We start from the raw sequence: 55,786 nt of genomic DNA, 5'->3' as shown, positions 1-55,786 counted from the left end.
GTAGAGGAATTATTCCTCTAAGGGGTGACCGTGTCTCCCAGCTCGCGGAACTCCTTCATCACACGCAACAACAGCTCACGCGCCTCGCCACCAAAGACGGATGCCTCTTGGAAGCGGCGGAAGGCATCCTCGTACGCAGCCACCTCGGCGGAGTCGACCGACACCCGTTCACCGGTGAACGCCTCGATCACGACGGCCTGCTGGTCGCACAGCGTGAATCCGTGACGAGGCAGAAGCGGCACCGGGCGACGCCACGGGATGACGCCGAACCGCACGGTGCTCAGGCTCTCGACGGCGAGCAGCCGGTCGAGTTGGGCGAGCATCAGCGCCGGCGTGCCCGGCCAGGTCCGCAGCACGGCTTCCGTCAGCACGAACACCGACTCGCGCCCCGGCTCATACAACACGCTCTGCCGCTCCACACGGGCAGCGACAGCCCGACCGACCGCCTCAGGGGTCGAATCCGGCGCGCTCTCGAAGACGTGACGGGCGTACTCAGCGCTCTGCAGCAGGGCAGGCAGAACGACGCACTGGAACGACCGAACCGACCGAGCACCGCGGACCGCATCATCAACGACGAGCCCAACGGGCAGCCCCGCCGGTTCCGAGTCGGTGGCGATCACAGACTCAACGGCGACGAGCAGGTCATGGACTTCCCCCGCCGCCGACTCATCGAGGTTGAGCGCCCGGCACAGCCGGTCCAGCACATCGCCGCTGGGGACCATGCGCCCGGTTTCCACCTTGGAGACCGTCGGCTGACCAACGCCAGCCCGCTGAGCCAGAGCAGCACCCGTCAGACCAGCCTCCGCACGCAGAGCCCGAAGACGTGCCCCAAGCACCCGCATCCGCTCGCGCCGTTCACTCCCCATACCCAGGGTTCTACACCACGAGCCGACAGCGGCCAGGCGCAAGAGCAGCATCAACAGCCGCCAGCATGAATGTGATTCAAAGTCTCTCTACTGGTTCAAGGCGGCTCGCTCCGCTCACCGCACGCGGCCCGGCCCCCGGCCGGGCCTGCGCTCCTGTCTCCGCCCCGCTCCAGCCCGGCCGGCATCCGTGCCGCGCGCAGCAATCAGCCGCCTGACGTCAGAGAAGGGGTTCGTCGTGGCTGGGGCGGTCGGTTCCGCGGCTTTACGGAGCCACTTTGGCGCGAGCCTCGAAGATCATGGCCCCAACGTCGTGCTTTACCGGGCAGGCCCACTACCTGCCCGACGCGCCGGAAGCTTACGGGGCCATGATCACTCGCGCCAAAGCAGCGCCACCCCAAAGCCGCTCCACCGCCCTGGGTGGCGCACAGGAACCGCTGGCCAGAAACGGTCATGAAAGGCCTTGCTTCCGTATGGTTTCGGTCTTTTTCGATGTGTGGGGCGGTGCGGGAACTGCTCGGCCGGTGGTGGTCGTCTGCGCGGGTGCACCCTTTGGTGCGGACAGTGGTCTGTGCGGCAGCGGGAAAGGGAGGGGTCGGGGATGGCTGAAGAGATCGGGATTGCGGAGGCTGTGGAGCATCTGCGGGCGGAGTTGGTGGCCGCTGCGGCAGGCGGTGGAAGCGGTCCGCGGTTCGAGGTGGGGCCGGTGGAGCTGGAGTTTTCGGTGGAGATGCGCAAGGAGGGCAAGGCCGGGGTGAAGGCGTGGGTGGTGTCGGCCGGTGCGGGGACGTCGAAGGTGTCGGTGCACCGGGTGAAGCTGGTGCTGACGCCGAAGGACACCACGACGGGCACGGCGTATCACGTGAACACCGACCGGCCGGATGAGACGGGTGAGGTGCTGGGTTCCCGGTTCGGCGAGTAACCGGGTGGCATCCACGCTGCGGGTCGGCCCGCGCCTGGATCGGGGGCGAGGCCTGTAAGGACAGGGATCGGGGAGGCAGGGCGGGGTGGACAGGGCGCGGGTGGCGGTGGTGCGGTCCGGTGAGGCTCGGGGGTCGGGGTATGTGCTGGGCGGTCGGCTGGTGCTGACGGCCGCGCACGTGCTCAAGGACCGCGGGCGGGTGTCGGTGCAATTGCCCGGCCATGCCGGGCGGGTGCCGTGTCGGGTGGTGTGGCAACGGCTGGAGGACGGCCCTCAGGGGTGGGACGCGGCGTTGCTGCTGGCCGGGGAGGATCTGTCGGACAGGCCTTTGCCCGGGGTGCGGTGGGGGCGGTTGGTGACGGTGCAGGCCTGTCCCGCACAGTGCCTGGGTTATCCGGTGGTGGGGCAGGCCGGTGCCGATGCGGTGTCGCTGGTGCAGGCTGACGGGCGGGTGCTGCCGGAAAGCGGCCGGGACAGGGACCGGTACGTCCTGGTAGGTGAGGCGGGAGCCGAGCTGTATCAGGGCGCTGCGCCGTGGGGCGGGATGTCGGGGGCGGCGTTGTGGTGCGGCAGCGCATCGGGAATGGCGCCACTGCTGACCGGGGTGGTGGCCGGTGATCCGCCCGGCTGGAACCACACCCGGCTGGAGGCCATGCCGGCCTATGTCCTGGCGTCGGATCCGGTGGTACGGGAGCTGATCGAGGAGCACACCGGGCGGGCGATGCTACTGGAGCCCGCAGACCTGCAACACCTCGCCGACCGCACCGCCATCCCCCGGCCGCCTCGATCCCCGGCCGAGCTGCTGCGCCCGGAACAGGCGACGGTGTCCTTCATGGGCCGCGAAGATCTGCTCGAGAAGGATCTGACCCCTTGGTGCGAGCTGCCTTCCAGCCAGGCGCAGTCCGCCCCTCACGATGAGCCTGCCAGCGCATGGGATTGGGGGCAGAGCCTGGTGCAGGCTCGGTTGCTGACCGGGCCGGGTGGTGCGGGAAAGACCCGGCTGGCGGCCGAACTCGCCACCCGGCTGACGAGCCGGGGCTGGGCCGCGATCCGCCTGACCACCGATACCAGGGTGCCGCTGGATGTGTTGTCCCAGGTGCGCCGGCCGCTGCTGATCGTCGTCGACTACGCCGAGACCCGCGTCCCGCAACTGCATGCTCTGCTGGAGGCGGTCGACCACGACCAGGTCACCAGCCCCGTGCGGGTGCTGGCCCTGGCCCGTGCCGCGGGCGACTGGTGGACCCGGGCCACCGAACACCCCCACAGCCAGGCCCTGGCCACCGCCCCTGTCACACCGGTTCCGGCCCTGCACCACACCTCCCAGGACCGCACCGCCGCCTACCGGCAGGCCCTGGGCGACTTCAGCACCCGACTGCGCCGGCTCTTCCCCGCCACCGACTGGGCGGCCCTCCTGCCTGCCCTTACCACTGTGGACGCGATGCCCGCCCTGGCCGGCGCCGAGTTCGACACACCCTTGTCGGTGCAGATGGCCGCCCTCCTCGCCCTCCTCGACACCACCGGCACCCCGCAAACCCCAGGCCGGACCACCGCGTTGGAAGGCAGGCTGCTGGGACACGAACGCAAGTACTGGGACGAGACCGCCAACAGCCCCGAGCGAGGCCTGACCGGGGAGCGCAGCGGGACCGAGACCCGTGCCCTCGCCGTCGCCCTGGCCTGCCTGGCCCCCGCGACCGACCGTGATCACGCCAGGGCGCTCCTGGCCCAGCTTCCCGGTCTGGCCGACGACAGCGCGGCCGCCGTCCGCGGGGCACTGGCCACCTGGCTCGCGGATCTCTACCCGACCCCGGCAGGCTCCGTATGGGGCAGCCTCCAACCCGACCGCATCGCCGAATACCACCTCGGCACCCAGCTCAGCCGCGAACCCGCCCTGTTCACCCGCATCCTGACCACCCTCACCGGCGCACCTGCCGAACAGGCCCTGACCGTGCTGGCCCGCACCGCCCAGCACCCCCACCACCACAACGCGATCAACGGCATCCTGCGTGACGCCCTCACCACGGCCCCGACCGTGCTGGGACCGGCCGCCCTGACCACAGCGACCCGCACCGCCCATACCTCGCCCTTGATCGACGCTCTGACTCACCTGACCCGCGCTACACAGGACATCACCCTGTTGCACCACCTCAGCGACCAGCTACCGGAATCCACCCTGGCCCTCAGCGAGTGGGCAGCCGACCTCAGCACAGCCCTGGTCGAACACCACGACACACACGAACCCAGCCTGCCCGACCTCGCCATGTCGCTGAACAACCAGTCCAACCGTCTGGCGGACCTGGGGCGGCGCGAGGAAGCCCTGACCGCCATCACCCGCGCCGTCGACACCTACCAGACCCTGGCCAAGCAGCGGCCCGACGCCTTCCTCCCCGACCTCGCCGGTTCGCTGAACAACCAGTCCAGCCGTCTGGCGGCCCTGGGGCGGCGCGAGGAAGCCCTGACCGCCATCACCCGCGCCGTCGAAATCCGCGAAACCCTGGCGCAGCAGCGGCCCGACGCCTTCCTCCCCGACCTCGCCATGTCGCTGAACAACCAGTCCAACCGTCTGGCAGACCTGGGGCGGCGCGAGGAAGCCCTGACCGCCATCACCCGCGCCGTCGAAATCCGCGAAACCCTGGCGCAGCAGCGGCCCGACGCCTTCCTCCCCGACCTCGCCATGTCGCTGAACAACCAGTCCAACCGTCTGGCAGACCTGGGGCGGCGCGAGGAAGCCCTGACCGCCATCACCCGCGCCGTCGACACCTACCAGACCCTGGCCAAGCAGCGGCCCGACGCCTTCCTCCCCGACCTCGCCATGTCGCTGAACAACCAGTCCAACCGTCTGGCAGACCTGGGGCGGCGCGAGGAAGCCCTGACCGCCATCACCCGCGCCGTCGACACCTACCAGACCCTGGCCAAGCAGCGGCCCGACGCCTTCCTCCCCAACCTCGCCATGTCGCTGAACAACCAGTCCAACCGTCTGGCAGACCTGGGGCGGCGCGAGGAAGCCCTGACCGCCATCACCCGCGCCGTCGAAATCCGCGAAACCCTGGCGCAGCAGCGGCCCGACGCCTTCCTCCCCAACCTCGCCGGTTCGCTGAACAACCAGTCCGGCTGTCTGGCGGCCCTGGGGCGGCGCGAGGAAGCCCTGACCGCCATCACCCGCGCCGTCGACACCTACCAGACCCTGGCCAAGCAGCGGCCCGACGCCTTCCTCCCCGACCTCGCCACCACGCTGAACAACCAGTCCGGCTGTCTGGCGGACCTGGGGCGGCGCGAGGAAGCCCTGACCGCCATCACCCGCGCCGTCGAAATCCGCGAAACCCTGGCGCAGCAGCGGCCCGACGCCTTCCTCCCCGACCTCGCCATGTCGCTGAACAACCAGTCCGGCTGTCTGGCGGACCTGGGGCGGCGCGAGGAAGCCCTGACCGCCATCACCCGCGCCGTCGACACCTACCAGACCCTGGCCAAGCAGCGGCCCGACGCCTTCCTCCCCGACCTCGCCACCACGCTGAACAACCAGTCCGGCTGTCTGGCGGACCTGGGGCGGCGCGAAGAAGCCCTGACCGCCATCACCCGCGCCGTCGACACCTACCAGACCCTGGCCAAGCAGCGGCCCGACGCCTTCCTCCCCGACCTCGCCACCACGCTGAACAACCAGTCCGGCTGTCTGGCGGCCCTGGGGCGGCGCGAGGAAGCCCTGACCGCCATCACCCGCGCCGTCGAAATCCGCGAAACCCTGGCGCAGCAGCGGCCCGAAGTATTCACGGAACCTCTGAAGCGGAGTATCCAGCTACGCAAGTTGCTGGAAGAAATGCCAGAAGAGTGATCCGTGACCGCTTCCGCACCACAACCGCACCAGATCGAGCAGGGAACAGCGGGGTATCACAGTGAAGCAGACATCGCCGACGAGGGTGCAGATTACCCATCGACGCAGGTCAATGCCCTGACCGACCGCAAATGATCGCAGCTTCCCAAGCTGAGGGCTCATGCCCCATCGTCACAGGCCGGTCGTCGTGGCTTGCTCTGGTCCACGACACCGGCAGCTAGCTGAGGCCGGTGGGGGTGCAGCGAGGCATACGCGTGCGTGGTTGGTTGGCGCGCTCGCCGTCGTGGCTGGCTGTCGGCGGCTGAGGTTCAGACGGGCGCGTCGAGGGCGCCGGCCGTCAGTCGGAGGCGGCATGCTGGGCCGTCTCTGGGCCGTCCGACGTCGCTCGACAGTGACCAATGACGACCAATGACAACCACCAGGCGCGCGAGCCAACCGCTCCTGAGCTGGGAAAATGCAGGTCACCAAGATCTCCGGCAAGACCCAGGGCAAGAAGAAGTAAGCGCCGTAAGGCGCCGTAGGGGCCCAGGCGTAAGCCCCCTGCCTGCGGGTTCTCCGCCGGGAGGGGGCTTTTCGCTGCGGCGGGGCCGTCTGTGGGCCCGCGGGAAGGCCCTCAGGCGGGGCGGGTCAGACGGGCCGTCAGGACGCGTGCCCGGGATCGCTGGACCTTTCGCGCCTGGGAGGCGGCGAAGCGCAGCAGGCCCAGGGGTGTCCGCAGGTGCAGGGTGTCGGTGACGATGCTGCCGGTCCCTTCGCGGGCGATGGCGAAGCGGTAGCTCATGCGGACCCCGCCGGGGCTGCGGACCTCCCCGGAGACCTCGGCGGAGTGCGGGAGGCCGTCCGGGGCGGCGGTGAGTGTGACGTCGATGAGGTTGTCGTGCCGCACGCCCAGGAAGCGGAAACGCTCCACGGCCGTGTAGTGCACGGTGTCGCCGTCGCGCCGCACGTCGCGGACGGCGACGACGAGCGGCGACAGGCCGACGTAGTGCGAGGGTTCGGCCAGGTGCGCGAAGACCTCCTCCGGCGGCGCGGCGATCTGAAACGTGTGCTTCAGCTCGGTGGACGGCACCTCGGCCCCCTCCTCGATACGGCGCGCCGGCACGGTGATCCTCCCATCCCGGGGACGGAAGATTCCCGTCCGGCCCGTCGGGCCCGTCCGGCTAGAACACGCCCAGCAAGCAGCCGAGGGCGACCACTCCGGCGGTCGTGATCGACGTCAGGCGGACGATTGTTCGGCGATGGCGCATCTCAGATGCCTCCCATGCGTATGAGCCACCAGTCCGGGGTGACGGCGGCGTCGGCCGAGGCGGGCGGTGACGCGGGGCGTTCGGCCACGGTGTCCTCAAGGCGGATGCGCTCAGGGAGTTGTGAGAAGCGCGGCGTGGGCCGCGTGTCCGCCGTGTCTTGTCCGTGGGCTGCCGGGGCGCCGTCCCGGTAGGCCTCCAGCAGGCGCAGCCAGACCTCACCGATCGTGGGGAAGGCCGGTACCGCGTGCCAGAGCCGTTCGAGCGGGATCTCGGCGGCGACCGCGAAGGTCGCCGAGTGGACGAGTTCGGCCACGCCGGGGCCGGCGAAGGTGACGCCGACGACGGTGCCGCGTTCCGGGTCCACCAGCATCCGCGCCCGGCCGCGGTAGCCCTCGCCGTACTGGTGCGCTCCGGCGATGCCCGTCATGTCGTGGTCGACGACGTCGACTCTTCGGCCCGTGCGCTCCGCCTCCACGGTGGTGAGGCCGACCGCGGCGACCTCGGGCACCCCGAAGACGACCTGGGGTACGGCCGCCGTGTCGGCCGTACCGGCGTGGGCGCCCCAGGGAGCGTCGTCGACCGGCCGTCCCGCCGCGCGGGCCGCTATGACGGCGCCGGCGATGCGGGCCTGGTACTTGCCCTGGTGGGTGAGCAGTGCCCGCCCGTTGACGTCACCGACGGCGTAGAGCCAGCCGTCCGGTACGGCGGTGACCCGGTAGGTGTCGTCCACGGCGAGCCGGTCGCCCGGGGCCAGCCCCACGGTGTCGAGCCCCACGTCCCTGGTCCGAGGGGTCCGGCCGGTGGCGAACAGGATCTCGTCGGTGGTCAGTTCCTCACCGGTGCTCAGGGTGATCCGCACCGGGGCACGGCCCCCGGCCGCGTCGTGTCGGCGCAGGGACTCCACGGCCGTCCCGTAACGGATGTCGACGCCCGCCTCGCGCAGACCGTCCTCGGCCATCTCGCCCACGAACGGTTCCATCCGTCCGAGGAGGTGGTCCTCGATCACCAGCAGGGTCACCTTCGACCCGAGGGCCTGCCAGGCGGTGGCCATCTCGACGGCGACGACACCGCCCCCGACCACGGCCAGCGATCCGGGGACCCGCCGTGCGCCCGTGGCCTCGCGGCTGGTCCAGGGGCGGACCCGGTCGAGCCCCGGCACGGGCGGCAGGGACGGGACGCTGCCGGTGCCGAGGACCACGGCGTGCCGCGCGGCGAGCCGCACGGTGTCGCCCTCCGGGGTCGTCACGGTGACGCGCCGGGGGCCGTCGAGCCGGCCGTGGCCCCGGACGAGGTCCACGGAGACCGAGTCCAGCCAGTCGGCCTGGGCGTCGTCCTTCCAGTGGAAGGCCATCGCGTCCCGGTGGGCGAGGACGGCGTCGACGTCCAGCGGACCCTCCGCCGCCCGGCGCAGACCGGGGACGCGCAGCGCGTCGGCGCGGGCGAGGACCGGGCGCAGCAGCGCCTTGCTCGGCTCGCACGCCCAGTAGGAGCACTCCCCGCCGAGCAGTTCGCGCTCGACGATCACGGCGGTCAGGCCGGCTGAGCGGACCCGTTCGGCCACGTTCTCGCCGACGGGGCCGCCGCCGACGACGACCACGTCGTACTCGTACGCGTGCTCACGGACGTCGCCGTCTGCCGTTGCTTCGTTCATCACTGTTCCTGAGGTGTGGGGCGGTGGTGGTGCGGGCCTGTGCCCGCCGCGGGCGGCGGCCGCCGGGTGACGGCCACCGGGTGACGGCCGCCGGGTGACGGCCGCCGGGTGACGGCTGCCGGGTGACGGTGCCGCCCCAGGCGGACTGCCTCAGCGGCCGGGGAAGCGCTCGGTGATCTCCTGCAGCACCCAGCCGTTGCCGTCGGGGTCGTCGAAGGTGGCGTAGGAGGCGTACGAGAGCCCCTCGGGGTGGCGGCCCGGCAGGCGTCGCTGGGCGGGCAGGTCGTGGGTGACGGTGCCGGCGGCGTGGCCGTGGAAGAGCACGCCCGCGCCGTCGTGGAAGACCTCGCTGACCGCTATGCCGCGCTCCAGCAGTTCGGCCCGGGCCGCCTCGATGTCCGTGACGACCAGGTAGAGGCCCTGGACCGATCCGGGCTCGGCGGGGGTCAGGCCCTCGCCGAAGATGATCGACGCCTGGGAGCCCGGGGGCGTCAGGTGCACGGCGCGCCATCCCTCGACAGGCGCCTTGTCCACGTCGAGGCGGAAGCCCGCGCGCTCGTAGAAGGCCTTGGCACGGTCGACGTCGGAGACGGGCAGGACGACGAGTTCCAGCTTCAGGTTCATGGGGTGCTGCATCCACTTCGGGAGAGACGACCGGGTCGCCGAGTGCGTCACCGGTCTGAATGGTGACGAGCATGCGGCATGCGGCATCACCTGTCAAACAGGTGACGCACTCGGGAGGTCAGCCGAGGTGGCCGGCGGGCTGAGGAGCGAGGTACTGGTCCCGGCGCGCGGCCACGAACTCCTCGACGCTCTGCGCCGGTACGCCCGTCACGCGTGCGACGTCGTCGGTGGCCCGGTCGTACCGGTTCTCGCGATGCAGCCGGCACATGGTGACGATGTGGTCCTCGACGTGCGGGGGCAGTCCGGCCCGGGAGAGGACCTCCTCCCGCCACTGCTCCAGGGGCACGTCCGCGTAGACCACGGGCCGGCCGAGCGCCCGCGCGTAGGCCGCGGCCATCTCCGTCATGTCCATCGTCCGCGGGCCGGTCAGCTCGTAGACGTGGTTGAGGTGGCCGCGCCGGCCGGTCAGCAGGGCGGCGACGACCCGGGCGACGTCGGCGACGGCGACGGGGGACGTGCGTCCGTCGCCGAAGGGCAAGGTGAGGGTTCCGTCGTCCCTGATGGACCGGGCGGCGAGCGTGGTGAAGAGCGGGTTGTCCAGGAACGACGTGGGCCGGACGTGCACCACGGGCAGACCGGACCAGTCGAGCACCTGCTCGGCGAGCCAGTGCAGCCGCTGCTGGTGGGACTCGTCGGTGCTGGTGGCCGTCATCTGCGACACCGTCATCTGCGACATGCCGGCCAGGACCTCCAGGCCGCCGTACTCGCGGGCCACGGTCGCCACGACGGTCGCGGCGAGGAGATGGTCGCGGGAGACCGGCATGGCAAAGTACAGGCGGCGCATGCCGTGGAGGGCGTCGGCGACGGTCTCGGGCCGGGTGAGGTCGCCGAGGACCACCTCCGCACCGAGCCGGCGGAGCGCCTCCGCCCGCTCGTCGTCGCGGCGGACCAGGACGCGTACCGGTACGTCGTCCGCGCGGAGGTGTTCGATCACGGTGCGGCCGACGCCGCCGGCGCCGGTGACGAGGACGGGCTGACGAGAAGGCATGATCGGCCTCCCTCCGGCCCGGCCGAAGCCGGTCTCGGGGATGTGACCAGCTTCGCACGGGCGGCTCGGGGCTTCACGGCGAGCGGCGGGGGAGCCGGGGTGGCCGGTGTCAACGGCCTGAAGCGAAGGGCGAGGCAGGGCCGCGGGACGTACGGGATACGGACTGGGCCGAGCGCGAGCCGGCCCGGCCCGCGGTGAGCACCCCGCTCGCCCGCTTCCGGGCGCGGTAGGCGGCGGCCTTGATCTTGTTGCCGCAGGGGTCCATGGCGCACCACTCGCGGCGCGCGCCGCGGGACCGGTCGACGAAGATCTGCGAGCACTCGGGGTTGCCGCACTCCTTGAGCAGCGGCACGTCCGGACCGCTCAGCGTGAGGACGACGTCCCGGGCGACGTACGCGAGTGCTTGCTCGACGGTGGCTTCCACCTGCCGTCCGGCGGGGGTGAGCTGGGGCACGGGGGTGGGCTTGCGGGCGTACTCGTTCACCAGCGCCAGCGCGTCCCGGTCGTACTTCTCGCCCGCCACGGCGGCGCGGACCAGCTGGTACACCGCCTCCCGGAGCGCCAGCGCCTCGCGCAGGTCGTCGGGCCCGGCCGGGACATCGTCCACGGTGATCCCCGCCTCGCGGAACCATGCCCCGAGGCTCGCCGGGGAGTCGAGATCCTCCCGGGGGTCGGCGCGGTGCCGGAAGCGCAGCGTGCCGGGGAAGTCGAGTGCCGGGGTGCCGCCGGGGAACGCATGCCTCATGTCACCAGTCTGATCGGTGACGGGCGGGAAGGCAAAGGTCGCGGGTCAGGTCGCGGTGGCGGGCGGCGGGCGGCGGGGATCGGTGTCTCACGGGGCGGTCCACGCGTGCCGACCATGGCCAGCACCTAGACCGCCCCGCCCGAGCAACCGCAACGCCCCCCTGGGCGGGCCGCGACACCTTGGTCCGGCGGTAGGCCGATGAGTTCCGGCGCGCTCCGGAGTCCTCAGGTGCGTCCACCTCCCGCACGCGCACCTGGAGGCACCCTTGAAGCTCTTGCTCACATCGGGCGGCGTCACGAACCCGAGCATCCGGTCGGCACTCGTGCAGCTCCTCGGCAAGCCGATCGACGAGTGCCGTGCCCTGTGCATCCCGACGGCACAGTGGGGTCACCCGATGTGCGGTCCGGCATCGGTACGGGGCTTCGCGGCGGCCGAGCCGCTGTGGCAGCACCTGACCGGTCTGGGCTGGGGATCGCTCGGCGTCCTCGAACTCACCGCCCTGCCGACCGTCGGCACGGACCGATGGGTCCCCTGGGTCCGGGACGCCGACGTCCTCCTGGTCGACGGCGGCGACGCGACGTACCTGTGCCACTGGATGCGGGAGTCCGGGCTGGCGGACCTGCTGCCGTCGCTGCCCGACACGGTCTGGGTGGGGGTGAGCGCCGGCAGCATGGTGATGACGCCCCGGATCGGCACGTACTTCGTCGAGTGGCCGTCCGCCCCGGACGACCGCACCCTGGGCGTCGTCGACTTCGCGATCTTCCCGCACCTGGACGCGTTTCCGCAGAACACCCTGGCGGACGCGGAGAGATGGGCCGCGGGCCTCGGCGTACCGTCCTTCGCCATCGACGAACAGACGGCCATCAAGGTCGTGGACGGGACGGTTGAGGTGATCTCGGAGGGGCGGTGGAAGGAGTTCGGGGCGTAGCGGCCTTGCCCCTCGCTCCTTCGGGCGACCCGCTCCAGCACGTCACCGATCCCAACGAGCCCCACCACTGCCGCCTTGTCCTGTTCGGGCAAGGGCGGTGAGGCCCTCCCAGGGCGTGATCCGGATTCGGCGAGGGGAATGTAGCTCCGGGGAGCCGAGGGGGGCCGGCGAGTGGCGCCGCGTAGTGGTGGTCAACGCCCGGGACCGGTGCCGCCGAAGCGTCCGTCGCGCCGACAGCAGAGGTGGCAGCCCGACGATGGCGCGCCTCCTACTTGTGCGTACCGCACAGGCAGGAGGCGTTCTCGGGTGTGTGGCCCTCAGCCCGGAGCCGGAAGCCGTCGGACTCCCTGACCGGCAGGGCCTGCCGGTCAGAGGCCCCGGTCTCGGTTCCACCGACTCACGTGCACGGCGTAGAAGATGTTGCCGATGCCTCCCGTGAGGAGCAGCAGCCAGAAATGGGCCCATAGCGACTGACGCCGGCGACGCAAGGCGCCTCCGGTGACAGCGGCTGCGGCTGACGCCGCTGCGGAGTTGTTGTTGTTGATGATGATCGTCGGTGGCTGACCCTGAACCTGGACAGGCTGCTGATCGGGCGTTGTCGTCATGCTGTGCCGACTCCCTCGGTGCCATAGGTATGCAAGCGAGCCGCACGCTAGAAGTACCCAACTGACCATGCGGGGAGAACAGAGGCACTTCACCCGGAAGGAGACGTCTTACGCAGGTCGGAGCTCAGCGGCCCCGGTACCCCTCCCGCCCGGTTTCGGCGATGCCGGTGCCGGCAGAAGGGGCAAGGTCCAGGCAAAAGGGGCAAGGTCCAGCGCTTTGCGTAAGGCACCACGGCCCACGGCGTCCGGGAGGGACGGATGCCGTGGGCCGTGGGAGAGGGGCGGGGTCAGGCCGCCAGGGGGACCTGGGTGCCCGGGGTCGCGCCCGGGTAGGCCTCGGTCACGCGGTTCAGTTCGCGCTGCATGTACCAGACGTTGATGCCGAAGGCGAAGGCCAGCCAGGTGCTCGCGGCGGGGCTGCACGTGACCTGGAGACCGGCCGCGCGCTGCGCGTTCGCGATCGCCTTGCCGGTGTTGTGGAACGAGACGAGCGGGGCGATCAGGGTCCAGCTCAGGAAGAGCAGCACCAGCACGCTGCCCGCGGGGCTCAGGTCCTGACGGCGGTCGTGCTCGTTCAGCTCCTTGTGGATCTTGTAGTACCAGACCAGCTGGTAGATGCCGAACGTGATGATCGGCAGACCCAGCCACACGGCGACGGGGCCGCGGCGCTTCATGGCCAGTCCGGACAGGGGAGCCGCGGCGTTCGGACCGGGCTCGGTGGTGGGCTGCGTGTCGGCCATGGCGGCGCTCCAGGTGCGAGTGCGGAGTGATGCGTACGGATCAGAAGTGATCTCGGGCCGCGCCAGCATGGCAAGAAGCGAAGGCTACGTGAAGATCCGTGATGGTTTCATGGATGGTTTTGTCATGCACTCGTGATCAAGTTGGGCAACCGCCGAGGTCAGGCGCCCGCGCGCCGGGCCCGGAGGTGGCGGACACCGAGGGCCGTCAGGGCGGCGAGGGTGACCAGGCCGGTGACCAGGTTCACGACGAGGGGCGCCTGGGCGACGGACGTGACGAGGTTCGCCACGCCGCTGACGGCCACGAGGGCCCACAGGGCCGTGCGGGTCACGGAGTCGTCGGACGCCTTGGGATGGGTGGTCGTCATGGTGCCTGCTCCTAGCGGGAGTTCGGACGTGGTTTCGTGGTGTCCACGCTAGGGAGCAGAGGGTCCGGGGTCGCCCCGGCGAGCACCCCTCTTCGCGGTACAGCAGGCTGTACCCGACGACACACCCGTGCCCCTCGCCCCACGGCAGACCCGTCGGCAAGGGGCACGTACGCGCAGCGGCGGCTCAGCCCCGCGCCAGCAGCTCCAGCGTGTCGATCACCCGGTTCGAGAAGCCCCACTCGTTGTCGTACCAGGCCACCACCTTGATGTGGCGGCCGTCGACGCGGGTGAGGGCCGAGTCGAAGATGGACGACGCCGGGTTGCCGGTGATGTCGGAGGAGACCAGGGGGTCCTCCGAGTACTCGAGGACGCCGGCCAGCGGGCCCTCCGCGGCCGTGCGGTACGCGGCCAGCACCTCGTCGCGCGTCACGTCACGGGAGACCGTCGTGTTGAGCTCGACGATCGACCCCACCGGCACCGGCACGCGGATCGAGTCGCCGGACAGCTTGCCGTCAAGGTTCGGCAGCACCAGGCCGATCGCCTTCGCGGCGCCCGTCGTGGTCGGCACGATGTTGACGCCGGCGGCGCGGGCGCGGCGCGGGTCGCGGTGCGGGCCGTCCTGGAGGTTCTGCTCCTGCGTGTAGGCGTGCACGGTCGTCATGAACCCGTGCTCGATGCCGGCGAGGTCGTCGAGGACGGCGGCCAGCGGCGCGAGCGCGTTGGTGGTGCAGGACGCGTTGGAGACGACGGTGTGCAGCTCGGCGTCGTACGCGTCCGTGTTCACGCCGTACGCCAGCGTCACGTCCGCGCCGTCCGAGGGCGCGCTGACCAGTACCTTCCGCGCACCCGCGTCGAGGTGGGCGCGGGCGGCCTTGGCCGAGGTGAAGCGGCCGGTGGCCTCCAGCACGAGGTCGACGTCCAGCTCGGCCCAGGGCAGCTCGGCCGGTTCGCGCTCGGCCAGCACCTTGATCCGGCGGCCGTCCACGACGAGGGTGTCGCCGTCGACGCTCACCGGGCGTCCGAGGCGCCCCGACGTGCTGTCGAAGGCGAGCAGCCGGGCGAGCGCGGCCGGCTCGGTCAGGTCGTTGACGGCGACGACCTCCAGGGCCGTGTCCCGCTCCAGCAGGGCGCGCAGCACGTTGCGTCCGATGCGGCCGAATCCGTTGATGGCGATGCGAGTCATGAGTGGTGTCCCTTCCTCTCGCCACCCAGGCTCGCGCGCCACCGGCGCCACTGACAGTGGCGGGATCGCCATGGTTCACAAGGATCCTGCCAAGCCGCCGAGAACCGCGGATCACTCGCCTCGCGTGAACGTCCGCCGGTACTCGCTCGGCGTCGTCCCGAGGATCCGCTGGAAGTGCAGCCGCAGATTCGCCCCCGTGCCCAGCCCGGTGTCGGCGGCGATCTGCTCGACGCTGCGCTGCGAGCGTTCCAGCAGCTCACGGGCCAGGTCGACGCGGGCCCGCATCACCCACTGCATCGGCGTGTACCCGGTCTCCTCCACGAACCGCCGGGAGAACGTCCGCGGCGACACCCCGGCCTGCCGTGCCAGCACCTCCAGGGTCAGCGGCTCCCCCAGCCGGTGCAGCGCCCACTCCCGCGTCGCCGCGAACCGCTCGCCCAGCGGCTCGGGGACGCTGCGCGGCACGTACTGGGCCTGGCCCCCGCTGCGGTACGGCGCCGCGACCAGCCGCCGGGCCGCGTGGTTGGACGCGGCCACGCCGAGGTCGCCGCGCAGGATGTGCAGGCACAGGTCGATCCCGGAGGCGGCGCCCGCCGAGGTGAGCACGCTGCCCTCGTCGACGAACAGCACGTTCTCGTCGACCTTGATCCGCGGATGCCGGGCCATGAGGGCGCGCGTGTAGTGCCAGTGCGTGGTGGCGCGCCGCCCGTCGAGCAGGCCGGTGGCGGCCAGCGCGAACGCGCCCGTGGAGATCGCGGCGAGCCGCGCGCCCCGCTCGTGCGCGGCGACCAGCGCGTCGACCACGGCGGGCGGCGGATCCTCACGGTCGGGGAAGCGGTACCCGGGCACGAAGACGATGTCCGCCCACTCCAGCGCGTCGAGGCCGTGCGAGACGGCGTACGCGAGTCCGTCCCCGCCGGTCACCGGACCGGGCGCCGCCCCGCACACCCGCACCTCGTACGGCATGCTCGCGCGGGTCGTGAAGACCTGCGCCGGAATCCCGACGTCGAGCGGCTTCGCGCCCTCGAGCACCAGGACGGCGACACGGTGGAGACGGGGTGCGGGCACGCAGAAAGCGTACGCGGAGCGCCCTCGCCCGGACCTCGCAGGACCACGCCGGGGAGCCGTACGACCGCGACCGGCCGCCGCGGCCGGTGGTCAGGGCAGTGGCGGGCCGCCCGGGGTCGGGCCGAGGGGCGAGGAGGTCTGGTTCCGCTGTTCGACCCACTGGCGGAGTTCCTCGTCGCCCACCCGTTCGACCGCCGCGAGGAGCTCCCCCCGGGCCCTTTCGTCGCGCTCGTCGGCGGGGAGCAGGCGGTAGCGGTTGACGGCCCGGCGGAGCGTCTCGTGCGACTGGGCCGCGAGGACGTAGCGGGGGCCGTGCCCGAACACCTGCCGGAGGCCTGTGAAGAACAGGGCCCCGCCGGCGATGAGGGCCGTCAGCCAGGCCGGCGCGCTGAGTCCCGCTGCCACCACGGTGGAGGAGGCGGTGGCGAGGGCGCCCAGTTCGGTCAGGCGGTACCACCGACGGGAAGAGTTCCGCACCCGCTCGTAGAAGGCCAGTTCCGCCTGGGCCAAGGCCAGTACGGGGTCCGGGGAGTTCAGCCAGTCGGTGTCGGGGGTCCGTCGGCGCATGGGCCCATGGTGTCCCCGGAAGGGCCCCGCGCGGAACGCGTTTGATCGAACTCCCCGGATGCCCGGTCCGGTTCCCGTCCCGGTGGGCCGCGGAGCATGCGGACGCCCGCACGGCGCCGGCACGCGGCGCGGCCCCACCCGTCACGGATGCATCCGCGCCCCCTTCAGCACCTTGTCCACCGCGTTCCTCGGGCCGTGCACCGCGAGACCCACCAGGTCCAGGTCCGAAGTACCCACGGCCCGGACCGCCGCGCGGTTGGCGTCGTCGTGGCCGGTGGCGAAGAGGTCGGAGGTGAAGACCGCGCGCGGCAGGGCGCGGGAGAGGACGCGCCCGTGGGCCGCCTTCAGGACCTCCTTGGCGCCCTGGAAAACCAGCACCGGCTGACGGAACATCGGCAGGTACGGCACGCCGTCCGCGTCCTCGTACGGCTGCCCGATCAGTTCCGGGATCTGCGTGCCCAGGCCGCTGACCAGGAACGCGGTGACGTTGAGGCGCTGCCAGGGCTCCACATCCTCACGCAGCAGGACGGCGATCTTCGTGTCGAAACGGGTGCTCGTGCTCATGCCCTGAGACTCCCGCCCGGGTCCGCCCCGCGTCTTGTACGTTGTTTGCATGCCCGCCCCGGCATCCCGGCCCCCGGCGTCCTCGCCCCCGGCGACCCAGCCCCCGGTGACCCCGCCCCCGGCCACCGTCAGCGCCTGGCGGCCCTCCGTCCCCGGTGTCGTCGAGGTGTTCCACGCCCGGTTCACCGAGTACGCCTATCCGATGCACGTCCACGACGCCTGGACGCTGCTGATCGTCGACTCCGGCGCCGTACGGTACGACCTCGACCGGCACGAGCACGGCACTCCGGACGACACCGTGACCCTGCTGCCGCCGCACGTCCCGCACAACGGCGAGCCGGCCACCGCCGAGGGCTTCCGCAAGCGGGTGCTGTACCTGGACTCCAGCAGGCTCGGCGACGACCTCATCGGGGCCGCCGTGGACCGCCCCGACCTGCGCGACCCGCTGCTGCGCCGGCGCGTCGGGCAGGTGCACTCCGCGCTGGTGCGGCCGGGGGACGAACTGGAGGCGGAGAGCCGCCTGACGCTGGTCGGCGAGCGGCTGCGGGAGCATCTGCGGTCGCGCGAGCCGGCCGCGCCCCGCCGCCCCGACCCCGTACTGGCGCGGCGGCTGCGCGAGTTGCTCGACGCGCGGGTGACCGACGGGCTCACGCTGGCGGAGGCCGGCGCCGAGCTGTCGGCCCATCCCGCCCATCTGGTACGGGCGTTCAGCACCGCGTACGGCATCCCGCCGCACCAGTACCTGATGTCCCGGCGGGTCGGCCGGGCCCGGCGGCTGCTGCTGGACGGGTGGCCGCCGGGTGACGTCGCGGCCGCATCGGGCTTCTACGACCAGGCCCACCTGACCCGGCACTTCCGCCGGCTGGTGGGGGTCACTCCGGGGCGGTACCGGAGCGCGGAACGCCCGTGAGCAAGCACGCCGTCGGGGGTCCGCACGCGCGAACCCCCGGCGGAGTGCTGGTCACTTCACGTCGACGTAGTCCGCCGCCGACGTCGCGCCGCCGGTCGTGGTCGTCTGGCCGAACATCCAGCGCCAGTAACCGTCCGCGGTCGCCTTCACCGTGGTCTTCAGCGACCCGCTGGAGTTCGCCCGCACCGTCTTGACCGCCGTCCACGCGGTGGTGCCCGCCTTGCGGAACTCGAGCCGGGCCGCCTTGCCGCCGTAGGCGGAGTAGGCACGCCTCGCCCAGTCGGCGCGCGTCAGCTTGCCCGTGACGGTGAGCGTCCTGTTCTTGACCACCGGCTCCGGTGAGGCGTTGACCGTGGCCCGGGCGGCCCGCTTGACCTGGAGGGTGGCCGAGCTGTTCAGGTACTCGTGCTTGATCTTGCCCTTCACGTCCAGGAGGGCGACGAACGCCAGCTTCCACGTCGTGGCGTCCGCGGCCGAGTCGAGGTTCTCGCGGGGGCGGATGCGCAGCGCCCCCTCGCAGTTCGCGGCGCGCGAGCCGTCCTCGTTGCACGTGATCATGTCGTGGAGGAAGACCTGGTTGCCCGGGCCCTCGTAGGCCCTGACCGCCGTCGTGCCGTGGTACATGAACGGCATGGCCGACGCGGTGCTGATGGTGTGCCCGGCGGGCCAGGTCACCCGGAAGCTGATCGTCGGGTACTTCGTCTCGGTGGTGCCCACCACGATGGGCTTGCCCTTGTTCACGACCACCTTCGACACCCCGATGCCGGTGTCGGCGGCCTGGGCGGGCTGAGCGGTCAGCGCCCCGAGGGCGATCGTTCCGCCGAGCACCGCCGCCAGGGCGGATCTGCCAGTGCGCATGCACGTCCTCTTCATGCATGGGGCCCGTGTGTCCGGGGCCCGGATCGCGGCAGGCTAACAGCCCGGTTTCGCACGCCAGTTCGGACCCCCACCACAGTGCGGGCGCACACGTCCCGGGAAGTCAGCCCTCCGAAGGCCGCTCCAGCAGATGCGTGAACGCGTCCAGGTTGCGGGTCGACTCGCCCCGCGATACGCGCCATGCGTACTCCTTGCGGATCGCGGACGCGAAGCCCAGCTCCAGCAGGGTGTTGAAGCTGCCGTCGGCGGCCTCCAGGATCTGACCCAGCAGCCGGTCCAGCTCCTCCGGGGTGATCGCGGGCAGCGGCAGGCGGCCGGTGACGTAGATGTCGCCGAGCGGGTCGACGGCGTAACTCACGCCGAACAGCTTGAGGTTGCGCTCCAGGAGCCAGCGGTGGACGCCCGCCTCGTTCTCGTCGGGGTGGCGGATGACGAAGGCGTTGAGGGACAGGGTGTGCCGGCCGACGATCAGGGAGACCGTCGTGGACAGCTTGCGGGTGCCGGGGAGTTTCACCACGTAGTTCCCGGGGGCCGGGCTCTCCCACTCCAGCTCGGCGTCCTTCAGCACGCCCTCGACGACCTGTGCCGCCCGCTGCTCCGCTTCCGTGTCAGCCATGGTGGGAGCGTACGTGACGGCGGTGGGCGTGGGTCGCGGCCGTGTACACGTCGGCCGTGGCGGCGGCCGCGGTGTCCCAGCCGAAGTTCTGGGCGTGCCGGGCGGCGGCCTCGCCCATCCGTGCGGCGAGCTCCGGCCGGTCGGCGAAGTCGCGCAGCACGCGCGCGTACGCGGCCGGGTCGTGGCCCTGGATCAGGAAGCCGGTCTCCCCGTCCCGTACGGCGACCGGGAGGCCGCCGACCGCCGCGGCGAGCACCGGGGTGCCGCTCGCCTGCGCCTCTATGGCGACCAGCCCGAACGACTCGCTGTACGACGGCATGACCAGCACGGACGCGGCGCGGAACCAGTCCGCGAGCTCGTCCTGCCCGACGGGCGGGTGGAAGTGGACGACGTCGGCGATGCCGAGCCGCGCGGCGAGCTTCTGCAGCCCCTCCGGCTTGGCGAGGCCGCTGCCGCTGGGGCCGCCGACGACGGGCACGCAGATCCGGGAGCGCAGCTCGGGGCGGTCGGCGAGCAGCACGGCGACCGCGCGCAGCAGCACGTCGGGGGCCTTGAGGGGCTGGATGCGGCCGGCGAAGAGCGGGATCAGCGCGTCCTGCGGCAGGCCCAGGCGGGCGCGGGCGGCGGCGCGGCCGTCGGCGGGACGGAAGCGGTCGAGGTTCACGCCGGGGTGGACGACGGCGACCTTGGCGGGGTCGGCGCCGTAGTGGTGGACGAGCTCGCCGGCCTCCTCGGCAGTGTTGGCGATCAGCCGGTCCGCGGCGGCGACGATCTGCGTCTCGCCGATCACGCGCGCGGCGGGCTCGGGCGTGTCGCCGTCGGCGAGGTTGGCGTTCTTGACCTTGGCCATGGTGTGCATGGCGTGCACCAGGGGGACGCCCCAGCGCTGGGCGGCCAGCCAGCCGACGTGCCCGGAGAGCCAGTAGTGGGAGTGGACCAGGTCGTAGTGACCGGGGCGGTGTCCGGCCCAGGCCTGCATCACGCCGTGGGTGAAGGCGCACAGCTGGGCGGGCAGGTCCTCCTTGGCGAGGCCCTCGTAGGGGCCCGCGTCGACGTGCCGGACGAGGACGCCGGGCGCGAGTTCGACGACGGGCGGGAGGGCGGCCGTGGTGGCCCGGGTGAAGATCTCCACCTCGATGTTGATCGCGGCGAGCCGCTGGGCCAGCTCCACGATGTAGACGTTCATGCCGCCCGCGTCGCCTGTGCCCGGCTGGTGCAGCGGCGAGGTGTGCACGGAGAGCATCGCCACGCGGCGGGGCCTGCGGTGCAGCCGCAGGCGCGGCGGTACGGCGGGGGAGCGCCGCCCGAGCCTCGCGATGTACTGGCTCACGTGGCGTTCCTCCTCGCTGCGGGCACGGCTGGGAGAGGGCGTACGACCCTCGGCGACGTCAACATCGGAACATTGCGTTCCCATTTCCGTACGGCGCGGTCGTCGGCGGTCTTTACCGAATCATTACCCTGTCTAGCTCAACCGTTCGACTGCGCGGTGCGTGCCCGTGGCGGCGCACGCGCCGCGATCCGGGAGCGGGTACCCCCGTACCCTCGTCCTCATGACATCGCGTCCCGCCTCCGCCCCCGTGGGCACGGTGACGCGCGGCACCACCAACCCCAACCGGCTGCGCCGCATGGACCGCTGGATCGCGGCCGCGCACGGCGCCGAGCTGCGCCGCGCCGCCGACCCCCTCGCCGTCGACCTCGGCTACGGCGCGGCCCCCTGGACCGCGCTGGAACTGCTGCACCGGCTGCGCACGGCGGCGCCCCGCGCCCGGGTGGCGGGCGTGGAGATCGACCCGGCCCGGGTCGCCTCGGCACGGCCGTACGAGCGGGAGGGGCTGGTGTTCCTGCGCGGCGGCTTCGAGATCCCGGTCGCGGGCAGCCCGGTCCTGGTCCGCGCGGCGAACGTGCTGCGCCAGTACGACGAGGGGGAGGTCGCCGGCGTGTGGCGGCGGCTGTGCGCACGGCTCGCCCCGGCCGACCCGGCCACCGGATCGCGCGGCGGGCTGCTGGTCGAGGGGACCTGCGACGAGATCGGACGCCGGCACGTGTGGGTCGCGCTCGGCCCCGAGGGACCGCGCACGGTGACCTTCGCGACCCGGCTCGGCTCCCTGGACCGCCCCTCCGACCTGGCCGAACGGCTCCCCAAGGCGCTCATCCACCGCAACGTCCCCGGCGAACCGGTGCACGTCTTCCTGCGCGACTTCGACCGCGCCTGGGCGGCCGCCGCACCCTACGCCTCGTACGGAGCGCGCCAGCGCTGGATCCGCGCGGTGCGGGACCTCACGGCCGACTGGCCGGTGACGGACGGCCCCGCGCGCTGGCGGCAGGGGGAAGTCACCGTGCGGTGGGGGGCGTTGGCGCCGCTCGGGTGGTGAGGGCGCCGGAGGCGGTGCCTCCGCATATAGGGGCCGGGAACGATCTCCCCCGGCCGTACGTCACACCGACCGGGATGACGGTCGTACAGGGACCAGCGGGACGCAAGGGGCGTTGTCCACACCCCCTGTCGTTTCTCGCTCATTAATGGCAGCATCCCCCCGGCAGCGAAAAGTTACTGACGATTAACCAGGCGGGGGTGCACGCATGGGGGCAGGCAAGCGCGGAGTGCTGACGGCGGCCGTGACCGTGGTCTGCGCGGTCACCGTACTGGCCGTGCCCGGTACGGCGTTCGCGGCGCCCACTCCCCCACCGGACCCGGGCGCGACGGCGAGCGTCACCGTGGTCACCAGCGACGTGGAGCTGGAGGCCGTCCGCAAGAAGCTCGACAAGCTCTACCGCGCGGCGGCCAGGGCGACCGACGAGTACAACGCGGCCGAGGAGAAGGCCCGGCAGCAGACCGCGCAGGTCGTGCGGCTGGCGAAGAAGATCACCGAGGGCCGGGAGAAGCTGGACGACCTCAAGAGCCGTGCGGGGGCCGCGGCCGCCGCGCAGTACCGGGGCGGCGGGCTGCCGCCCGAGGCGCGCCTGGTGCTCAGCGACGACCCGCAGGAGTTCCTCGACGGCGCAGGGCGGGTCCGCCAGGAGCAGCACGCGGCCAAGGGCCTGATCGGCGAAATGACCCGCACCCAGCGGGACTTGGAGCAGTACGCCGCGGACGCCCGGGAGCAGATGCGCAAGCTGGAGGCGGGCCGCAAGGTCAAGGCCGCCGCGCAGAAGCGGATCGAGAGACAGATCGAGGCCGCCGAGAAGCTGGAGGCCGAGCTCGAGCAGGAGGAGAAGGAGCGGCTGGCCCGGCTGGAGCGGCAGGCCGCCGCCCGCGCCCAGGCCACCTGGCTGAGCTCCGGCGTCCTCGAGGCGCTCTCCTCCGAGGCGACCCCGCAGGGCCGCAAGGCCGTGGCGTACGCCACGGCGCAGATCGGCAAGCCCTACCAGTGGGGCGCGGAGGGGCCGAACACGTTCGACTGCTCCGGGCTCACCTCACAGGCGTGGCTGGCCGCCGGGAAGACGATCCCGCGCACGTCGCAGATGCAGTGGCAGCACCTGGAGCGCGTCGGCGTCAGGGACATGCGGCCCGGTGACCTCATCATCTACTGGGCCGACGCCAGCCACGTCGGGATGTACGTGGGCGACGGCGTCATGGTCCACGCGCCCCGTCCCGGCCGGACGGTGACGCTCGCCGGGGCCGGTTCGATGCCGATCCTGGGCGTCGTACGGCCCGATCCGGAGGCGGAGCGACACCCTGAGTGACGTCCGGGGGCGGTGTCCGTCGGGCCCAACGGCCCCGTGACACGGGCCACGTGACCCACCGCACGTGGATCTCGTGACCAACGCCCCGTGGACGTGACGTTCGTCATCCCCACAGCATCTCCGGCCTGTCCAACTGCGGTAGCAAACGCGGCATATGACAGCGGCCGTTGGCCGGGCGGCGTGGTTCACACCATTCCGCTGCGGCGCGGTCACCCGCTATGGTCCCCGTTCGAAGGGGCATCCCCTGCCCGCCCACGCCAGAAACACGCGGGGGACAGGGCCGAGATCCGTCGCCCCCGCCATGCCCTCGGGGGGAGGGAAGGAACCCGGAACAATGCCCGCACCCGTACCGCGGCAGAGAGCGATCCCGGCCGCGGAAGGTGGTCAGGGGACGGTCGCCGCACCGAACGAGTCCGCACAGGAGCTGCCCGAGAGCCGGACGGCGGCCGCCGACGCGGCCGGCCCGACCGGCGCCGAACCGGCGAAGGCCACGACCACCACGACACCCGCACAGCTGACCCTGCTGCTCATCGAGAACGACCCGGGCGGCACGCCGATCGTGCCCGACCTGCTCGACCAGGCGGGGCGGCCGATTCGCATCCGCACCGCCCGCAACCTCACCGAGGCCGAGCGGCTGCTGACCGACGACGTCCACTGCATCCTGCTGGACCTGGCGCTGCCCGCGCCCGGCCGGGCGGACGACGGCGACGAGCTGGCCGTCCTCCGGCACGTCCTGGAGCTGGCGCCCCGGCACGCCGTCCTCGCCCTCACCGGCGCGGACGACACCGAGCGCGGCGCCGAGGCCGTACGGGTCGGCGCGCAGGACTACCTGGTCCGCGACGAGCTGGACGGTCGGCTGCTGAGCCGCGCCATCCGCTACGCGGTGGAGCGCAAGCGGTCCGACTCCGCGGAGCGGCGGCTGGCCGAGGGCCGGCTGCGCGCCCAGGAGAACCGCCGGCTCGAGCGCGGCCTGCTGCCGACGCCGCTGCTGGACGGCTCCCCGCTGCGGTTCGCCGCCCGCTACCGGCCCGGCCGCTCGCGCGCGCTGCTCGGCGGTGACTTCTACGACGTGGTCCGCACGCCGGACGGGACCGTGCACGCCATGATCGGCGACGTCTGCGGGCACGGCCCGGACGAGGCGGCGCTCGGCGTGGAGCTGCGCATCGCCTGGCGGGCGCTGACCCTGGCGGGACTGTGCGGGGACCAACTGCTGAGCACGCTGCAGCAGGTGCTGGAGCACGAGCGCCCGGACGACGAGATCTTCGCGACGCTGTGCACGGTGGACATCGCGCCGGACGGCCGCCGGGCAGGCCTGTGCCTGGCCGGCCACCCGTCACCGCTGCTGGCCCGCCCCGGCATGCCCGCGCGTCTGCTGCCGTACGAGAACAACGGCCCCGCCCTCGGGCTGCTGCCCGGCGCCCGCTGGCCGCGGATGCAGGTGGAGCTGGGCGCCGAGTGGAGCCTGATGCTCTACACCGACGGCCTGATCGAGGGCCGCGTCGGCGACACCGGGGAGCGGCTGGGGCAGGAGGGCATGGTCGACCTGATCCGGCGCAGGCTCTCCGAGGGGTTGAGCGGGGAGGAGTTGCTGCGGGCGGCGGTGAACGAGGTTCGTGACCTCAACGGGGGCGAGCTGACGGATGACGTCGCGGTTCTGTTGCTGGACCGGACGCGCTGATCGCCGTACCGGCACGGTTTCGGGGCGGCTGCGGGCCGTCGTGGGCCGTTCGCGCAGTTCCCCGCGCCCCTGAAGAGGCGCGGGGAACTGGGTACTTCCGTTCAGCGACCGCCGTTGTACGGGCCGTACGGGCCGTCGCTGCTGGAGCCCCTGCGGGCCCGGCCGCCTCCGGGGAGTGACCTGAGGGCCGGGCGGACGTCGACCATGTACACGATCGTCGCGATCAGGCCGATGATCGGCAGGAACGAAAGGATGTTGAAGATCAGGCTCACCACGAAGGCGAGACCCAGGATGATCAGCCAGAACGGCTTGGTCTTCTTGTCCGCCGCGCGGTAGGCGTCCTCACGGCGCGTGGCGGCGTCGATCAGCGCGAAACCGCTGAACACGATCAGGGCCAGGTTCAACAGCCACAAGAAGTTAGCGAAGCCCTGCATCAGCACTACGTCCACCACCCGTAATCGGCTCGTCCACCGCGCCGTCGTCCTTGTCGCGCCGCCGTCGGACGGCCACGTCGTCTTCCCGCCGTCACCGTACCCGCATCCGCCGGCCGGCTACCCGGTGAACGGGCCGGGCACCGCGTAAGTGCCCGGCCCGTGCCGTTCCGTCCCGCTTCAGCGGAGTGCGGCGCCGCTCACTTCGCGGGCGGCGTCGTCTTCTTCGCCGTGGCCTTGCGGGCCGCCGGGGCCTTCTTCGGCGCGGCCGGCTTCTTCGCGGCGGCCTCGGCGGGCTTGACCTCCGTGACCTTGGCCTCGGCCGGCTCGGCCTCCGCCGCGTTGGTCCCGGCCGGGGCGGCGGCGGGCTTCGGCTCGGCCGGCGGCTCGACGGCCACCGCGATGTCCTCGATGCCCTCGGCGGCCTCGCCGCGCCAGGTCTTCACGGCCTGCTCACCGTGCTCGGCGAGCTTCTCGTAGGTCTCGCGGGCCTTGACCGCGTACTCGGCGGCGACGCCCACACTGCGCAGCGCCAGGTCCTGGGCGGTCTCCCCGAGCTTCTTCAGGTCGGTGTCGATCGTCCCGAACAGCTCGTTGGCCTTGGCCTGCAGGTTCCCCTGCGTCTCGCGGACCCGGACGGTCACCCGCTCCTGGACGGCCTTGGGGTCCGTGTTGCGCACGGCCTCGATGCGGGCCGGGGCCTCGGTGCGCAGCTGCTCCACCAGGGCCGGCACCTTCTTGGCCTGCTGCAGCGCCAGATCGGCGGTGCCGGCGGCGAAGTAGAGCGGCTTGGGGTCGCGGAAGGTCTTGCGCAGGTCGTCGGTGATGGCCATGGTGATGGTCCTCCCGGATGTCGTGTTCGGCTGAGGGTCTGTGTGGTCCGTGGCGGGCGTCCGGCGCCCTGGCCGGCTCAGCCGGCCGTCCGCCGCGGACCGTTGTCGTCGCCGCCGGCCTCGCGGCCGGGGCGCTCGGCGGGTCTGCCGCCCTTGCTGATGGAGCCCTCCGTACCCGGCTCGGGCCCGACGGGTTCCACCTCACCGTCCTCGGTGCCCCCGAATCCGTTCTCCTTGCGGAAGGACTCGTAGATCTGGAGGAGCACCTGCTTCTGGCGCTCGTTCAGCGTGGGGTCGGCGAGGATCACGGCGCGTGTCTCGACCTCGTCCCGGTCGCGCTCGGCGTCGAGGATCCCGGCGCGGACATACAGCGTCTCGGCGGAGATGCGCAGCGCCTTGGCGACCTGCTGGAGCACCTCCGCGCTGGGCTTGCGCAGCCCGCGCTCGATCTGGCTCAGATACGGATTGGACACCCCGGCGGCGTCGGCGAGCTGCCGCAGCGACAACTGCGCGTTGCGCCGCTGCTCGCGCAGGTACTCTCCGAGTCCGCCGACGTTCAGGGATGCCATACCTCCACCATGACGCACCCCGCTAACAATTGCAAGCACCCTGCTTGCAAGAGTGCGCTAGCTCTCCCGGCAGGCCGTGTGAGACTGAGCACGGTAGATGTCGTATGTGCAGCACATCTGTCGGGAGCCACTCGGCACCTCACCCGAGGAAGCAGCCCTCGACTCGCACCCCACCGCAGCCAGCACCTCGCCAAAAGGGCCATAAACCAGGTCGCGCGACCCCGCGCACTTTGTGACAACAGCTCCTAAGAACGGACCGCATCGAGGATCTCGCCCACGATATCCATGGCGGTCGATGCCGTTTCCAGGCCCTTGAGCGTGTCCCTCAGCCGCGTTGCGAACCGTACGACGCGTGCGGGGTTCGGGGTCGTGGGCTCAAGGGTCTGGGCCAGGGCCTCGTGGTCGCTTCGGACGTCGTCATCCTGTTCCGGGGTGAGGTGCGCACCGAGGTGTTCGATCTCGTCGGTGAGACGCTCAAGCAGGTTCCGGAGTGCTTCGCCGTCGCCGGTCGCGCGTCCGCCGCGCTTCTCCTCCGGACGCAGGGCGACGCCCGACGCCTGCGCACCGCTCCCCGCCCGCAGTTCGGGGACGGCCGCGCTCAGCGCGTTGCGGAGCTCCATCGCGTTCCGGAAGCGCGTGCCGGGGCGCGGGCTCACCCCCCGGGCGATGGTGATCCCCAGGTCCCCGTGGCGCATGAGCAGCTCCGGGCCGTGCTGGAGTGACTCCTCATCCCCGTAGGGCAGCGCTCCCGACGGGTGCAGGAGGCGGTACAGGATCGCCGTCAGCGCGAAGGCGTCATCGGCCTCGGAGCGCTCGGCCGGCATGCCCTTGAGAGCCTCGGGCGGCAGATAGTCCGACGGACCAGGCGGCAGCAGGGGCTTGCCGTGCGTCACGTCCAGGCCTGCCCCCCAGCCCCGTACGTACAGTTCGCTGTCGTCCGCTCCGTGCAGTACGAGGTTCTCGGGCCGCACGTCCCCATGTGTGAGCTTCCTCGCGTCCATCATCCGGTAGAGCGTGTCGCAGGCGTCGACGATCCACCGGGTGGCTTCCACGGGGCTGATTACGAGGCCGCCCGCCAACTTGGCCTCCAGCTTCTCCTGCAGGCTGACGCCGTCCACCTTGTGGAAAACCAGCCACTGTCCACAGGGAGGAAGAAGCTCGGGAACGCCTTCGACATGCTGCACGGAATCGGAGAAGATCTCGTGGAGGCGCTCCAGCTGGGGACCGTACCCCGGGTGGAACTGGGCGACCAGCGGCTGCCGGATCTCCTCGTGGGCGAGATGGCGCGTCTTCGGACGGTCCCGTTCGTCGAAGCGCCGCTGGACGACGTAGCCCTCGTCCCTGAGCGGCTGTTCCTCCGTCTGCCAGCCGAGGTTGGGGTCCGCCTCCCAGCCGAGGCCGGGGCGTTCCGTGTGCGGAGGCCTCCTCGTCTCCAGCCACTTGCGCACGATCGGGTTGACCCACGCCCAGTCGTCCTCTCGCTGGACGAGGATCCCGAAGTCCCGGAGCCCGTCCAGGTCCCTGACCTTCGCGGTGGCGAGCGAGGCCCGGACCGCCGTCACGAACGGCTCCTCCTCGATGAGCCGCGCGATCTCGTGCAGGAGCGACAGGACATGTTCCCGGCCGCCCTCGCCGTAAGGGTCGAGAAGCCCGATGACAGCGTCGTCCTGGTCCACCACCCAGTCGAACGCCGCGTCCACCAGTTCCGCGCTCACGTGCGTCCGCTGACTCTTCTCCAGCAGCTTCAGGACCCGCGCGCCGAGCATGTGGATGTGCTGGGGATGGCCCTGGGTGAGCTCCCACACCCGCTCCGCGGCCTCGTCCATCACCTGGACGGGCTCCAGGAATCCGAGGTGGAACGCCTGCCGTGTGGCGTCGTTGTCGAGCGGGCCGATGACGTACGGGGTCGTGAAGTCCTGCTGGAACCGGGTGTCTTCGAGCAGATCGCGAATCCCGTGGGTCGTCGCGGCGCCGCAGAACAGAAGACCCACCCCCACCCGCTCGTTCTTCAGCCCGCGCAGCTGGGTCAGCACGGGATCCAGGTTGTCCGACTTCCTCAGCCGCCTCAGCAGATGCTGGAACTCGTCGATGACGAGCAGCAGTCCGACTGTCTCCTTGGGCCACAGCTGTCGTCGGACGCGGACCCACCAGTTCACGAAGTCCAGCGGGGCGTTGCCTTCGGGCATCCCGATCGCCGGCGCACGGTACTCAAAGGCGTGATCCACCGCGAGCACGAGCGCCTGGGCGATGTCGGTCATCAAGAGGCAGCCGGAGTCCTCGGTCATCTCGGCGTTGAGGTAGACCGGGAAGACCCGTGGAATCCGCCACTTGCCTGGGGGCGGCAGCTCGTGGGACCCGGGGGTCCGCACCTCACTGAGCTGGTACGCGATGGAGGTCTTCCCCGCCTGTCGCGAGCCCGTCATGAACAAGGTGCCCGCGTGGCCACGCGAAGCCTTCTCGTAATGGCGTGCCAGATCCTCGAGCTCTTTGGTGCGCCCCACGAACATCGCGGGATCAACGCGGTCGCTCGGCTTGAAATGCGCGGACAGCCGCTGGTCCAGGGGATAGTTGCTCACCGAATGGGTCACGGTCGTGGGCGGCAGCGGGCCTTGGGGAAGCGCCCCCGAGGCCGTGACCTTCACCTCCTGGTGTTCGCCGGTGAGGAGGAGGAGCCGTGTCGCCTTGGCACCGGCCTCCATTCTGTCGAGCCGAACCCATCCCTCCGGACCCGCGCCCTCGATACCCAGCGTGATCTGCGAGACGGACTGGAGCGCGGTGATCTCCGCCTTGACCTCCACAGGGCCGGAACCCAGCCGGGTGACCCTCAGCAGCCTCAGTTCGAGCAGGCGCCCCTCTCCGTCACTCTTCTTGCTCAGATGATCCCGCGCCACGTCCTCCCAGGCGGCGTTCAGTGCGTCGGAGAGCAAGGACGACGCCTCTCTCAGCCTGCGCGAGATGAGATTCCCCGACAGCAGCGCCTGCAGTCGCAGTGCGGCCTCGATACGCCTCGTCTTCTCGACCGAGTCGCGCGTCGCGCTGCCGGTCAGAACGGACAGCGCGTCCTCGTGTTCCAGCTGAGTGGCGACCCCCGCCCACACAGTGTGCAGCAGCTCCAAGGACTCCGCGTCCCGTGGGCCGGCCTCCTCCTTCAGCTTCAGCGCGGCTGAGGCCAGCCCCTCCGAAAGCACTGGTACCTGCCTGGTGGCCGCTCGGGAGACGAGCTCCTCGGTCCCGGGCGGCAACGACTGGGGCTCCTCCTCCGAGGACAGGGTGTCGGCGTAGTCCATCGCCTCCTCGCCCACCTCGACGCCGAGCTGGAGCAGGGTGACCGCGGCGTACCGGTAGCCCTCGGCGAACCTGACCTCGTCGCAGAAGGATCTCAGCTCGCCGAGAACTCTCACCCGCTCTTCCAAGCCGGGCGCCTGCTCCGCGAGCGCGCGCCATTGCGTGAACGCGTCCCGCACCAGTCCATGGCGTCCGAGCAACTCCGCGCAGTACTGGTGGGCGTCGCGCGTCACGGTGTCGTCGCGGCCGCCCGTGGTCCTGTCCTTCAGATGGTTCCGGACGAAACGCAGCAGTCGCTCCGGATCCGTCGCCAGGCTCTCCGCCACGCGCTCCAGGTGGACCCGGCCGAGAGGCGGGAGGGTTGCGTCGTTGAGGGCCTCGGGGACGTCCTGCTCGATCGCCCAGGTGACCAGATCGTCCAGGCCGACCTGGGGATGGCGCAGCTCTTGGAGCGCCTGCAGATAGAGCCCCCGATCCCGCTTCCGATCGCGGTGGGCCAGCACGACGGCGAGGGACAGGGGCAGGTCCGAGGTGCCGGGAGGCCGGAGCCGCGCGAACTCCAGCAGCAACTTCGCCGCGACGAGCGGACGGTGGCCCAGATGCGCGATCAGGCCGGCATGGGCGAGGGCCTCGTCCATGGAACCGTCACGGACGGTCCGGAAGAGCGCCAGCAGTTCGCGGGCATGCGCGTACTTGTTACGGGCCGCGGCGATCTGAACCTGCAGGCGGACACCGTCCGGGAGATGTCCCAGCACTCCGGCCACCACATCGGCCTCGTCGTACTTCTCGCGCTTGAGCAGGCACACCACCGTGGCCCTCACCAGCACAATGTTCCTGGGGGCCTTCCCGAGGAGCAACTCGCTGAACAGGGTTGCCGCCCGCTCCCAGTCCTCCGCCGCGGCGGCCTCCAGCGCGGGTCGCGCCTCGTCCTGAAGCTCGTCGGACAGCCCTTGGGCCAGCTGTCCCCAGTCGACCTCCGGCTGGAACCAGGTCAGCGCCTTGCTCTGGAGGGCGTTCACCTCGGCCCCGTACTCGTGCACCAGAAGCTGGACCGCTTCGGCCTCCGACACCTGCGGATCCTTGACCTTCCCCAGGATCTTCCGGTTGTCGGGCGGCGGCGTCTGCCGCCGGTCGACGACGCTCTCGCGTAGGACGGCCGCCTCGACGGAGGTCGCATTGCGGCGCAGCGCGAGGTCGGCATACCGGATCAGGGCCAGTGTGTCGTTCTGCCGTTGTGCCAGCTTGGCGAGGCTGAGATGCAGTTCGTACTTGGAGTACGGCTGGTGATGGCGCTCAAGGAGGTCGCGCAGTTGCCGGTCCCGCTCCAACTCGCGGGAGATCCGGACCGCCGGAGCGAGCAGCGCGGTCTCCGCGCGGGTGTGGTCGATCCACGTCACCAAAAGATCCCAGGCCTCCCGCTGGTGCCCGGCGGTCTCCAGAACTGCCGCCATCTCGGCGGCAGCCTTCGGACTGGGGTTGGCCAGGACCGAGAACAGATTCCGCATCGTGGCCACATAGCGGGTGACGTTGCCCTGCGGCCCGGCCTGCATCGCCCTGCGCACCGCGGTGCCGGCGATGTAGAACTTGTGGTTGTCCGGCGCACTGCGGAATTCGGCGATCCGGCGGGCCGCCAGCCCCTCGGGGCTGTCACCGGCCGTGCGGGACTCCGTGCCGGGGAGGGCGTCGGCGGCGCCGGGCGGGACGCTCCCGCCCCGGACCGGCGGAGGCTTAGACCCGGCGGGGGTAGGCACGGGCCTGCCCAGGGACGAGAACAGCGTGGTAAGTACCCGCAGTTGTGTCTCCGTGTACTGCCGGGGGGACACGCGCGCGTAGTACGTGAAGGCGGTGGCCGCCTCCTCCAGGTGACCGGACGCCGCGTACACGCAGCCGAGGTTCCAGGCCGCAGCGGCGCCCAGCCAGTACACAGTGGACACGCTGTCGTAGAGCGTGATGGCCTCTTCAGCACGGCCGGCGCGCACCAAAGTTCCCAGGGCGTTGCCGAGCGCCAGGGACTGGCCCTTGCGGACGGCTCGCACCCAGGCGTCCGCCACGACCGAGGGATCGGAGTCCGGCGGCAGACGCTGCGCCTCCAGGATGAAGGGGTTGCCCGCCTCAAGTCCGACGATCTCCTGCAGGTGGACATCCGGGACGAACGCCGGATCCGGGTTCCGCTTCGCACTGGTGACACCCGAAGGCGGCGAGGGCGGATCGAATGCCTCGGCCGACAGGCCACCCCTGCGGACCGCCTCGTCCCGCAGGAACACCACGCGCGGAAGACGGTCGGGCGGCGTCCACGCCACGGCGTCCTGGAGCACCCGCACCGCCGACCGGTGGTCGCCGCTGTTGATCAGCCACAGAGCGAGATTGCGATTGAGGAACGAGTCGCGGTGCCGGTTGACCAGGTCGATCAACCGTTCGAGGGTCTCCCGGTCCGGCACGGGAACCCGCTTGGCCCGGAGCTGCGAGGTCAGCACGCCCACCGCGGCGGGCTCACGCCGCGAGGCCCACTCGGCCGACTCCAGAACGGCCTGGAGTCCCGCAGTGTCCAGCTGGGCCGAGAGGTAGCTCCGCCATGTTCCGGGATCGTCACTGCCGGACAGCGGTCGCGCCTGTCCCGCAGGGACGAACGCGGTGTTCTGTGCCTGTCCCGGTTCGGCCGACGCCCTGCGCAGCCTGGTGACGAGCGGCGCCGTCCAGCCGACTGTGGCGCCCAACTCCTGGGCCCGGTCCAACCGCTGTCCCGCGAGCATGAGATCGCCGGCGTCCAGTGCGTTACGGGCGAGCTCGAGGTGATGGCGCCAGGTCACGGCCCCGGCCGCCTCAATGCGATCGACGGTCCTGCGAGCCGCGTCGAGGTCGTTCTGCTCCCGGTGGATGCGGAGCAGCAGGAACGCCCCAGGGGATCGCGGATTCTCCGACAGCAACCGGTCCAGACCGGCCGCGGCCTCCACCACCCGACCGGACGCGTGGAGGCGCTTGGCCTCTTCCTCCGGATGAGGGGCCGCCGAGGCCTGAGCCGGTACGACGGGGACGGCTTGCGGAGGTGCCTGACGGGCCCCGTGGAGGTACTCGAACTCCTCCATTCCCCGGCGCTGGAGCGGTTCCATACGGCCGGACAGGACCGCCTTGAAGACGACCAGGGATTCGAGGGCCGCCCGTGCCTGGCCGACCTGGGCGTAGGCGACCGCGACGTTCCAGGCCGCGGTGGCGTTGACGTACTGGTGCGGTCCGAACCGGCGGTAGAGACGCAACGCGTCCGTCGGCCTTCCCGCGCTCACGGCCCAACCCACGGCGAAGCCGAGAGCGGAGGTGTTGCCCACCTCGAGCGAGCGGGCGTACAGCTGTGCCTCTTCCGCGGGCGGGCGCAGCCCGGTCTCCGGGAGGGTGGTCTCGGCCGGGTCGCCGACCCGCTGGAACGGCCGTACCCGCGGCTTCAACAGGTGTGCGCCCACGACCGGTTCGGCGGTGACCGCGCCTTCCGGTGGCACGGGGGGATGGCTGAGTCGGAACACCTTCTCGGCGCGCTCGGCCTCGCCAAGGACGCGCAGGGCGTCGAGCTGCAGTTGCCACAGGACCGGGCGCAGCACCGGACGGGCCCGCTCGAGTGCCGCGTCCGTCAGCGCGACGGCCAGGTCGGGTGCGATGTGCAGCAGGTCGCGGGCCGTGCTGACCACGTCGTCCAGCAGCCCGGTCCGGCCGAGTCGCCGGACGCCCTCCTCCACCTGGCGCCGGTCGGGAGCCTCGTGATCCGGCGCTCGGAGGGCGGCCATGATCCTGGCCGGCAGACCCACGTCATAGGCGCCCTCCAGGCCCGGGGACGGGGTGTCGACCGTACCGAGCGGCGACAGAGCGCCGACCGGAACGTCCGCCCCCTGCCGCGGTACCGACGTCCGTACGGCCGCGTCCTCGGGCGGCCCGTTCTCCACGGTCCGCGGAGCGGCGGGGAGGGCCCGCTCGGCCTCGCCGACGTAGGTCGCGGCGGCCTTCAGGTCGCCACGGTCCAGGTGCAGTTCGACGGTGCTCAGGTGGAGCCGCACCGCCTCCTTCGCCTCCACCTCCTCGACGCGGGCCACAGCCTCCTGGACGGCGGCGACCCTCACCTCCACCGCCGTACGGCTCGCGTACTCCTCTAGCATGTCGAGGCCCTCGCGGGCCTCGGGCAGGTCCCCGCGGTCCAGGGCCTGGAGGATCAGACTGCGCAGGTCTTCTCCCTGACCGTCAGGGTCCTGTGCCAGCGCCTTGAACAGCGCCTCCGCCCGCGCACGGATCTTGTCGATCGGCTCCAGGGCCGGCCGAATCGTGTCGGCGGGCACGCCCGCGCCCTGCGCGCAGAGAGCGATCACGTGCCGGTGCTCCGGAGCCGCGAGCGACAGCGCCTCGGTGGCGATGCCGGTCACCCAGCCGTCGTCGCTGTCGGTACGGCGCGCCTCCAGGTCCGGTGAGGCGAGGAGGAGCGCCTCAACGACGGGTACGAGGTCCGGGGCGAGATTGTCGAGCGGCGGCGCGGGCACGTCCGGCCCGTCCCAGGAGTACTCGTTCGCGACCTCCAGCAGCTCCCGCACCAACGTGCAGACCTCTGTCGTAGCCTTCACCAGAAACGGCCAGCGCTTGCCGTTGGGTGGGACGGGCGGGAGGTTCCCGTGACGATCGGTGTTCGCGCGCGAGATGAGCACCTCCGCCGGGTGCTCGAGCAGACCGTGGTCGTCGATCACGCCCCGGCTCACGTCGTGCAGAACCGCCTCCACGGGCTTCACGAACAGAGGGCGCGTGAAGGTGTGGTCGACGGCTGCGAGCCGGTTCGCCTCGGCGCGCAGATGCTCGGCCCTGTCGCGCAGGACGAGCGATCCGGTGATGCGTCGCATGACCGCGTTGTCGCGCACCAGCGCCTCCTGCAGAGGCTGGCGCACGGGCTCGGGCAGCGCGCGCCCCGCGTAGAAGTAGCGCAGGCTCGTGCGTCCGGTCCAGGCGATCGCCGCCCAGTCGAGCAGCTCGGCGAGGGCGTACTCTCCCACCGCCGCCGCACTCTGGCCCAGCCGGGGCAGCAACAGCGCGTGCGGAGGGGGGCCCGCAATCCGGCCGGAGGCCGGGACGAGCACCGACGACAGCATGGTGACCCGACGGTGCAGGAGCACCGCGAACGGTGCCACGCCCTTCAGGACCGTGGGAGAGTGGACGCCCTCCGCGTTGCGACCTCGGCCGGACAGGAACAGTTCGAGGTCCCTGGCGACCACGGACGTTTCGTTGGGAACCATCACTGACTCGCGACCCCTGTGGTGCGTGTGCCTATCGAGTGACAGAGGGGTGGAATTCTACCCGGCCCGGACCTTCAACAGGACTATTCTTCCGGCAACTCCACCTCGCCGTACGCGATTTGCACGGATCAAGCCATGTGATGGCTGATCTCTTACGGCAGCCGCCGGATACGCGTGACGCCAGTGGACGTGTGCGGCATCGATGTCGACAATGAGCCAGGTCATGGCCGTCAACGGCCATCGAGGCTGCGCCAGCGCACGGACCTCCGAACCTCGCTGCAAGGATGCACGGCATGAAGATCTTCATCAGCTGGTCGGGAGAAACGGCGCGAAAGTGCGCCGAAGTGCTCGGGAGGGAACTTGGGCATCTCCACCCCGAGATGAGAGCTTTCGTCTCGTCGCTAGGCATCGTGAAGGGGCAAAGGTCGATGGAGAGCATCGCGGCCCAACTTCGGGACGCCGATGTCGGAATCATGTGCCTCACACGTGAGAACCAGCGGAAGCAGTGGATCAACTACGAGGCAGGAGCCCTGTCCAGGCGGACTGATGAGGACAAGGCCTACGTTCATCCCTTCCTCATCGACATGCCACCGGAGGAGATCTCCGGCCCTCTCAAGCAGTTCCAGGCGACCGACTCCTCCGTTCGGAGGGAGGTCTTCTCCATGATCCAGTCCCTCCACGACGAATGCGTCAACCCGTACAGCCCGGAGGCGCTGAGAAGGGCATTCGGGGATTTCTGGGACCGGGTGGACAGGGATCTGCGGGACATCAAGAAGGGAATGCCGACGACGGAGACACCGGTACGAGCAACGCCCGAGGACCTCTTCGGCGAACTGGTCGATCTCGTGCGCGACCAGAGCCGGAGGATCGGTGCGCTGGAGGAAAAGCTGAGCGCCCTCGGTGCCGCACCCGTACTCGTACCCGCTCCCAGGACGACTGCTGGAGACACTCCTCTGCGGGCCTCCGCCGAGGAGGAGGACAGGACGACGGACCATACGACCGAGGGAGTCCGCGAGATCGTAGGCCGCACCCATTTGGTGCAGGAGGACGCCCACGAGGGTGGAATCGCCGTGATCTGCGACAGCGAGGGATACCGGCGGGCCAACGAGAAGGCCGAGAAACTGCGGCGGCTCGCGAGCTGGAGCAAGATCCCCATCACAATCTCCCATGACGAGGAGTCTGTGACGTTCGCCCCGCAGTAGCCGCTTCGGCGCCAACTGGTCCCCTCCCGCTCGAGTCCAAGGAGTTCACCTGTCCACGCTGATCGCCACGATGATCACGGCCTTGGCCAGCGTTCTGATCGCCGTGCTCGCCTACGCCCTGAACCAGCGCGGAGAGATACGACGCTCCAAGCGCCAGGCTCACCTCGACCGGATCAACTCCCAGCTCAGGGACCTGTACGGCCCCCTCTTGGTCCTCGTTGAGACAAACGAACGGACATGGGACGCCTTCCGTGAGCGGCACCTGACATCGCTCGAGGAACGTCGGCAAGCCGCTGGTCTCACCGAGGAACAGAGCCGGCTCTGGCGCCGGTGGGTCCTCACTGTGCTGGTCCCGACAGCGCGACAGATGCGCGACGTCGTCCTGGCCCACGGCGACCTGTTCATCGAGGACGAGATTCCCCAGCTAGTTCTCGACTTCTGTGCCCACGTCTCGTCCTACGAGGTCACAATCGTCGAGTGGGAGGCCGGGGAGGACGGCAACGTTCTGGTCCGGCATCCAGGGGAGGGCCTCGCCAGGTACGTCCGCGACGCGTACCGGAGCCTCAAGTCGGCCCAGGCCAAGGTCCTCAAGGCCCAGGCATAAGCGGCCCCCGTCCAAATCCCGCCGTCCCGGTGCCCTGTCCGTCCCTCTGGTGGGCTTGGGTTCAGGACGGCTCAGTGTTGAGGACCGCTGTCGCCCACGCGGCGAGTACAGGTCTTCTCGCGTGCAGGACAGTCGTCTCTGACCGCGGTCCTCATTGGCGTCGAGATCCAGGCAGGGCGACGCAAGTAGATGCTGAGCGCGCGGTCGTCATCGCGCAACCGCTGCACGAGCGGGGCCAGGAGCTCTCGCGCTTCATCCGGCTCCGCTGTTGCGAGGAGCAGGGACGCGATGTCCAGGACTGCGCCCATGGCCAGGGAGTCCTGCGGCGGCGCGGTGTAAGGCTTGGAGGTCTTCTTCTTGCCGGCGGTCTTGAGCAGGGGCTGGGCCTGCGCGGTGCGGGAGGCATGTTCCGCGTCGAGCGTGGCGGCTAGGGCGGGAGTGCTGGAGTACGGGCGGGCCTCTGGCCAGGTCCGGAAGATCATGGCGACCACGGCTCGCAGATCGGCGAAGTAATGCGCGACAGGGACGGGCGCCCCTGCGCTCATAGTGGTATCGGGGCCTCCTGCGGCGATCAAGTTCGCAAGGTGCCGTTGGACGTGCAAGAGCACCTTCATGGTGACCGGATCAGGCTCCTCGTGCAGGGGGCCCTGCTGGGTCAGGTCGGCTCCGCAGGCAGCTGCGGGCTGCTCGGTCGGTGCCGACCGAGCCTGCGCGGAACGGCACTGCCGGGGGTTGAGTGCGTCGTCCGACAGGCGGGCGAGGGCGTTGGCCGTGCGGGCGGACTGCGCAGGCATGCCGCATCCGAAGCACTGGTGGGAGAGGAGTCGCCGATGCTGGATGCAGAGGAAGATCACGGGGAGGCGCCACAGCCGTTGCCAGGGGCCGCCGTGGCGGTCCTGGATGGGGGCGCCGTTCCCGGCGAGGCAGGGCGGGCAGTAGCGCGTGGAGCGGGTCAGAACCCACGGGTTGTCGTAGATCATCCGGGCTGGGGTGATGCGTGGGGTGAAGGCGGGGTTCAGCGGCCCGTACCGCTGTCCGAGCGGGGCGAGGAGCATGTCGGTGACCTCGGCGGGCGTCAGGTGGGTGGCGCGGGCGAAGTCCGTGAGGTGGGCGTCGTCCAGGTGGTGCTGGAAACTCAGGGGCAGACGGGTGGGCGGGCCGGGGCGGTCGCCGCGTGCCAGGCCTGTGCGGCGGACGACTTCTGCGGGTGTCGTGCCCAGCCGGTGGGCGAGACGCAGGACGAATCCGGTGAGGGTCTCGTCGGGCAGCGGGTCAAGGCTGCGGGGCAGGGGGCGCATGGTCAGCCGTTTCGTGGACCGCGGACGTAGATCTCGGGGCTCAGACTGTCCGCCGTCTCCTTTACGACTCCGAGCACCCGCTGCAACGCAAGGGATGTGCCGGGGAGGCGTGCAAGATCCCGGAAGGTGTCCCGGTGCAGCACGAGCGCGGCGTCGTAGAGCGGGCGTAGGACCCTCTCGGTCCAATTCCTGTCGCGGGCTTCGAGTACGGATTCGGCGATGCCCAGTACCGCGCCCATGGTCAGGGGGGACTCCATAGGGGCGAGCAGCGAGTTGATCCCGTACGGCCTCTTTGATCCTCCCGGCGTGCGGCGTCGACTGTCGCGCAGTCGCTGCTCGGCCTCTCGTCCGATCGCCTGTGCCAGGGCAGTTGTCGCGGCAAAGCAGCCGGCTTCCGGCCAGGAGGCGAGGATCAAGGTGGCCACAACTTTCAGGTCGATGAAGTACTGGGCGACCGGTACAAGTTGACTGCAGCTCATGGCGCCCTGCGGCCCGTCTGTCGTCAGCAGCGCATCCAGGCGTTCTTGGAGTGTCAGCAGCGCCTTGAGCGAGTCGGCGTCATCCGGAGTACGAGCAGCTCGGATGCGGGAGAGGTCGGCCCCGCAGACCGCCGATCGGCCCCCGCCCGAGCCCGGAGCGGATGACGATCGGCACTGGGCCGGATGTAGATCTTCCGTTCCCGGGCGAGCGATCAGACCTGCGCGGGCAAATTGACCGGGGGTGCGGCACGCGGGACAGACCCGGTGGAGGAGCTGCTGGTGCCTGACGCAGGCGAAGACCACCGGCAACCGCCAAGACCGCCTCCAGGCTCCCCCGTTCAGGGCTTCCTGCGGGCCTCCATCGCCCGCGAGGCACGACGGGCAGTACTGAGATGTCCGTACGAAGACCCATCGGTTGGGGCGGTCCAACTGCCGTGGACTCGTCCACGGCCGGTATCGCCTGCTCACAAGGCCGTATCGATGCCCCATCGGGGCGAGCAGTAACTTATCGGCCTCCGCCACGGTCAGATGTGCCGCGCGAGCCGCCCGGACAAGGCGTGGTTTGTCCATGTCCACCAACAGCCAGGGCGAGACTACGCCGGGAGACTCGCCCTGGGCGTCCGTCAACCCCAAACGGGATGCGACGTGGTCCGGGGTCGTGCCGTTGTGGCGGGCGAGGCGGAGGATGAAGCCGACGAGGGTTTCGTCGTCGAGTGGGTCGAGGCTGCGAGGCAGGGGGCGCATGCCGCTTTCACCCCGCTTCCTGAACTGACGCCTGTGACGCGCTGCGGGTAGCGGCCTTACGCGGGCGCGGAGTGATACCGAGGGTGCGGCACAAGGGCGGCGATGCCCCGAGCTCGGCCACGAGTCTCCGGCTGAGCGGGGCGCGCCCGGCCACCGCGGGTTGGTAGAGCTCGATGAGGCCGGCGCGTTCCTCGGAGTTGTCGGCGGCTTTGAGGAGGCGTTCCGCGATGCCCAGGATGGCGCTGGTCGCGAGCGCCGTGTCAGGTGGCGCGAGGAAGAAGTCACCGACCCGCGCGCCCTTGACCCGGCTGCGGAGGTCGCGGGCGCTTCGCTGGCGGCGCTCCCCGTCGCGGTCGGCGGCCCTGGCCAGTACCTCCGTCGCCGCCAACGGGCGTGCCAGGGGCCAGGAAGCGAAGATCAGCGCGGTGACGGCGCGCAGGTCCATGAAGTACTGGGCCACAGAGACCAGCTCCCCACAACTCAGGGTCAGTGCCTGGCCATTGAGGGACAGCAGTGCGTCGATACGCTCTTGGAGGCCGATGATTGCCTCTCGTGTCGCGCGGTCACTCGAGATGCTGCGGCTCCCCGCTGTGGCGGCCATGGAGACACCGCACACCGACCTGTCCCTGCTGCTGGTCTGGAAGATGGACGAGGCGCGGCACTGGGTGGGGTGCAGGTCCTCCTGGGAGGCATGTGCGATGAGTCCTCTCCGCGCGGCGTGGGCGGGGCGTCCGCAGTAGGGGCAGTGGCGCCGGAGCGTGCGGCGGTGCTCGACGCAGGCGAAGACGACCGGCAGGTGCCAGCGCCTCTTCCACGGGCCGCCGAGTCTGTCTCCCAGTGGGCTGCCGTTCCCGGCCAGGCAGCGCTCACAGAACTGCGTGCTGCGCAGGTGGACCCATCGCCGGGGGTTGGTGAGGAGTTGGGGTCCATACCACGGGTCGTGTTGCTGGCTGAGCGGTCCATAGCGCTCGCCGAGGGGCGCCAGGAGGAGGTTCTCCATCTCGCGGAGCGACAGGCCTGCCACATGCGCCGCATCGGCAAGTCTGCGCGGAGAGAGGTCGAGCAACGATCCTGCCGGAACGTAGACGCCCTCGCGGTGCGCGAGACCCATACGCGCGGCGATGGCCGCGGGCGAACTCCCGCTGTGGTGAGTCAGGCGCAAGATGAGCCCCACCAGCGACTCGTCCGGGAGGGGCGCGAGCGTGCGGGGCAGGGGGCGCGGGGTCATGCCTCGGCCGCCGGTGGTGTGCCGCGGTCGTCGAGGACCGTGTTCCGCCCCTTACGGGCCTTCGCGGCCTTCCGGGCCGGTTCCGCCTTCGACTGCGGGGCGGTGTCGACGTCGGGGATCTCTCCAGCTTCGGCGTCGCGCACGCCGTCCTTGCCGGGGACGTTGCCCAGGTTGATGGTGATCTCGTCGAGGAGGTCGATGGTCAGGTCCTCCAGGCCGCTCTCCATGGCCTTGGTCAGCCCGTCCTCGACCAGGCGCCGCAGGAGGCCGACGATGCCGTGGGTGCGGCGGTAGAGGTACTCGGGCATCCGGCCTTCGGACAGCGTGCCGGGGCCTGCGTTGAAGAGCCGGATCTGGTTCTCGATGCCGACGAGGTGGTCGATGAAGGCGCCGGTGCGCGCGTTGTTGCTGTAGTCGAAGGGGTCGAGGGTGACCAGGTCGAATCGGCGCTCGGTCTGGGTGGAGGCGTCAGGGTTGTAGCTCTTGCCCTTCTTCAGCGGTGCGTAGACCCACTGGTTGGTGCGGGGGTCGTGCCAGCCCTCCCTGAGCAGACCGGAGCGGGGGATGTTCACGCCGATGAGGACGAGCGTGACGTCCAGGTCCATCAGGCCGCGGATCAGGTCGAGGGTGTCCTGGTCGTCCTCCCGGTGCATCTTCAGGCGGGTGATGTCGTCGATGATCAGGACGGTGGTGGCGTGCGCCTTGATCGACTCGCGGACATTGCGGATCATGCCGCGCAGGTTTCTGCCGTAGGGGGCGCCGTAGTAGTCGAGAATCGCCTCGCACAGGCCGATCGGAGTGGCTTTCACCGGGGTCTGGCAGTAGGCGACCGGCGCGATAAGGTCCCGGGTGCCGGGCATCGGGTCGAAGTAGCACTCGGGGTACTGCTCGAACAGGGCGCGCCAGGTGTCCTCGAACTCGGTGGCGGTCCGGCAGGCAGTCTCCGTCTTGCCCTGGTAACCCCCACCGTTGATCATCAGCCCGTCCAGGGTGCTCGGGCCGATACGCATCGCATTGTTCTGGATCCGCGAACGCATCAACGTGGTGACCACCTCGCTCATCGGGGTGTCCAGCATCTGCATGTTGACGTGCGTGGCCGCCCGGTGCAGGTCGTACAGCGACTTCTTGCGCGGGCTCATCAGCGCATACTCGGCCAGGGAGATCTTCTTGACCGGCACGAACAGATCCCGCGTCCGGCGGAACTCCTGCCAGCCCTCGTGGCGGGTCCGATCCGGCCTCGGGCCGAAGCGCAGGAACGGCACGGGCACGTTCGACGCCTCCGGGTGCAGGTTGCTCATTTCACGTCTCCTCCGTCGGCTGCCGACCGGGACTCGGTGGCGGCGGGGCCGCGTCGTCGGGGCCGTCATCGTCGTCGGCGATGACGAAGAGGTTGCGGCCACTGCGGCTCGATCCCAGCGGGGCGGGTGCCGACGGCGTCCGCGAGGATGTCGCCGCCTCCCGCCGCCGACGCCGGTGGGCGTCCAGGCTGTCGGTGGCCTCCCGGACCCGCTCCCGCCACGGCGGCTCGGTATCCGGGGCGCCGACGGCCGTCAGGCGCGGCGGCTCGTCCGGCTTCGGCGGCTGTTGCGGCCGGTCCGCGGCGGCCGCCCGGGCCTGGGTGATCTCCCGTGCGTGCTGCGTCCGCTGGGACTTGGTCAGCTGGGACGGCCACCTCTCGACCGGATCGACAGCCCCCAGCATCTCCAGGAGGATCGGGACGAGGTCGCTGTCGGAGCGCGGCTTGAGACCTGCTTCCCGTACGCGGGTGAGGAGTTCCTCGACCCTGGCGTCCCCGAAGGCCGGCATCTCGCCCTCCGGCGGCAGGCCCGTCCAGCGCAGTTCGTGCCACTCATGGGTGCCGGGGTCCTGGAAGTACACCACCCTCCGGTCGCGGGGTTCGCGGTGGATGACCCACTGCTTCTTGTAGCGACCCCCGCGAGCGGAGTGCAGGTCGGGACGGTGCAGCAGCTCCGCGTCGTACCAGAGCCCCTTGACCTTCACGCCCCGCCGGTAGATCCGCTTCACATGGTGCTCGGGCAGGAAGCGGTAGTACGTCTCCGGGGACGGGATGTCCAGGTCGAAGCCCTCTTGGGCGAAGGAGGCGGCGAACAGGGTGTTGGGGCTGTGGTCACCGCCGGGATCCCAGCTGGGTGCGAACTCGCCGAGACGGCGGTTCTGCCAGACCTTCACGACCCAGGTCGCGATGAGGTGTTCCATCTCGGCCATGGTCAGCACCGCGTCGCCCTCCGGGTCTGCGCCGCGGTCGGCAACGTCGACTCCCGTGTATCCGGCCAGCTTCTCGAATACCAGCGAACGGATACTGCCGAAGACGCGCTCCACCGCGCTCTTGTCCTGCGGGCGCAGCACACGCGCCGGCAGGATCCGGCAGCCCATCGCCTCCTGGACATCCACCAGGTGATGGTTGCGGTAGACCGAGCCGTGGTCGGAAGTGACGGTCTCGGGAGTGAAGAACGGCAGCCCGGCCACCTCGTACCCGGCAAACTCCGAGACCATCGCGGCCGGCAGCCCCGGATAGGGCCACTCCATGTCCTCGCCCCACTCGTCCCGCATGGGCAGCGGCAGCATGACGTCGCGCAGCACCATCGCGACGTCCACCGAGGAGTCCGACACCAGCGTCAGCCGGAACGCGCAGATGGAGTGGGTGTAGACGTCCAGCGCCAAGGTGAGGTGGACGGTGACCGGGTCACCGAAGACGTTCTCGCGGACCATCACCGGCAGGATCGTCGTGTCCAGCGCGACCACCTGGCCGGGGCGAGTCACGAGCACATGCCCGTTCTTGGTGGGCAGTTCGGCCGAGCGCTCGTACTTCGGTCGGGTGCCGCCCGGCCCGAACCACTCCTTCCACACCCGCAGCAGCGTGTGATAGCTGGGGACCTCGATCTTCTCGCACTCTTCCCCGTCCCCGCCCCCGCCCTCGTCCCCCTCTTCTTCGTCTTCCTTCTCGAAGGTCTCCCGCACATAGCGCCGGATCATGATCTCGCGGGTCCGCGCGCTCACCCGGGACCGGTGATGCTGCGTCTCCGCACGGACCGCGAAGATCGCTTCACGGACCTCCTCACTGATACTCGGGTGTCCTCCGCTCGCCCGCAGCCACCGGTGATCGGCGCAGCCCACGATCCCGTACTTCCTGCGCCGCCGCTCCCACCGCTCCAGCGTACGCACCCCGACATGCGCGACCCCCAGGAGCAGCTTGGCCTCCTCGGGCCGCAGTGCCGACAGTTCGGCGGCCTTCGCCACCCGCCGCTCGGTCAGCGTCGTACGGTCCGGGTCGTACTCGGGACGCGGCTCCCCCGGCTCGGGCCGGAACGGATCACCGCTGCGGAATCCGCAGTTGACCTCCATCAGATGCGCGAAACGCTGTTCCATCAAGGGTCGCTTCTCCGGCTTCACATCACTCCACGAAGCCGCCTGCCGCCCACGGTTGGCGCCCTCCGCCGCCGTGCGCGACGACGACCGGCACCGCGGATGATTGACCAGAAAACGGAAGCTCACCCGCTGCCGCTCACCATCCGACCGCACCAGGTGGACCCGCCCCAGATGCGGCTCCTGCCGCTCGACCAGCCACTCCACCTCGTCGAGCACTACGCCCGCGCCAGGCGAGAGATCCAGTGCCGCCGCCCCCATCATGAGACGCCTCCTGCCAGCACCACCCGCGACCTGTCCGTCAGCGGCTGAGCGAGGTCGATGCCGAGCCTTCGGTGCCACAGCAGATGCAACAACTGGGCGCGTGCCACCGGCCAGTACATATGCGCGTCCGCCAACTCCCCGAACGTGACGCCCTCCTCGGCCTGAGCAAGCAGACCGGGCTGCACCCCGAGCACGTCACGCGTCGGACGACGCTTCCCGTAGAACGCACCGAGGGTGGACCGCACATGCGGGCGCCACTCGGCCACGACCGCGTAGTGCCACCCGCAGACCAACGCCACCTCCTCCGCGGCTGCGAACGACTCCAGATCCTCGGGTTTGATCAGATCCCGGGACCGCACGTCGATCAGCCAGGTTCCCGCCCGTGTGACCGCGAAGAAGTCCGGCGTGTGGTTACGCCACTTCTCCGCTGTACGGAACCGGATACGCAACGGCTGCGACAGCACTTCCACCGGATCACCGGCAAAGTCCAAAGCCACCAGCAACTGGTCCTCTTCGAGGCTCTCGAACCCGTGCAGACGCCCCGTCGACACCAGCGACTCCAGACCGGGCCTGTGCCGCTGCTCCCGCCGCCAGGTGAACCCCCGCATCGGCCCGCGGCTCGCCACCGGAACCTGCCCCAGGTGCCGGACCGGCCCCGTGACCTCGTCCCCGGCGTACTTCCACGTCGCCGTCCACCGGTCCAACCAACCGTCGGACAGGTCCAGGCCGTCCCGCCCGCCGTCCAGCGAGACCGGGACCATCAGATCCGTCCACGTGCAGCGGTGGGACCACAAGGAGCCCCAGCTATCGCTCATGTCCCCAGGTAAGCCGCAAGCTTCCCCTCGGAGGGGCGATCTTCGAAGTTGGCGACAACTTGCCTGCAAAGAGCACGGAACACGTCAAGAACAATGCGAATTCGGCGACAGATGTCGTGCTCAGGACCTCAAGAAGGGCCAGGTCGGAAGGGGAGGATGACGACAACTACCATGCTCAGTCTCACCGTGGTACGGGTGAAGGTCACCGGGTTCATCCGCGTGCCGGACCTGGCCCACGGCTGGACGGCCACCCCTCCGAGGTGGTCGAAGCCGGCCGGCGGATCACCGCCGAGGTGGTCGTCGTCGACACGCGCTCCGGGCAGGTCACCCTCTCCCTGGAGGGCGCGGGGGGAATCCGCTGTTGACCTTCACCTTGGGGCAGCGCCCAGCATCGACGGTGCCGGGCGCTCGGCCCGGTACGAGGAGGGACACGCATGGAGCTGCTGACCATCGGGGCGTTCGCGAAGGCGTCCCGGCTGTCGCCGAAGGCGCTGCGGCTGTACGACGAGCTCGGTCTGCTGACTCCCGCCCGCGTCGACCCGGACACCGGCTACCGCCGTTACGCGCCCGAGCAGCTGGAGCAGGCACGGCTGGTCGCCTGGCTCCGGCGGCTGGGCATGCCGCTCGCCCGCATCCGGCAGGTGTGCGCCATGGACCCGGGCGAGGCGGCCGGCGAGATCCGCGCGTACTGGGCGCGGGTCGAGGCCGACACGGCCGCGCGGCGGGACCTGGCGGCCTTCCTCGTCGACCATCTGACCGGGAAGGACCCCGCCATGTCCCGCACCACCGCACCCCTCTCCCTCCGTTACGCCGCCCTGTCCGACGCCGGCCGGGTCCGCCCGAGCAACCAGGACACCGCCTACGCGGGCTCCCGCCTCCTCGCCGTCGCCGACGGCTACGGCGGCAGGGGCGCCCTCGCCGGGGCGGCGGCTGTCGACGCCCTGCGAAGTCTGGAGTCGGAGACCGCCCCGGCGGGAGACCTGCTGAACGCGCTCGAGGACGCCCTCGGCCGCGCCGAACGGGCCGTGCACGGCGTCTCCGCGCCCGACGACGGCACCGGCGGCGACAGCACCGACGCCGGCACCACGCTCACCGCGATGCTGTGGACCGGCTCGCAGCTCGCGCTCGTCCACATCGGCGACTCCCGCGTCCATCTCCTGCGCGACGGGAAGCTGTTCCAGATCACCCACGACCACACGGTGGTGCAGTCACTGATCGACGAGGGGCGTCTCACCCCCGAGGAGGCCGCCTCGCACCCGCAGCGGTCCCTGCTGCTCCGCGCCCTGGGCCGGGGCGCCGACTCCACGCCCGACCTGCGGCTGCACGACGCCCGCGCCGGCGACCGCTACCTCCTCTGCTCGGACGGCCTGTCCACGGTCGTGCCCGCCGGTGACATCCACCGCGTGCTCACGGACACCCCCGAGCCCGAGGCGGCCGTCCGTGAACTCGTCGACCTGGCCAACGCGTCGGGCGGCCCGGACAACGTGAGCTGCGTGGTCGCGGACGTGGTGGCACAGGCGTAAGCGCACAGGCGTAAGCGCACAGGCGTAAGCGCACAGGCATAGGCGTTCCGGCCACCCGTCGGCGGGATCGGCGCGAACCCCCGCTCGCCCGGTCCCGCGTCCGGCACGATGAGGCATGCTCCCGGACCACTGGCACTTCACCACCGACGTCGAGGACTTCCTCACCCGCGCCGGAGCCTTCCTGCGCTCGCGCCCCGCCCTCCACACCACCCCGCTCACCGACATCGAGAAGCTGCGCCTGCCCGGCGCGGGCGACTTCGTCCTCGGCCGCCTGGAGACGGAGGGCGAGGTCCGCGCGGTCTGCTACCTCACCCCGCGCGGCCGCCTCGGCCTCACCCCGCTGGCCGGCGACGACGCCAATACCCTCGCCGCCCGCCTGTCCGCCCTCGGCCACTCCCCCGCCCAGGTCATCGCCGACCAGGAGACGGCCGACGTCTTCGCCTCTGCCTGGCAGGGGCACACCGGCGCGGTGCCCAAGCTGTTCTGGCACACGCACCTCTACCGCCTCGGCACCCTCACCCCGCCCCGGCCCCACCCGGAGGGCCGCGCCCAGCTCGCAGGGGAGGCGGACCGCGAACTCGTGGTGCGCTGGTGCCGGGAGTTCTGCGTCGAGGTCGGCGAGCAGCCGTCCATCGACCTGATCGACGCGGGCGCGTGGGACCGGTCCCGGTTCGGCGACCGCCACTTCACCTTCTGGCGGACCCCCGACGGCACCCCCGTCTCCATGGCGGCCGTCACCTCGGTCACCGGCGGCATGGTCCGCGTCGACCCCGTCTACACCCCGTCCCGCTTCCGCGGCCACGGTTACGCGGGCGCGGTCACGGCCGCGGTAAGCCGGGCCGCGCGAGAGGCGGGCGCCACGGACGTCGTCCTGTTCGCGGACCCGGCCAACCCGACGAGCAACGCCCTCTACCAGCGCCTCGGTTACGTCCGACTCACCGACTGCGCCGGCTATCGCTTCACGTACGACGGCCCGGCGTGAGGTGGTCGGAAACCCGATGGCCTCCGGGGCGGCCGGGGACCACACTGCCCGGGTGACGTCGCTGCACGAGAACGAGATCTCCGTCGACGAGGACCTCGTACGGTCGCTGCTGCGGGCCCAGTGCCCGCAGTGGGCGGACCTGCCGTTGCGGCCCGCGGGCGCGGGAACGGACAACACCATGTACCGGCTGGGCGACGGCCTGCTGGTCCGCCTGCCGCGGACGCCGGACGGCGGGCCGTCGTTGCGCAAGGAGCAGCGGTGGCTGCCCCGCCTCGCGCCCCTCCTCCCCCGCCGCGTGCCGGAACCCGTGCATGCCGGGACGCCCACCGACGCCTACCCGGTCCCGTGGGCCGTCCACCGCTGGATCGACGGCGAGGACGTCGGCCCGGACACGGTCCGCGACTGGGCCGCCTTCGGGGCCGACCTTGCGGAGTTCGTACGGGAGTTGCACCGCGTCGACCTGATGAGGGCGACGCGGGAGGGCGGGCTGTCCTGGTACCGCGGGGGCACCCTGGCGGCGTGCGACGCGTGGGTCGGGCCGGGCTTCGACGCGTGCCGGGCCGTCGAGGGGCTGGACCTCGACGTCGACACGCTGGAACGGCTGTGGCGGGAGGCGCTCGCCCTGCCCGACCCGGCCGGACCGCACGTCTGGCTGCACGGCGACCTCCGCCCGGCCAACCTCCTGGCCCGCGACGGCAGACTCCACGCCGTGATCGACTTCGGTGCGCTCTCGATCGGCTTCCCCGACGCCGAGCATGCCCCCGTCTGGGACCTCCCGCCCGAGGCCCGCCGCGCCTACTGGGACACCCTGGCCCTCGACACCCCGACCTGGCTGCGCGCCCGCGCCTGGGCCATCGCGGTCGCCGTCGCCGGCATCCCGTACTACTGGGACACGTTCCCGGCGTTCACGGCGGAGTGCCGCGGCCGTCTGGAGGCGATCCTCAGCTGAGCACCGGCAGGGACTGCCGCGCCCAGAGGGCCAGGTCGCTGCTGGTGCCGACCGCGAGGGTCCGGCCGGACGGGGAGAAGCCGGCGGCCCGGAACTCCGACGAGGACGCGTGGTGGACGTGCCACCAGGTGCCGCCGTGCGGTCCGCGGTTCCCTCCCCCGTCCGCGGAGAGGATCACGCGGTGGTCGGGCCAGTCGGGGGCGACGACGTCCAAGGCCCAGCCGTCGGGGGTGGTGTGGTGCAGGCCTCCGCCGAAGAGGCCGGCGATACGCACCGGCACGCCCGCGACCGGGCCGAGACCGGGGCAGGCGAGGTCGGGGGCCGCGTCGGGCGTGCTCGTGTCCGGATCGGGGTCACGGTCACGCGCGACGAGTTCACCGGTCGCCGCGTCGAAGAGGCCGTGGCCCGCGGTCGACACGGTCATCACCAGGTCCTGGCCGGTGCCGGGGTGGACGGCGAAGCCGATGCCGAGCAGGCCGCCGACCGGCCGGTCGAGCACCTTCCGCCACGGCTCCGGTGCCGCCACGACGGGCGCGGAGAGGTAGCGCTCGCGGATCTTCCGCTGGTGGTCCGTGATCACGTCGTCGAGGATCCTGTGCGCGGCATCCCGGGGCAACTCAATTGGGCGGACGGGGACGCCCCGTGCCGACACACTGATCTCCATGACGACGTACTCCGATCCCGCCAAGGCCGACCTGCACCGCTATCTCCAGGAGGCGCGGGACGCCCTGCTCTGGAAGCTGGAAGGGCTGTCCGAGTACGACGTGCGGCGGCCGCTGACGCCGACCGGGACCAATCTGCTCGGGCTGGTGAAGCACGCCGCCGGGGTCGAACTCGGGTATCTGGGCGACACGTTCTGGCGTCCGTCCGGCGAGCCGCTGCCGTGGCTCGCGGAGGACGCCGAGGTCAACGCGGACATGTGGGCCGCGCCCGACGAGACGCGTGACGCCATCGTGGGCCTGTACCGGCGGGCCTGGGCGCACGCGGACGCGACGGTCGAGGCGCTGCCCCTGGACACGACCGGCACGGTGCCGTGGTGGCCCGAGGACCGCGCCGAGCTGACCTTGCACCACGCCGTCGTCCGCGTCATCGCCGACACCAGCCGGCACGCGGGTCACGCCGACATCCTGCGCGAGCAGCTGGACGGAGCGACGGGCGAGCGGCCGGGCGCCACCAGCCTCCCCTCGGCCGACCCCGCCTGGTGGGCGGCCTACCGCGACAAGCTGGAACGGGCGGCGCGGGAGGCCGCGGAGCCGGGTGACGACCCCACCACCGGTCCCGGTTCCCACGCCACCCCGTGACTCAGCCCTTCACCGCCCCCGCCGTCAGCCCCTGCACGATGTGCCGGCTGGCGAAGGCGAACAGCACCATCGTCGGCAGGATCGTCAGCACCGCCGCCGCGGACATCGACCCCCAGTCGATGTTGAAGCTGGAGATGAAGCCGTTGAGCGCGGTCGGCACGGTCTTGTTCTCGTCGCTGTTCATCAGCGTCACCGAAAGGAACAGCTCGTTCCAGCAGTTGACGAAGTTGAAGATGAACGCGGCGACGATCCCCGGCCGCATGACCGGCAGCAGCACCTTGATCAGCGCCCCGAGCCGGGACAGGCCGTCGATCATCGCGGCCTCCTCCAGCGCGTCCGGGACGTTCTCGAAGAAGCCGCGCAGCATCACCGTGCAGAAGGGGATGCACACGGCGATGTAGACCAGCATCAGGCCGAGCCGGTTGTCGACCAGCCGGAGGTCGGTCATCAGCAGGTACAGCGGGCCCAGCGCGATGAACGACGGGATCATCTGCGTGACGAGGAACGCCATCAGCAGCGCGGACTTGCTGCGGAACTCGAACCGGGCGAGGACGTACGCCGAGAGCGTGGAGATGGCGGTGGCCACCGCGCCCGCGACGGTCGACACGACCAGGCTGTTCACCAGGTACGTGCCGAAGTCCGCCTTGCCGAACAGGCCTTGGTAGTTCTCCAGGGAGAAGTTCTCGGGCCAGTAGGAGATCGGGAAGGAGAAGATGTCACCGGGGTCCTTCAGGGACGTGACGGTGATCCAGTACAGCGGGAAGAGGGAGAAGACGAGCCAGAGGCCCAGGAAGGTGAACTTCGCGGCCCTGCCGGCCGTGGTTTCCTTGCCGATCACGCCCGCACCCCTCGCTTTCCGCCCCGGCCGGCGCCCCGTCGGCCGCCGCCCCGCTCCCGTGTCGCCGTCAGGAAGAACGTCGCGAACACCAGCAGCACCGCCACCACCAGCAGACCCAGCGCGGACGCCTTGCCGTAGTCGCCCTGCTGCGTGATCTTGATCATCCAGGTGGTCACGATGTGCGTCTCGTCGTTCGGCCCGCCCCCGGTCATGCCGAAGATCAGGTCGGGGAAGTTGAAGATCCAGATGACCCGCAGCAGCACCGTGAGCACCAGCGTCACGCGGATGTACGGGATGGTGATGCGGAACAGCGTCCGCGCCTTGCCCGCGCCGTCCAGCGCCGCCGCCTCGTACAGCTCGTCCGGGATCGACTGGAGCGCGGCCAGGATCATGATCGCGAAGAAGGTGACCCCGTACCAGACGTTGGCGACCAGCACGGCGATCATCGCGGTGTCGGGGTCGGCGAGCCAGGCGACCGGCTCGTCGATCAGGCCGGCCTTCTGGAGCAGGTCGTTGACGACGCCGAACTCGCTGTTGAACATCCAGCGGAACAGGATGCCGATCAGGAACCCGGAGATCGCCCACGGGAAGAAGATCAGCGCCTGGTAGAGCCCGCGGAGCCGGAACCTGCGCCTCAGCCACAGCGCCAGCGCGAACCCGATCACCAGTTGCGGCACGATCGAACCGACCACCCACAGCGCGGTGTTGCCCAGCACCGTGCCCCACGCGGGGTCGGTGAAGACCTCCCGGAAGTTCTTGAACCCCACCCACGAGGTGTCCGTGAGGTCGGTGAGGTTCCAGTTCCGGAACGCCATTTGGCTGCCGGCGATCATCGGGTAGTACGTGAACAGCGCGACGAAGACCGCCGCCGGCGCCATGAACGCGGCGACGACCAGTCCCCGCCGGGTGGTGAACTCCCTGCGCCTGCGGCCCCCGCCGGTCCCGCCGCGGGGCGGGGCGCCCTCCTTGCGTACGGAGGGCGCCGCGGTCACGCCGGACGTCGGCGTGGACGTACCGGACATGGTCACTTCTTCCACTTCTCGGTCCAGTAGGCGTCCCAGCCGGCCAGCAGCTCCTTCGGGGTGAGCTTGCCGAGGATCATCTTCTGCACGTCCGTGTCGGCGCGCTGCTGCCACTCCGTCCACCACGCGACGCCGCGCGGCTGGGTGACGACGAGGTACGTGTCCGGGTTCTCCGTCATGGTGACGTAGCTGGCCCACGGGCCGGTGCGGTAGAACTCGTCCTCGGCCGCCGCCTTGAGGATCGGCACCAGGCTGTTGCCCTTGGTGAACCGCGTGGACGCCTCACCCTCGGAGAGGAACTGCACCAGTTTCACGGCCTCGGCCTTGTGCTTGCTGCCCTCCGCGACACCCCATCCGGCGGTCGCCAGCGGCTGCACGGTCTTCCCGCTCGGCCCGGCCATCAGCGGCGCGGTGCTCCACTGGTTCGCGTCGAGGGACTTCGACTCGGAGACGGTGGCGATGACCTCGGGGTCCTGAAGCAGGAACGCGGTCGAGCCGTTGGAGAAGCCCTCCACCATCTCCGGGTAACCCCAGGCCACGGACGACTTCGGCGACGCCTCCTTGAACAGCTTCAGGTACATCTCCATCGCGTCCAGCGCCTCGGGCGCCGAGAAGATGGTCTTGCCGTCCTTCAGGAGGTACCCGTTGGCCGGGTCGATACGGTCGGCGACGTACGCCTCGATGGCGGCCGTGGCGTTGCTGTGGGCGTTGGCGCCGCCGCGGAAGGCGTAGCCGTACCGGCGCGACGACGGGTCGTGGATCTTCGACGCCTGCTCCAGCAGTTCCTCCCAGGTGGCCGGCGGCTTGTCGAACCCGGCCTCCTTGATCAGGTCGGTGCGGTGGAAGAGGCTCAGCCCGTAGAACCCGTACGGCACGAAGTAGGTGCGGCCCTTGTCGTCCTCGGAGGCGGCGACAGCGTTGTCCGTGAGCGCGTCCCAGCCCTTCCAGCCGGCCAGGTCCTTCTTCATGTCGTACAGCCAGCCGTTGTTCGACCAGGGGCCGACGGTGATGTCACGGACCTCCAGGACGTCGACGCCGCTGCCCGACTGGAGCATCTGCTGGAGCTTCTGGTCGGCCTGCTCGGTGGGCGGCGAGACCAGGTTGACCGTGACCTTCGGGTTCTTCTCCTCGAAGTCGGCTATGAGCTCCTCGAGGAGGTCGGTGCGGGCGGGGTTGGTCAGGCTCTCCACCATGTTGAGGGTGACCGTTCCGCTCTCACCGGGACTCATCGTGGAGCAGCCGGTCAGGAGCATCGCGGCGGCGGTGCCGAGCGCGAGAGCTGCCGTCCTTCTTCTCATCGTGCTGACCTCTTCCTTGCGGTGAACGGGGCGACGGGGGGCGCGGGTGCGGGGGCGACGAGGTACAGGGGATGGGCGGATCAGGGGCGGGCGGCGCGGGCCCACTCGCCGAGCACGGGCACGCACCGCTCGGCGAAGTACTCGTAGTCCTCGGCGGTGTTGTAGAGATGCGCGGACAGCCGTACGTAGCCGATGCCGCCGAATGCGGTGAACGCGGCCTCGACGCCCAGCTCGGCGGCGGCCCGGTCGCGCAGGGCGTCCGCGGCCTCCCGGCAGTCGGCGAGACCGTCCGGCAGCCGCACCAGCCGCATGCCGGGCACCGGCATCCCCACGTCCACGCGGGCGTCCTCGCCGGTCAGCGCGGTGACGGCGGCGGCCACGACCCGTTCGCCGTACCCGGCCAGCTCGTCCATGTAGCGGCGGGCCGCGTCCCAGCCCCAGGTGCTGTCGACGAAGTCCAGCGCGGTCTGCGCGGCCAGGTAGTTGGTGGCGTCGAGGGTGCCCTGCTGGTCGAAGCGGTCCGGGTACGGGTCGGGGGCGCCCCAGGAGTCGATCAGGGGGTGGAGGTCGTCACGGAGCGGGCCGCGGGCGACGAGGGCGGCGGTGCCACGCGGGGCGCAGGCCCACTTGTGGAGGTTGCCGGCCCAGAAGTCGCAGGTGAGGCCCTTGAGCGGCGAGGCGAGCAGGGCGGGTGCGTGGGCGCCGTCGACGAGGAACGGCACCCCGCGGCGGGCCGCCTCGGCGCCGATCCGCTCCACGGGGAACCGGCGGGCGGTCGCGGAGGTGATCTGGTCGACGACCAGCAGGGCGGTGGCGTCGCCGACCTCCGCCATGACCGCCTCGTACGCCTGCTCCTCGTCCGCGTCCAGCGGCACACGGGCGGTGCGGACGCGGCCGCCCCAGCGGCGGGCGAGGCGTTCGGCGCCCATGGTGACGGCGCCGTAGCCGTGGTCGGTGACGACGATCTCGCCGCCGTTTCGTGCGGGGAGGTTGGCGTAGACGACGCTGACGCCGGCGCTGGCGTTGGGCACCAGGGCGAGGTCGCCCGCGTCCACGCCGAGGAACGCGGCGAGGCCGGTCCGGGCCGCCGCGATCCGCTCCGGCAGCTCGGGGAACCACACGACCGGCGCCCGCTCCATCTCCGCCCGCAGCGCGTTCTGCCGCTCCTGGGCGACCAGCGGGACGGCGCCGAAGGAGCCGTGGTTGAGGTGGCGCAGGGCGGGGTCCAGCGACCACGCGTCCACCGCGGGCCGGCCGTCGGCCAGCAGCAGGGGGCGGGGCGCGGTGCTGACGTCGGTCTCGCTCACATGACTCCCATCCGCGAGGGACATCGGGGGACCGTCGGACCATCGGGAGACCCGAAGGCCAAGACGTATGATGACTCGGGATGTTGGCATGGGGTTTTCGGCCATGACAAGACCTGTGAGCGGGAAGAAATCAGATGACTCATGAATGTTTCACCGAAGACATCTGATCTCTCGGGCGACTAGAGTTCACTCGGGCGGGGGCGCGGAGTGCGCGGCCCGTCAGGGGAGGCAACGGATGTCGGCAGTCGACAAGGCGTTCCACGGCCTGCGCCACATGATCGCCACGGGGCGGCTCGGCGCCGGGGAGCGGATTCCGCCCGAGGCGGACCTCTGCGAGGAACTCGGCGTCTCCCGCGGCTCGTTGCGCGAAGCGGTACGGATGCTGGCGGCGCTGGGCGTGATCGAGCCGCGCCACGGCTCGGGCACGTACGTCTCGCAGCTGCGCCCCGAGGACCTGATCGGCAGCCTCTCCCTGACCCTGCAACTCCTGCCCCTGCCGGGCCTGCTGGAGGTCTACGAAATCCGCCGCGTCCTGGAGGCGCACGTGGCGGCGCAGGCGGCGGCCCGCGCGACCCCGGAGACCATCGAGACGCTGTTCTCGCTCATCGAGGCGATGGAGGCCACGCAGGACCCGACGGAGGCGTCCGACCTGGACCACCGCTTCCACGCGGAGATCGCCCGCGCGGCCGGCAACCCCACCCTGGCCTCCCTCCTGGCGGTCTTCCGCTCCCGCTCCCGTAAGTACCAGGTCTTCACCCTCCCCGAGGGCCCCGACCTCCGCCGCAAGAGCGACGCCGACCACCGCGTCCTCGCCACGGCCATCGCCGCCCACGATCCGGGAGCGGCGGCGGGCGCGGCGGAGGCCCATGTGGCACAGACGGAACGGTGGCTGCGGGCGTTGGAGCCGCCGGTGGAGGACGAGGGGGCCTGAGCGGCCGGATGCCGCGTCAGAACGGCAACGGCCGCGCCCGTACCACCTCCAGGCTGGACACCGCCCGGGTCAGCACCACGTAGAGCCGGTGCAGTCCGCGCTCCTCCGCCTCGGCGATCGCGGCCGGCTCCACCGCCACCACGTGGTCGTACTCTAGACCCTTGACGACGCTCGCGGGCACCACGCTGACACGCGCCGCCGGGCACTCCGGCCCCGCGGCCTCGACGCCCGCCTCCGCCAACGCCCGCAGCAGCGCGGGCACATCGGCATCCGCCGCCACGACGCCCACGGACCCCTCCCGCTCCAGGGCGTCCCCTACGGCGGCCACGACCGCGCCCGGCACTTCGGCGGGGTCGTCCACGACCCGGCTGCGCACCTCGCCGTCCGGGCGCAGGGAGCGGGCCGCCGGCACATCGACGTCCAGTCGCCCCAGCAGCCGGTTGGTCAGCTCCACCACCGCCTGCGGCACCCGGAAACCGGTGGTCAGCGGCACGACGGCCGCCTCGGGACGGCCCAGGTGACGCAGCGTTCCGGCCCAGGAGC

At 71.0% G+C, this 55,786-nt stretch carries 48 protein-coding genes and 2 pseudogenes (1 of these 50 cut by a window edge); 16 read left to right on the top strand and 34 right to left on the bottom strand.

Annotated elements, in window-relative coordinates; genetic code table 11:
* Positions 1-17 precede the first annotated feature (17 nt).
* Entirely contained in the window at positions 18-866 is an 849-nt protein-coding gene (locus tag ACQY0Z_RS08535; protein ID WP_161108021.1) for a Scr1 family TA system antitoxin-like transcriptional regulator, read from the bottom strand.
* Between the two features lie 598 nt (positions 867-1,464).
* On the opposite strand from ACQY0Z_RS08535, the gene ACQY0Z_RS08530 reads away from it, so the two are divergent.
* The 3 genes from ACQY0Z_RS08530 to ACQY0Z_RS08520 all read left to right on the top strand — a co-directional run bounded on the left by ACQY0Z_RS08530 (position 1,465) and on the right by ACQY0Z_RS08520 (position 5,743).
* Positions 1,465-1,785 (top strand): trypco2 family protein, encoded by a 321-nt coding sequence (locus tag ACQY0Z_RS08530; RefSeq protein WP_161107964.1) that lies wholly within the window; start codon positions 1,465-1,467, stop codon positions 1,783-1,785.
* 160 nt (positions 1,786-1,945) lie between these two features.
* Complete coding sequence (locus ACQY0Z_RS08525) at positions 1,946-5,608, top strand: ATP-binding protein (protein ID WP_439812036.1); 3,663 nt, start codon at positions 1,946-1,948, stop codon at positions 5,606-5,608.
* Between the two features lie 3 nt (positions 5,609-5,611).
* Complete coding sequence (locus ACQY0Z_RS08520) at positions 5,612-5,743, top strand: hypothetical protein (protein ID WP_272919600.1); 132 nt, start codon at positions 5,612-5,614, stop codon at positions 5,741-5,743.
* A 478-nt stretch (positions 5,744-6,221) separates the two neighbouring features.
* Here ACQY0Z_RS08520 and ACQY0Z_RS08515 read toward each other — a convergent pair whose 3' ends face one another.
* From ACQY0Z_RS08515 to ACQY0Z_RS08495, 5 genes are all read right to left on the bottom strand, one after another.
* On the bottom strand, positions 6,222-6,710 hold the full coding sequence (locus ACQY0Z_RS08515; protein WP_254588265.1) for an SRPBCC family protein: 489 nt from the start codon (positions 6,708-6,710) through the stop codon (positions 6,222-6,224).
* A gap of 146 nt (positions 6,711-6,856) precedes the next feature.
* The gene (locus ACQY0Z_RS08510; protein WP_439812035.1) at positions 6,857-8,506 is read right to left on the bottom strand and encodes a dihydrolipoyl dehydrogenase family protein; all 1,650 of its coding nucleotides are present in this window, start codon (positions 8,504-8,506) and stop codon (positions 6,857-6,859) included.
* Positions 8,507-8,656: 150 nt separating this feature from the next.
* Positions 8,657-9,130, bottom strand: coding sequence for a VOC family protein (locus ACQY0Z_RS08505; RefSeq protein WP_381730262.1), 474 nt, complete (start codon positions 9,128-9,130; stop codon positions 8,657-8,659).
* 118 nt (positions 9,131-9,248) lie between these two features.
* On the bottom strand, positions 9,249-10,178 hold the full coding sequence (locus ACQY0Z_RS08500) for an NmrA family NAD(P)-binding protein (RefSeq protein ID WP_189896307.1): 930 nt from the start codon (positions 10,176-10,178) through the stop codon (positions 9,249-9,251).
* A gap of 109 nt (positions 10,179-10,287) precedes the next feature.
* The gene (locus ACQY0Z_RS08495; RefSeq protein ID WP_189896309.1) at positions 10,288-10,923 is read right to left on the bottom strand and encodes a CGNR zinc finger domain-containing protein; all 636 of its coding nucleotides are present in this window, start codon (positions 10,921-10,923) and stop codon (positions 10,288-10,290) included.
* A gap of 265 nt (positions 10,924-11,188) precedes the next feature.
* Between ACQY0Z_RS08495 and ACQY0Z_RS08490 the strand changes: the two genes are divergently transcribed.
* Positions 11,189-11,851 carry a Type 1 glutamine amidotransferase-like domain-containing protein gene (locus tag ACQY0Z_RS08490; RefSeq protein ID WP_189896311.1) on the top strand — a complete coding sequence of 221 codons (663 nt, stop codon included), beginning with the start codon at positions 11,189-11,191 and terminating at the stop codon, positions 11,849-11,851.
* A gap of 368 nt (positions 11,852-12,219) precedes the next feature.
* Here ACQY0Z_RS08490 and ACQY0Z_RS08485 read toward each other — a convergent pair whose 3' ends face one another.
* The 7 genes from ACQY0Z_RS08485 to ACQY0Z_RS08455 all read right to left on the bottom strand — a co-directional run bounded on the left by ACQY0Z_RS08485 (position 12,220) and on the right by ACQY0Z_RS08455 (position 16,943).
* Positions 12,220-12,456: a hypothetical protein gene (locus tag ACQY0Z_RS08485; protein ID WP_347224960.1), complete on the bottom strand. Its 237-nt coding sequence runs from the start codon at positions 12,454-12,456 to the stop codon at positions 12,220-12,222.
* Between the two features lie 287 nt (positions 12,457-12,743).
* The gene (locus tag ACQY0Z_RS08480) at positions 12,744-13,196 is read right to left on the bottom strand and encodes a DUF4234 domain-containing protein (RefSeq protein ID WP_347224959.1); all 453 of its coding nucleotides are present in this window, start codon (positions 13,194-13,196) and stop codon (positions 12,744-12,746) included.
* A 158-nt stretch (positions 13,197-13,354) separates the two neighbouring features.
* Entirely contained in the window at positions 13,355-13,561 is a 207-nt protein-coding gene (locus ACQY0Z_RS08475; RefSeq protein ID WP_254588570.1) for a hypothetical protein, read from the bottom strand.
* A gap of 184 nt (positions 13,562-13,745) precedes the next feature.
* Positions 13,746-14,744 carry a type I glyceraldehyde-3-phosphate dehydrogenase gene (gene gap, locus ACQY0Z_RS08470; RefSeq protein ID WP_189896318.1) on the bottom strand — a complete coding sequence of 333 codons (999 nt, stop codon included), beginning with the start codon at positions 14,742-14,744 and terminating at the stop codon, positions 13,746-13,748.
* 111 nt (positions 14,745-14,855) lie between these two features.
* Complete coding sequence (locus tag ACQY0Z_RS08465; protein WP_254588572.1) at positions 14,856-15,812, bottom strand: GlxA family transcriptional regulator; 957 nt, start codon at positions 15,810-15,812, stop codon at positions 14,856-14,858.
* 90 nt (positions 15,813-15,902) lie between these two features.
* Positions 15,903-16,379 carry a DUF4231 domain-containing protein gene (locus ACQY0Z_RS08460; RefSeq protein WP_189896320.1) on the bottom strand — a complete coding sequence of 159 codons (477 nt, stop codon included), beginning with the start codon at positions 16,377-16,379 and terminating at the stop codon, positions 15,903-15,905.
* 141 nt (positions 16,380-16,520) lie between these two features.
* Entirely contained in the window at positions 16,521-16,943 is a 423-nt protein-coding gene (locus tag ACQY0Z_RS08455) for a DUF2000 family protein (RefSeq protein ID WP_254588573.1), read from the bottom strand.
* 49 nt (positions 16,944-16,992) lie between these two features.
* On the opposite strand from ACQY0Z_RS08455, the gene ACQY0Z_RS08450 reads away from it, so the two are divergent.
* Entirely contained in the window at positions 16,993-17,853 is an 861-nt protein-coding gene (locus ACQY0Z_RS08450) for a helix-turn-helix transcriptional regulator (protein WP_381725126.1), read from the top strand.
* A gap of 51 nt (positions 17,854-17,904) precedes the next feature.
* Here the strand turns inward: ACQY0Z_RS08450 and ACQY0Z_RS08445 are convergent, their stop codons facing one another.
* From ACQY0Z_RS08445 to mshA, 3 genes are all read right to left on the bottom strand, one after another.
* Complete coding sequence (locus tag ACQY0Z_RS08445) at positions 17,905-18,711, bottom strand: hypothetical protein (protein WP_347224955.1); 807 nt, start codon at positions 18,709-18,711, stop codon at positions 17,905-17,907.
* Positions 18,712-18,832: 121 nt separating this feature from the next.
* Entirely contained in the window at positions 18,833-19,345 is a 513-nt protein-coding gene (locus tag ACQY0Z_RS08440; protein WP_189896323.1) for a YbjN domain-containing protein, read from the bottom strand.
* Positions 19,338-20,675 carry a D-inositol-3-phosphate glycosyltransferase gene (mshA, locus tag ACQY0Z_RS08435; RefSeq protein ID WP_189896325.1) on the bottom strand — a complete coding sequence of 446 codons (1,338 nt, stop codon included), beginning with the start codon at positions 20,673-20,675 and terminating at the stop codon, positions 19,338-19,340. Before mshA ends, ACQY0Z_RS08440 begins: the two co-directional genes overlap by 8 nt.
* A 220-nt stretch (positions 20,676-20,895) precedes the next feature.
* Between mshA and ACQY0Z_RS08430 the strand changes: the two genes are divergently transcribed.
* The 3 genes from ACQY0Z_RS08430 to ACQY0Z_RS08420 all read left to right on the top strand — a co-directional run bounded on the left by ACQY0Z_RS08430 (position 20,896) and on the right by ACQY0Z_RS08420 (position 24,704).
* The gene (locus ACQY0Z_RS08430; RefSeq protein ID WP_439812034.1) at positions 20,896-21,717 is read left to right on the top strand and encodes a class I SAM-dependent methyltransferase; all 822 of its coding nucleotides are present in this window, start codon (positions 20,896-20,898) and stop codon (positions 21,715-21,717) included.
* Positions 21,718-21,922: 205 nt separating this feature from the next.
* A complete protein-coding gene (locus tag ACQY0Z_RS08425) occupies positions 21,923-23,026 on the top strand; it encodes a C40 family peptidase (RefSeq protein ID WP_439812033.1) in 1,104 nt (367 codons plus the stop codon).
* Between the two features lie 334 nt (positions 23,027-23,360).
* A complete protein-coding gene (locus tag ACQY0Z_RS08420) occupies positions 23,361-24,704 on the top strand; it encodes a PP2C family protein-serine/threonine phosphatase (RefSeq protein ID WP_189896328.1) in 1,344 nt (447 codons plus the stop codon).
* 101 nt (positions 24,705-24,805) lie between these two features.
* Here ACQY0Z_RS08420 and ACQY0Z_RS08415 read toward each other — a convergent pair whose 3' ends face one another.
* The 4 genes from ACQY0Z_RS08415 to ACQY0Z_RS08400 form a co-directional block, all read right to left on the bottom strand.
* On the bottom strand, positions 24,806-25,138 hold the full coding sequence (locus tag ACQY0Z_RS08415) for a DUF2516 family protein (RefSeq protein ID WP_078504549.1): 333 nt from the start codon (positions 25,136-25,138) through the stop codon (positions 24,806-24,808).
* A 197-nt stretch (positions 25,139-25,335) separates the two neighbouring features.
* Positions 25,336-25,968: a hypothetical protein gene (locus ACQY0Z_RS08410; protein ID WP_189896330.1), complete on the bottom strand. Its 633-nt coding sequence runs from the start codon at positions 25,966-25,968 to the stop codon at positions 25,336-25,338.
* Between the two features lie 77 nt (positions 25,969-26,045).
* The gene (locus ACQY0Z_RS08405) at positions 26,046-26,537 is read right to left on the bottom strand and encodes a helix-turn-helix domain-containing protein (protein WP_254587778.1); all 492 of its coding nucleotides are present in this window, start codon (positions 26,535-26,537) and stop codon (positions 26,046-26,048) included.
* 245 nt (positions 26,538-26,782) lie between these two features.
* On the bottom strand, positions 26,783-35,074 hold the full coding sequence (locus tag ACQY0Z_RS08400) for a hypothetical protein (RefSeq protein ID WP_439812032.1): 8,292 nt from the start codon (positions 35,072-35,074) through the stop codon (positions 26,783-26,785).
* 293 nt (positions 35,075-35,367) lie between these two features.
* Between ACQY0Z_RS08400 and ACQY0Z_RS08395 the strand changes: the two genes are divergently transcribed.
* Together ACQY0Z_RS08395 and ACQY0Z_RS08390 are read left to right on the top strand one after the other, a co-directional pair.
* Positions 35,368-36,276 carry a toll/interleukin-1 receptor domain-containing protein gene (locus ACQY0Z_RS08395; RefSeq protein ID WP_439812031.1) on the top strand — a complete coding sequence of 303 codons (909 nt, stop codon included), beginning with the start codon at positions 35,368-35,370 and terminating at the stop codon, positions 36,274-36,276.
* Positions 36,277-36,346: 70 nt separating this feature from the next.
* Positions 36,347-36,880, top strand: a complete 534-nt coding sequence (locus tag ACQY0Z_RS08390; protein ID WP_439812030.1) for a hypothetical protein — start codon at positions 36,347-36,349, stop codon at positions 36,878-36,880.
* Positions 36,881-36,951: 71 nt separating this feature from the next.
* Here the strand turns inward: ACQY0Z_RS08390 and ACQY0Z_RS08385 are convergent, their stop codons facing one another.
* From ACQY0Z_RS08385 to ACQY0Z_RS08370, 4 genes and pseudogenes are all read right to left on the bottom strand, one after another.
* The gene (locus tag ACQY0Z_RS08385; protein ID WP_439812029.1) at positions 36,952-38,178 is read right to left on the bottom strand and encodes a TniQ family protein; all 1,227 of its coding nucleotides are present in this window, start codon (positions 38,176-38,178) and stop codon (positions 36,952-36,954) included.
* A gap of 2 nt (positions 38,179-38,180) precedes the next feature.
* Complete coding sequence (locus ACQY0Z_RS08380) at positions 38,181-38,657, bottom strand: hypothetical protein (protein WP_439813408.1); 477 nt, start codon at positions 38,655-38,657, stop codon at positions 38,181-38,183.
* A 327-nt stretch (positions 38,658-38,984) separates the two neighbouring features.
* Positions 38,985-39,401 (bottom strand): annotated as a pseudogene (locus ACQY0Z_RS08375) (TniQ family protein); the annotation flags it as partial.
* 7 nt (positions 39,402-39,408) lie between these two features.
* On the bottom strand, positions 39,409-40,002 hold the full coding sequence (locus ACQY0Z_RS08370; protein WP_439813407.1) for a hypothetical protein: 594 nt from the start codon (positions 40,000-40,002) through the stop codon (positions 39,409-39,411).
* Between ACQY0Z_RS08370 and ACQY0Z_RS08365 the strand changes: the two genes are divergently transcribed.
* Positions 40,001-40,141 (top strand): hypothetical protein, encoded by a 141-nt coding sequence (locus tag ACQY0Z_RS08365; protein ID WP_439813406.1) that lies wholly within the window; start codon positions 40,001-40,003, stop codon positions 40,139-40,141. The two genes, ACQY0Z_RS08370 and ACQY0Z_RS08365, sit on opposite strands and share 2 nt — an antisense overlap.
* Positions 40,142-40,215: 74 nt before the next feature.
* Here the strand turns inward: ACQY0Z_RS08365 and ACQY0Z_RS08360 are convergent.
* The 4 genes and pseudogenes from ACQY0Z_RS08360 to ACQY0Z_RS08345 form a co-directional block, all read right to left on the bottom strand.
* Positions 40,216-40,629, bottom strand: a pseudogene (locus tag ACQY0Z_RS08360) (TniQ family protein); the annotation flags it as partial.
* Complete coding sequence (locus ACQY0Z_RS08355) at positions 40,626-41,927, bottom strand: AAA family ATPase (RefSeq protein ID WP_439812028.1); 1,302 nt, start codon at positions 41,925-41,927, stop codon at positions 40,626-40,628. The gene ACQY0Z_RS08355 and the pseudogene ACQY0Z_RS08360, both read right to left, overlap by 4 nt.
* Before the next feature lies 1 nt (position 41,928).
* The gene (locus ACQY0Z_RS08350) at positions 41,929-44,277 is read right to left on the bottom strand and encodes a transposase (RefSeq protein WP_439812027.1); all 2,349 of its coding nucleotides are present in this window, start codon (positions 44,275-44,277) and stop codon (positions 41,929-41,931) included.
* A complete protein-coding gene (locus ACQY0Z_RS08345; RefSeq protein ID WP_439812026.1) occupies positions 44,274-45,092 on the bottom strand; it encodes a TnsA-like heteromeric transposase endonuclease subunit in 819 nt (272 codons plus the stop codon). Before ACQY0Z_RS08345 ends, ACQY0Z_RS08350 begins: the two co-directional genes overlap by 4 nt.
* 434 nt (positions 45,093-45,526) lie before the next feature.
* Between ACQY0Z_RS08345 and ACQY0Z_RS08340 the strand changes: the two genes are divergently transcribed.
* The 3 genes from ACQY0Z_RS08340 to ACQY0Z_RS08330 all read left to right on the top strand — a co-directional run bounded on the left by ACQY0Z_RS08340 (position 45,527) and on the right by ACQY0Z_RS08330 (position 48,546).
* Entirely contained in the window at positions 45,527-46,615 is a 1,089-nt protein-coding gene (locus ACQY0Z_RS08340; RefSeq protein WP_439812025.1) for a MerR family transcriptional regulator, read from the top strand.
* A gap of 115 nt (positions 46,616-46,730) precedes the next feature.
* Positions 46,731-47,597: a GNAT family N-acetyltransferase gene (locus ACQY0Z_RS08335; protein ID WP_439812024.1), complete on the top strand. Its 867-nt coding sequence runs from the start codon at positions 46,731-46,733 to the stop codon at positions 47,595-47,597.
* Between the two features lie 52 nt (positions 47,598-47,649).
* The gene (locus ACQY0Z_RS08330; RefSeq protein ID WP_381725114.1) at positions 47,650-48,546 is read left to right on the top strand and encodes an aminoglycoside phosphotransferase family protein; all 897 of its coding nucleotides are present in this window, start codon (positions 47,650-47,652) and stop codon (positions 48,544-48,546) included.
* On the opposite strand, the gene ACQY0Z_RS08325 is transcribed toward ACQY0Z_RS08330, so the two are convergent.
* Positions 48,539-49,126, bottom strand: coding sequence for a hypothetical protein (locus tag ACQY0Z_RS08325; RefSeq protein ID WP_381730284.1), 588 nt, complete (start codon positions 49,124-49,126; stop codon positions 48,539-48,541). The genes ACQY0Z_RS08330 and ACQY0Z_RS08325 overlap by 8 nt on opposite strands.
* Before the next feature lie 82 nt (positions 49,127-49,208).
* Between ACQY0Z_RS08325 and ACQY0Z_RS08320 the strand changes: the two genes are divergently transcribed.
* Positions 49,209-49,847, top strand: coding sequence for a DinB family protein (locus ACQY0Z_RS08320; RefSeq protein ID WP_381730258.1), 639 nt, complete (start codon positions 49,209-49,211; stop codon positions 49,845-49,847).
* A 1-nt stretch (position 49,848) separates the two neighbouring features.
* Here ACQY0Z_RS08320 and ACQY0Z_RS08315 read toward each other — a convergent pair whose 3' ends face one another.
* The 4 genes from ACQY0Z_RS08315 to ACQY0Z_RS08300 all read right to left on the bottom strand — a co-directional run bounded on the left by ACQY0Z_RS08315 (position 49,849) and on the right by ACQY0Z_RS08300 (position 54,336).
* The gene (locus tag ACQY0Z_RS08315) at positions 49,849-50,685 is read right to left on the bottom strand and encodes a carbohydrate ABC transporter permease (protein WP_254587772.1); all 837 of its coding nucleotides are present in this window, start codon (positions 50,683-50,685) and stop codon (positions 49,849-49,851) included.
* Positions 50,682-51,713 (bottom strand): carbohydrate ABC transporter permease, encoded by a 1,032-nt coding sequence (locus tag ACQY0Z_RS08310; protein WP_381725108.1) that lies wholly within the window; start codon positions 51,711-51,713, stop codon positions 50,682-50,684. Before ACQY0Z_RS08310 ends, ACQY0Z_RS08315 begins: the two co-directional genes overlap by 4 nt.
* Positions 51,710-53,005, bottom strand: a complete 1,296-nt coding sequence (locus ACQY0Z_RS08305) for an ABC transporter substrate-binding protein (RefSeq protein WP_439812023.1) — start codon at positions 53,003-53,005, stop codon at positions 51,710-51,712. The genes ACQY0Z_RS08310 and ACQY0Z_RS08305 overlap by 4 nt, the downstream gene beginning before the upstream one ends.
* Positions 53,006-53,085: 80 nt before the next feature.
* Complete coding sequence (locus ACQY0Z_RS08300) at positions 53,086-54,336, bottom strand: aminotransferase class V-fold PLP-dependent enzyme (protein WP_439812022.1); 1,251 nt, start codon at positions 54,334-54,336, stop codon at positions 53,086-53,088.
* Between the two features lie 211 nt (positions 54,337-54,547).
* Between ACQY0Z_RS08300 and ACQY0Z_RS08295 the strand changes: the two genes are divergently transcribed.
* The gene (locus tag ACQY0Z_RS08295) at positions 54,548-55,243 is read left to right on the top strand and encodes a FadR/GntR family transcriptional regulator (protein WP_189896482.1); all 696 of its coding nucleotides are present in this window, start codon (positions 54,548-54,550) and stop codon (positions 55,241-55,243) included.
* 16 nt (positions 55,244-55,259) lie between these two features.
* On the opposite strand, the gene ACQY0Z_RS08290 is transcribed toward ACQY0Z_RS08295, so the two are convergent.
* Positions 55,260-55,786, bottom strand: partial view of a HelD family protein gene (locus ACQY0Z_RS08290; protein WP_439812021.1) — the 3' portion only. It continues 1,513 nt past the right edge of the window; the window shows 527 of its 2,040 coding nt (coding positions 1,514-2,040); its start codon lies off the right edge, out of view; it ends in the stop codon at positions 55,260-55,262.

It is taken from the genome of Streptomyces sp. P9-2, assembly GCF_051903975.1.
Classification (GTDB): Bacteria; Actinomycetota; Actinomycetes; order Streptomycetales; family Streptomycetaceae; genus Streptomyces; species Streptomyces cellulosae.
Note: the sequence above shows the minus strand (reverse complement) of the source record. Positions and strands in the feature narration are given on the sequence as shown.

Coding starts and splice junctions, on each gene's coding strand:
- ACQY0Z_RS08410 (WP_189896330.1), bottom strand. CDS start 25,968: ATGGCCATCACCGACGACCTGCGCAAGACCTTCCGCGACCCCAAGCCG.
- ACQY0Z_RS08420 (WP_189896328.1), top strand. CDS start 23,361: ATGCCCGCACCCGTACCGCGGCAGAGAGCGATCCCGGCCGCGGAAGGT.
- ACQY0Z_RS08510 (WP_439812035.1), bottom strand. CDS start 8,506: ATGAACGAAGCAACGGCAGACGGCGACGTCCGTGAGCACGCGTACGAG.
- ACQY0Z_RS08455 (WP_254588573.1), bottom strand. CDS start 16,943: ATGAGCACGAGCACCCGTTTCGACACGAAGATCGCCGTCCTGCTGCGT.
- ACQY0Z_RS08430 (WP_439812034.1), top strand. CDS start 20,896: ATGACATCGCGTCCCGCCTCCGCCCCCGTGGGCACGGTGACGCGCGGC.
- ACQY0Z_RS08445 (WP_347224955.1), bottom strand. CDS start 18,711: ATGCGCACTGGCAGATCCGCCCTGGCGGCGGTGCTCGGCGGAACGATC.
- ACQY0Z_RS08390 (WP_439812030.1), top strand. CDS start 36,347: ATGATCACGGCCTTGGCCAGCGTTCTGATCGCCGTGCTCGCCTACGCC.
- ACQY0Z_RS08395 (WP_439812031.1), top strand. CDS start 35,368: ATGAAGATCTTCATCAGCTGGTCGGGAGAAACGGCGCGAAAGTGCGCC.
- ACQY0Z_RS08295 (WP_189896482.1), top strand. CDS start 54,548: ATGTCGGCAGTCGACAAGGCGTTCCACGGCCTGCGCCACATGATCGCC.
- ACQY0Z_RS08480 (WP_347224959.1), bottom strand. CDS start 13,196: ATGGCCGACACGCAGCCCACCACCGAGCCCGGTCCGAACGCCGCGGCT.
- ACQY0Z_RS08355 (WP_439812028.1), bottom strand. CDS start 41,927: ATGAGCAACCTGCACCCGGAGGCGTCGAACGTGCCCGTGCCGTTCCTG.
- ACQY0Z_RS08450 (WP_381725126.1), top strand. CDS start 16,993: ATGCCCGCCCCGGCATCCCGGCCCCCGGCGTCCTCGCCCCCGGCGACC.
- ACQY0Z_RS08365 (WP_439813406.1), top strand. CDS start 40,001: ATGGAGACACCGCACACCGACCTGTCCCTGCTGCTGGTCTGGAAGATG.
- ACQY0Z_RS08530 (WP_161107964.1), top strand. CDS start 1,465: ATGGCTGAAGAGATCGGGATTGCGGAGGCTGTGGAGCATCTGCGGGCG.
- ACQY0Z_RS08335 (WP_439812024.1), top strand. CDS start 46,731: ATGCTCCCGGACCACTGGCACTTCACCACCGACGTCGAGGACTTCCTC.
- ACQY0Z_RS08405 (WP_254587778.1), bottom strand. CDS start 26,537: ATGGCATCCCTGAACGTCGGCGGACTCGGAGAGTACCTGCGCGAGCAG.
- ACQY0Z_RS08385 (WP_439812029.1), bottom strand. CDS start 38,178: ATGCGCCCCCTGCCCCGCAGCCTTGACCCGCTGCCCGACGAGACCCTC.
- ACQY0Z_RS08500 (WP_189896307.1), bottom strand. CDS start 10,178: ATGCCTTCTCGTCAGCCCGTCCTCGTCACCGGCGCCGGCGGCGTCGGC.
- ACQY0Z_RS08370 (WP_439813407.1), bottom strand. CDS start 40,002: ATGGCCGCCACAGCGGGGAGCCGCAGCATCTCGAGTGACCGCGCGACA.
- ACQY0Z_RS08380 (WP_439813408.1), bottom strand. CDS start 38,657: ATGAGCTGCAGTCAACTTGTACCGGTCGCCCAGTACTTCATCGACCTG.
- ACQY0Z_RS08475 (WP_254588570.1), bottom strand. CDS start 13,561: ATGACGACCACCCATCCCAAGGCGTCCGACGACTCCGTGACCCGCACG.
- ACQY0Z_RS08415 (WP_078504549.1), bottom strand. CDS start 25,138: ATGCAGGGCTTCGCTAACTTCTTGTGGCTGTTGAACCTGGCCCTGATC.
- ACQY0Z_RS08495 (WP_189896309.1), bottom strand. CDS start 10,923: ATGAGGCATGCGTTCCCCGGCGGCACCCCGGCACTCGACTTCCCCGGC.
- gap (WP_189896318.1), bottom strand. CDS start 14,744: ATGACTCGCATCGCCATCAACGGATTCGGCCGCATCGGACGCAACGTG.
- ACQY0Z_RS08535 (WP_161108021.1), bottom strand. CDS start 866: ATGGGGAGTGAACGGCGCGAGCGGATGCGGGTGCTTGGGGCACGTCTT.
- ACQY0Z_RS08300 (WP_439812022.1), bottom strand. CDS start 54,336: ATGTCCCTCGCGGATGGGAGTCATGTGAGCGAGACCGACGTCAGCACC.
- ACQY0Z_RS08460 (WP_189896320.1), bottom strand. CDS start 16,379: ATGCGCCGACGGACCCCCGACACCGACTGGCTGAACTCCCCGGACCCC.
- ACQY0Z_RS08320 (WP_381730258.1), top strand. CDS start 49,209: ATGACGACGTACTCCGATCCCGCCAAGGCCGACCTGCACCGCTATCTC.
- ACQY0Z_RS08350 (WP_439812027.1), bottom strand. CDS start 44,277: ATGATGGGGGCGGCGGCACTGGATCTCTCGCCTGGCGCGGGCGTAGTG.
- ACQY0Z_RS08305 (WP_439812023.1), bottom strand. CDS start 53,005: ATGAGAAGAAGGACGGCAGCTCTCGCGCTCGGCACCGCCGCCGCGATG.
- ACQY0Z_RS08340 (WP_439812025.1), top strand. CDS start 45,527: ATGGAGCTGCTGACCATCGGGGCGTTCGCGAAGGCGTCCCGGCTGTCG.
- ACQY0Z_RS08400 (WP_439812032.1), bottom strand. CDS start 35,074: ATGGTTCCCAACGAAACGTCCGTGGTCGCCAGGGACCTCGAACTGTTC.
- ACQY0Z_RS08505 (WP_381730262.1), bottom strand. CDS start 9,130: ATGAACCTGAAGCTGGAACTCGTCGTCCTGCCCGTCTCCGACGTCGAC.
- ACQY0Z_RS08345 (WP_439812026.1), bottom strand. CDS start 45,092: ATGAGCGATAGCTGGGGCTCCTTGTGGTCCCACCGCTGCACGTGGACG.
- ACQY0Z_RS08425 (WP_439812033.1), top strand. CDS start 21,923: ATGGGGGCAGGCAAGCGCGGAGTGCTGACGGCGGCCGTGACCGTGGTC.
- ACQY0Z_RS08440 (WP_189896323.1), bottom strand. CDS start 19,345: ATGGCTGACACGGAAGCGGAGCAGCGGGCGGCACAGGTCGTCGAGGGC.
- ACQY0Z_RS08485 (WP_347224960.1), bottom strand. CDS start 12,456: ATGACGACAACGCCCGATCAGCAGCCTGTCCAGGTTCAGGGTCAGCCA.